The following is a 57,671-nucleotide window of genomic DNA, read 5'->3' on the forward strand; positions in this document are numbered from 1 at the left end:
GTGGAATTTTGAGAACTTCCAAATTTATTGAATGTATAAATCCCCCTTCGAAGGGGGCTCAAAATCTCGTCCAGAGATTTTGCGGGGGATGTCAGAGCGGGGGATGTTGTGAGGTTTACCAACCCATAAAACTCACAGCATCCCTCGACAGTCAAAACACTTCTGGCCTGACACCCCTCCCGCCTTCGGCGTACTCCCCTCAATGGGAGATTTGGTTACGAGCTCGAATTTAAAAACGAAAACTACCCAGGATACCCGCTTCCGCTGGTGATATAATCACGGAGAGAATCAATTTCGTTCTTTTGATTTTCGATCACCGATTTTACCACATCACCGATGGAAATAACTCCAACAAGTTTTTCATCTTCTAAAACAGGAAGGTGACGAATCCGCTTGTCGGTCATCAATTGCATACACAAGTTCACAGAATCATCAGGGGTTACGCAGACCACTTTATCTGACATTATCTGTTTTACAGCCGTAGTTCGGGAAGCTCTTCCTTTCAAGATTACTTTATTCCGATAATCTCTCTCCGAAATAATTCCTTTCAGAACATCATTGCTCATTACAACCAGCGCTCCAATATCCAACTCAGCCATCTTTTCAATGGCCTGATAAACCGAATTATCAGGACTTACAGAATAGATAGCATTTCCTTTTTTCTGCAGAAGATTTTTAACAAGCATAGCATTCTCCGATAAATTGTTAGTGTACTATACAATTAAACATAGATTCTGAATTTTGCAAGAAAGCACCTCACATAAAGTAAATATCATAATCATTATTCATGATTCGCTCACATTTACCGTATATTACCTTCTTCATCAAGACTTAATGTTCAAACTGATTTATGACCTACCTCTCCACAGAAAATCTGGGTAAAAAATACGGCCTTAAACTTTTATTCGAGGATCTCACTTTTGGAATCTCAAAAGGGGACAAAACTGCGCTAATTGCTCAAAATGGAGTAGGAAAATCAACCTTACTGAAAATATTAGCTGGGAAAGAAACTCCTGATTCCGGTAAAGTTATGATCCGTAATGGAATCAAAGTAGCTATGCTGGAACAAGAGCCTGAACTCGACGACTCCATGACCATCAACCAGTTTATAGCGCACGGCGAAAATGAGATGGTGAAAGTGGTTCAGCAATATGATAAAGCCGTAGCAGCACAAGCTGAAGATTACAATGAGAAAACTCAGGAAGCTTTTGATAAGGCGCTCGCGAAAATGGACGCCGCTAATGCCTGGGACTACGAACAACGACTTCATCAAATTTTAAGCGTATTAAATATTCATGATCTGGACCAGGATATTAGCTCTCTTTCAGGTGGTCAACGAAAGCGTGTGGCTTTGGCTTTTGCATTATTAGATGATCCTGACCTTTTGATCCTCGATGAGCCTACCAACCATCTGGATGTGGAAATGATCGAGTGGCTGGAGGCTTACCTTACTAAAAGCACAATGACGCTATTGATGGTAACTCACGACAGGTATTTTCTGGACAGGGTATGTAATCACATTTTGGAAATCGAAGACGGACAGCTTTATCACCATAAAGGGAATTACGAGTATTTTCTGCAGAAGAAGGCTGAACGTGAAGAAGTGTACGCTACCGAAATTGCCAAAGCCGGCAAGTTGATGAAGAAAGAGCAAGAGTGGATGCGTCGCCAGCCCAAAGCAAGAACAACTAAATCTAAATCCAGAATTGATGCTTTTTATCAAACGGAAAAGAAAGCGAAATCAGGAAAAGTAAAGCAAGAAGTAAAACTTGAAGTAGACATGTCCCGCATTGGTGGACAGGTTCTGGAACTTAAAAAAGTAAGCAAAAGCTTTGATGATCTGGTTATTCTGAAAGACTTCGAATATTCTTTCAACAAGGGAGAACGAATCGGGATCATTGGAAAGAATGGAGTTGGTAAAAGTACATTCCTGAAGATCATTACCGGTGAAGAACTGGTTGATTCGGGAGAAGTTGAAACCGGACAAACCATTGTTTACGGACATTACAAGCAATCCGGTATTGAGATCAAAGAAAAAGAACGAGTGATCGATGTGATCAAAGAAATTGCGGAAGTGATCGTATTGGCAAACGGTGATACCATTTCTGTTTCTCAGTTTCTGGAGCATTTTATGTTCGATTCCAAGATGCAATATACACCTGTTTCAAAATTAAGCGGTGGAGAGAAAAGGCGTCTTGGTTTGATGATGGTGCTAATCAAAAACCCAAACTTCCTGATACTTGATGAGCCTACAAATGACCTTGATCTTATCACTTTAGAAAAACTGGAAGGATTTCTTTCCAACTTTGGCGGTTGTTTGATCATTGTATCCCATGATCGTTATTTCATGGATAATTTGGTAGAACACTATTTTGTGTTTGAAGGAAATGGCGTGGTTAATGATTTCAACGGGACGTATTCTGAATACAGAGCTTTAAAATCTGAACAAGAAAATGGGGGAAAAAGCAGTTCCTCAGAAAAGAAGAAATCAGATCATCCAAAACCGTCCAATTCTGATCCGGAGAAACTCAGTTTTAATGAACGAAAAGAATATCAGAAGTTAGAAAAAGAGATCGAAGAACTGGAAAAGAAAAAATCTGCAATTCATCGCCAAATGAGCAATTCAGATCTTGATTATGAAAAACTTCAGGAGCTTTCCGAAACATTCAGCGCTTTAAAGGAAGAGTTGGAAGAAAAAGAGTTTAGATGGCTGGAATTGGCGGAACGAGCATAGGAATATTGAATCTAATCTTTTCTTGTTGAGGTCATCCCGAATTTATTTCGGGATCTTTGTAGAGCACCTTATTAAACTCTTTTAAAAGATATCCCAACAAAGCCTTTCCTTAAGATCCTGAAACAAGTTCAGGATGACGTAATCTTGTTATTAGCTCTTTTACAGAGAATGTCTTTTATTTAGCTCGTATTCATTTTCAATAAATAATCCGTTTATTTTGAGCATTAAAGAAAAATTCGCCGATCCTGACATCAGAAAGAAAATTGTTCAGGGAGCCATCCTTACTTTTATTATCTCTGTTATTGCCGTTTACTTTTCTGACGGTTTTGTTCAGGAAAACGGCCATTTTGGTTTTTGGTCGATCACTCCCCCGCTACTTGCCATCTTTCTTGCTTTTTATACCGGTGAAGTAGCCAGTTCTTTGTTTCTGGGGATCTGTCTGGGAGCCGTAATTTCCAATAAACTCAATGTTGTTCAGGAATTTCTGATTCCATCAATTGGTACAGAAAGTTTTGCCTTAATTCTTCTGGTGTACCTCTGGGCACTGGGCGGTTTGATCGGAATTTGGACTCGTACCGGTGGCGCTGAAAAGTTTGCACGATGGGCCAGTGAGAAAATGGTTAAAGGCCCTGTTTCTGCTAAGCTTTTTACCTGGTTTATGGGAATAGTATTCCATCAGGGCGGAACAATAAGTACGATTTTAACCGGAGCTACTGTTCGACCAATCGCCGACAAGCACAAAGTTTCTCATGAAGAACTTTCTTATGTGGTGGATTCAACCGCTTCTCCGATTGCAACGCTGATTCCGTTTAATGTATGGCCTATTTATGTAGCTGGTTTGGTGATTGGTACCAACGCACTTTTTGAAACTACTCAGGATGGGATCAGTTTTTTCTTATCAGCATTACCGTTCAATTTTTATGCGATCTTCTCCATCATTCTGACGCTTCTTTTTGCATGGGAAAAACTGCCTTGGATTCCCGGAAAACAAATGCGAAAAGCCATCAAACGCTCCAGAGAAGAAGGAAAGTTGGATAGAGACGGAGCTACACCAATGGCTGCGGATGAACTCACCGAACAAAAAATTCCTAAAGGCTATAAGCCCGGATTGATAGATTTCTTCGGACCAATTGGTACTCTACTTGGTGTAGCTATTATCCCTTTCTTCTATACTTTTTTCGTTCAGGATAAAGGAGACGATTCTATTTTATTAATCGCAGAAGCATTTGTTCTAGCTGTCCTGGCAGGACTTATAATAGCAGTTGCCAAAGGCATGAAATTACAAGATGCCATTGATGGTTTTGTGGATGGGTGTAAAGGTGTAACCATTGGCGCTATTATTCTAGCATTTGCCGTTACACTTAAAGAAGTCGCTGATGCCGTTGGAACCGCTGCTTATGTAGTTGATATAGTAGGTGGAATTATCAACCCTATAATCCTTCCCGGATTACTTATGGTTTTCTGTATGATCATCGCCTTCTCTACAGGTACTTCCTGGGGAACTTATGCGGTTGTGTTTCCTGTCGCTATCCCATTGGCTTGGGCAATAGTTCCTGATCCTTTCTTTCTTACACTTTGTTTTTCTGCTGTTATTGGTGGTTCCGTGTTTGGCGATCAATGTTCCCCTATTTCGGATACAACCATTTTGTCTTCACTCGCAACCGGTTGTGATCTTATGGATCATGTTAAGACACAGTTTCCACTGGCAATGGTTGCCGGCAGTTTAGCTATTGTGATGTATTCAGCGTTGGTATTTTTCTTTGTTTAATGAACAAAAGGATATACTCACTGCAAATATGATACTCAATACTGCATAAGTAATTTCTGTAGATCCAACTTATTTATACTTGGTTTCAAACCGGTATAAATTTTTTGAGATGACCAATCTATTTTCATTATCAGCTATCATCATAACTGTTCTGTTAAATTGCAGTTCCGCAAATCCCCAAGATGATCTAATATCTAATTTTGTAACCAAGCCTATTGAGTTTAACCAAATTCCTGAGGTAAATGATCTAGCTCTCTCTTTTAACTCAGATTCTACTAAATTAACTATTACATATACTGTTACTGATGAAGAAAATGATCTCCTGAGCATCAAAGTATATCAGGTTTTTTCAGATGGTAATGAGCGTTCGATCTCTGAGAATTTTCTTGCCGGAGAATTAGAAAATGTACAGAATTCGAGTTCAGAAAAAAGCATAGTCTGGAATATTGAATCAGACTCGTCCTTTAAAGCAAACAATCGATTCCGAATTAAAATAGAAGCTGACGATGGGTTTGCAAATGACCTCTCACAATTGATCAGTTTAGTAGATTCTTCAAGAATAAAAAACGATATCCAAAACTTTCAAGGAGTTCGTCATTATTCAGGAAATCCCTCTCACTTAGAAAATTCCAGAGAATATATACGAGCACAGTTCAAAGATCATCAGATTGTACAATTCGATCAAAAATTCCCTAACAGAAATACTCAAGGAATTAACATTATTGGAAGTATTACCGGTGATGAAGGTGAACATGAATATTATATCATAGACGGACATTATGATACCGTTTCTTCAACACCCGGAGCTGACGACAACGCTTCAGGTACTGCCGGGATGTTAGAAGCCATGAGAATTCTTTCGCAATTCAATTTTAAAAAAGGAATCAGGTTCATTGGGTTTGACATGGAAGAACTAGGATTGGTAGGTAGTAGATTCTATGCTCGAAACATCACCAAAGATGAAAACATACTTGGTATGATAAACTTTGAAATGATCGCATATACTTGTAAAGGTGAGCCTGAATGTAAAGACTTTGTGAACGCTGATTCTTCCATCTATAATATCAGAAGTAGTTTTGCCTCAATAATGAGCGATAATTTCCTGGAGATCGGGAATACCTATGTCCCTCAGTTAAAAATTACTGCCGTTATGGACGATGGTGATCCCAACTTCAGGCGCAGCGATCATGCCCCGTTTTGGGATATTGGAGTAGATGCATTATTTCTAGCTGATGGAGCTAATTTCCGAAATCCACATTACCATAAATCTTCTGATGGATTGAAAACTTTGGATATCGCTTTTGCGACAAATATAGTTAAAACCACTGTTGGTACTATCGCCAAGCTTGCAGGTTTTAATCATAAAGGCTCAGCGATAAGTACAACAATCGTTATCAAATAATTACCAATCTATCTCCAACACTCTTCCCGGCGTCCAAGGTGCATCTGTTCCCTTAAGTTTATTATCGATTTCAGGAATATCTGTGTTCATGATCTCTTTTAGCATTTCAATTACAGGTTTCAACTGTTTCTTAGCAATTTCAGCAACCCGTTTTGACGTTCCGGTTGGATCAGAGGTTGAAGAAGTTCCGGCTCCAATCGCATTATTTATTCTGGAATTTAACGATGGAGCTCGTTGAATTTCCAAGCGTCCCGCTAATCGATCACCAAACATGATCATATTAATTTCGTCCAGTTTTTCTTCCAACTGTTCAATATCTGAGGCTAAGCCCGATGGTGCATCACTACCAAGAGCTTTTAATGCACCTTTGTAATATTGAAGTCGTTCCTGAGCTTCTCCTACCGCACTTCTTGCACTATTGGCTGCTTTTGAGAGCTGATTTAGTTGCTTGTGAAAAGCCAACATCGCTTCAGGATCTTCTGCCGGTAAAGTCACATTACCTAAAGATCTTACTTCAAAGCTCTGTGCTTCGGTTAATTGAGTAACTTCTCCATCAATATTTTTTGATAATTCAACAGTATACATTCCCGGAAGAACCATCAAGCCTGAACTGAAATCTTTAGACTGATCAGCGTCTCTGGTATTTAATCTTGTGATCTGTGGGTATGTGAGATCCCAGTAAATTCTGTTGATCCCTTTTCTCGGAGACGTTTTTAATTCGCGAACTACATCCCCATTAGCATCCTTCACTGTAAAGATCAGGAATGGTGCTTCTTCCTCTTCTTCCGCTTTTAATTGCTCATAAGTTGGGTAATAAACCGTCTCCCCGTCTTTTCTTTTTTTAGCTTCTTCTGCTTCGCGAATAGCTTTCTTAGTTTTATATCCGTCTTTTAAATAGTAAGTGAAAGCAGCACCGAATTCAGGGTTCTCTCCCAGAAAGTAGTCCTCACCCTGAAAACCTTTTGGTCCCAGCCAACTGATAGTATTGCTTGCTGCAATTCTGCTGTACGGCTGATATTGATAAGCATGTCTTGTAGAAAATAAATGAGCTTCTTTTTCTGCAACTTCCTTCGATAATTCCTGAAGTGCAGAATAATCATCCATTACATAGAAACTTCTACCAAAAGTACCTAATACAAGATCGTTTTCTCTTTTTTGGATATCAATATCGCGAACCGCTACGGTCGGCAATCCTTTGTTCAATTCTTTCCAGTATTCACCACCATCAATGGAAGCAAACATGCTGAATTCTGTTCCAACGAATAGCAGGTTGCCTGTTTCGAAATCTTCTGCAATTGAATATACAGAACCTTTTTCCGGTAAATTATTCGCTATCGATTTCCACGACTTACCTAAGTTTGTACTCTTTAAAATGTATGGCTTAAAATCACCATTCTTGTGATTGTTAAATGCTACATAAACGGTATTTATGTCATGCTCTGATGCGATCAGTTCATTTACATACACCATATCCGGCACACCGGGAAACTTGTCATATTTATTCCAGGTTTCTCCTCCATCTTCAGATACATGAACCAATCCGTCATCGGTTCCGGCGTACAGCAAATTCTCATCTAATGGTGATTCTGCTAGAGCAACAATACTTCCATATACTGAAGTAGAAGCATTTTTTGCAATGGCATCCATCGGCCACACTTTATCCATCACTTCAAATTTATTTCGATCCAGTTGACGCGTAAGATCACCACTAACTTCTCTCCAACTTTGTCCCATATCATCACTTCTGAGTACACGATCGGAAGCGAAATACAGTCTCTCGTTGTCATGAGTACTTATAAAAAATGGTGAATCCCAATTCCAGTTATAATCATAATCTGCATCAGGAGCTTGTGGCCTGATATTCTGCTGTTCACCACTTTGCTTGTCAAATCGTGCTAATCCACCATATTGAGATTGTGCATACACAATATTCGGGTTGGTTGGATCAACATGAGGTTCAAATCCATCCCCAAGCACTGTCACAAACCATTCATCATCGTTGATTCCGGTTGTGGCGTTTGTTCGGGAAGGTCCGCCTAAAGTGAAATTATCCTGAGTTCCGCCGTAGATATTATAGAACGGCTCTGCATTATCAGCGGCTACTTTATAGAATTGAGTTACCGGAAGGTTGGTGAAAAATCTCCATGTCTTTCCACGGTCAAACGACTCATACACTCCACCATCATTCCCGTTCAACAAGTGATTCGGATTATCAGGATTGATCCAGAGCGCATGATTATCAATATGTTTATTCTTCTCGCCTACATTATTGAAAGTCTTTCCTCCGTCTTCAGAAACTCCGGAATACGTATTCATTACATACACCAGGTCTACATCCACAGGATCAGCGATCACTTCCTGATAATAATTTCCGCTTGATGAATAATTACTCTGCTTTTCCCACGATTCTCCTCTGTCATCAGAACGATAAAAGCCGCTTTTGCCTGATTCTGCTTCAACAACCGCATAAACCACATCCGGATTTGCAGGAGAAATATCCATTCCGATTCTTCCGATGTCTCCGCCCGGCATTCCTCTCATTGTTTTCTTCCAGGTTTTTCCGGCATCCGTAGATTTATAAACAGCCGATTCCGGTCCCCCACTGATATATGTAAATACTCTTCTTCTTCGCTGATGAGCCGTTGCATACAACACATCAGGATCTCTCGGATCCATGTGCACTTCATTTACTCCGGTATGCTCGCTGATTTCCAATACTTTCTCCCAATTCTCGCCACCGTCCGTAGTTTTGTACAGTCCACGATCTCCGCCGGAACTCCAAAGTGGCCCGGTTGCCGCTACATAAACCACATCTGAATCTCTGGGATCAATTTCTATCATTCCGATATGCTCAGAATTCTTCAGTCCCATATGTTTCCAGCTTTTGCCACCGTCAATGGATTTGTATACTCCATCACCGTAAGCCACACTTCGCTGATTGTTATTTTCTCCCGTTCCAACCCAAACCACATTGTGATTGTTTGGGTCCATCGCTACAAAACCGATGGAGTAAGAGCCTTCGTTATCAAAAACCGGCTTAAGCGAAATCCCACCATTCTCCGTTTTCCATACTCCACCTGACGCCGTTGCAATATAAAACTCACTGTGGTTGTCAGGATTTACAGCAAAATCCGAGATCCTTCCGGAAGTAAAAGCCGGACCGATACTTCTGAACTCGAGGCTGTTCCAGGCAATATTATAACGGGAGTCTTTATCTGATCTTTGGGCAAAAAGTGATGTTGCGCTGATCATCAACACAAGGGCTAGTAAGGAAGTAAATCGTTTCATCTTAATCTGATTGATTTCTGATAGTTAGTGGCTTAGAATAATTAAATATGAGTTCTAATGTGTTTAAAATTTGTATTTGGGGGTTAGTAAAGTTGTCTCCTTAAGGGAAGGAATTCTAGTAATATTTCATAATCTTAAACCTTTAGATATAGGACTTTGAAAAATTCATTTGATAATTTAAAGCTTCCAGAAAACATGGGTATTAGTAAACTTGAAGAAATATAGAATCCTAAGCTATTTTTTTAATCAACGACTTGTAAAAGCGAAATCTTTATGTTTTCTGGTGGTTTTTGGTACTTTTGTCCATACAAAAGTACGAAGAGCCAAATAGTTGTGTTCACGATTTTGAAGTAGAAAAAACCTCCTCTGTCTCTCTGTCTGCCGACAAAGGCAGACTCCTGCTACAGGAGGATGACTCGCTGATAAAATTCAGATTCAACTCTTGAATTCCCCTCCTTATCCAAGGAGGGGCGAACTACTCAGAACCCAAAAATTTGTTTGGGAACCGGGGAGGTACGTTCCCAACGCAGGTGCATACAGAGTCTTTGTTCTTGAATTGTCGCAGCTGATTTAGAATCGGCTCCTTACAAAGATCCTGAAACAATACTGTATCAAGTTCAGCACATGGTTCAAGATGACGGACTACTACTTTATTACTAACTGATTCAATCAATCCTGCCATTCAACTGCTTTTGTAGCTCTTTCCAGTTTGGCAGAAACTGAGTCATAAAATTTTTGAAACGCTGGTTATGCAAACGTTCATGGAGATGAACCATCTCGTGAACCACCACATACTCCAATAACTCCGGAGATTTTTTAGCCAGTTCTAAACTCAGCCAGATTCTTTTATCCCTGATATTACAAGTACCCCATCTGGTTTTCATCTTTTTAACGCCGAACTCGTTCACCGAGACCTTCATGATCGGTTCCCATTTTTCGATGAGCTTAGGTATCTCATTTTTCAGATAGATCCGGTAAAAATCATTTAAGGCTTTCTCTTTTCTGCTCTGTGTAATAATATTTCTGAAACTCAGAATTATATCGGAGCCCTGAATATTTACTCCGATCTTTTTAGCACCGTGTTGTAATTTCAAGCTGTAGTTGCCACCCTTGAATGGAATACTGTCCCCATTTTCATATTTCAGATCCGGTTCGGGCAATTGAAGAGGAGGTTTACTCAGGTGCTTTTTGATCCATCCCATTTTTTGATGAATGAATGCGATAAGCTCTTCATCTGAAATTTTAAAAGGACTGGACAGCTTCACCTCAAGAGAAACACGATTCACTTTTAGCCTGATGGTTTTGATCTTTTTACGGGTGACTAAAACGGGAATCTCATTAACAACTAAGGTATAGCTCTCTCTTTTTGGCTTTCTGTTAAACATAAAATTACATCCCCCATAAAACAATGCTAAGCAAGCATTTAGTCGCTTATTGATCAAGCTACTATAATTTAATATAACTTGCTACGATGCGGCCTAATAATTTGTTGGAGAGATAATTCAAAAGCCCTAGTTCAAGCTTCATTTATGTTAGGTTGGTATTCTATCCGTAGGGGCAATTCATGAATTGCCCCTACGGGTTTTGAAATCAATTTCTTGCGAGAAATTAATTTTTTACTCGCTTGGGTTACCGTCTACACATTTAGTTTTAAAGCTCGTTTGATTTCTGATATCGAAAAGATTGAATAGAATCTATTAAATGTTCAAAATTCAATACTTCTGTACTTTCTATATCGATATTTCGAATCTCAACTAATTGATATGACCAAGGTGAACCTTGTTTAAGATGAAAGTAAAATGAAAGGATAAACCCCGGATCATCTTGAAACCACAATGTAGATACTTGATTCGAGTAGGCTATATATTTACCAATAGAATCGGTACAAACAGTATCTACAGACTCTACAATTCTGTTTAATTCATTGGGCTCTAAATATAGTTCTGCTCTTAATGAAAGAGAATCTAAATTAATTGGAATCCCATTTATTAAAGTGTCTGAGATAACTGTTGTGTCTTTTTTACCAAGAACTTTTGGAGAAGTTGTAATCTGTTTCCAAGTATAAATCTGATATTCTGGGACATCAAATTTTGATCTTTCACAATTCCAGAGGAATAGAATTGAAAGAAAAAAGAATAAGATTGGATAGAGTTTCATTTAGAATCTAAAGTCTGTAACGTACTACTTTAAAGCAAGTAAAAGTCTTGCAGAACCTTCAATCTAAAAACTCAGAAGATATCTTTGGGGCATTATCAGAAGTAATCACTCGGAGCAGGAGTTTGGGAAAGAGGTTAAAATTTAATTTATCGGTCAAAACGAAACTTGAGTTAGGTTGAAAAAAGATCAATCTGGCAATTGCTCTTTTAATTCTTCCAATCTCTTCATGTTTTGCTCTGCAAAAGGAGTTTCTTCTCCAATCAATGAAATCATTTTTCGAATTAAATTTTCAAGTTCTGATAGTTTTAATTCTGTTGGCTCCAAAACAAATTCAATTTCAAGCTTGGCTGCCCTCAAATCAGTCAGCATTAACTCTTCATTTTTAAATTGTTCAACCATTTCATCATAAACAGTATCGATTGCTTCTTTTGCTTTATGAGGTAAATCTTTTGCTAAATAAAGACTAGAATAATTTAGAATGATGAAATTCTTTTGGGAATCAACTATTTCAGGATGAAATAAATTAACTGAATTAAGGTAATACTCAGATTCCACATAATTTCCCCTCACTAGTTCAACACTTCCAAGGTTATTATATGCACTGGCTTTTATGTTATAGTTTAGAGTAGTGTCTGCTAAAATATGATCTAGCCGTTTTTTGTGATATTTAAAAGCCTCATCATAATTGCCATAGTTCTGATTTAGAGCGGCAACATTATAAGAAAGTTGTTGTAGATAATAGCTACTTGCTTCATTTTCCAGAGCAAATTCATACTCTGATTTTGCCTGTACAATTGAAGCGTAAATACTATTTGTGGATTCCTCAATTTCCTGAGCGAATATTGAGTTGGTAAACAAAAGAGCCCAGAGTAAATAAGAGATTGCAGTATATTTCATGTTGTTTAACATATCATTATTCGAACAAGAATCCCCTCATCCGCTCGGTTAACATCGTTGAAACTTCGTAAAAATGCTAGTTCGAAAAATTAGATTAGTGGCATTAACAGAAACAATCACTCGGAGCAGGAGCTCCGTTCGTTTCTCCCAAGCAGGAGCTTGGGAAAGAGTTTAAGAGTTCTTGGATATAGTTGGTGGAGCTTCAATTGGACAACCATTTATTTCACCAACTCCTCGAGATTCATTGTGAATCGAATACCATCTGTTCAAAAGCCATATTCGTTTTTCTTGGCACATTGCGAAATAATCAGATCCATATAAATGGAATCCAATTTCAGAATTTGTTGAGAATAAATTAGTCTCGTTCTTTAAGGCATATAAGACAGTAATGCCGCCACCTTCAGTAATTAAAGTATCTCCATTTTGCATAAGTTGCTTTTCCTGCCAAAATGAGTTTTCGCTTAAGGTGTGAAGTGTATCAGTCTTTGAACAAATTTCTGAGTTCAATATAAGTGTTGGATTTTGTAGGAATTCAAAGGAAGAAGGAACTGGTAAGTTGGAACATAAAACAAATTGTCCACCATTACTTACAAAATAGTTGACCTTTTCAGTATTCACAAAGTTGTCACTTACTTCAAGCTGACCAATTGCCTGATTAAACAATTTGTTTTCACTAAAACTGAACCACCAAAATGCGTGAATGCAGAAAACCAAGATAAACCCAATCAGAATGTATGTCTTTGATCTCTTATTCATGGAAAAGTGCCTAACATATTATTACCAATACACGAATTTTCCTTATCGCTCAGTTTCAGGCAAAGAATGCCCCTTTCACCTTTCACCTTTCACCTTTCACCTTTCACCTTTCACCTACAACGGCAAATTATCATGCTTTTTCTTCGGCACGGTATCCACTTTGTTTTGTGAAACTTCCAGAGCTTTGATCAGTTTAGATCGGGTTTCTTCCGGCTTGATCACATCGTCAATAAATCCTCGGGCAGCTGCTCGGTACGGATGCGCAAACTCTTCAGCGTATTGTGCTTCCAGTTCTTTTTGCTTGGCTTCAGGATCGCCGGCTTTTGCAATTTCTCTTCGGAAAATGATCTCAACCGCTCCTTTACTTCCCATTACCGCGATCTCAGAAGTTGGCCATGCTACGTTATAGTCGGCTCGGATATGCTTGGAGTTCATCACATCATACGCTCCGCCATAGGCTTTACGGGTAATTACCGTCATTTTCGGAACCGTAGCTTCACAGAATGCATACAGTAATTTTGCACCGTCTTTGATTATTCCGCCCCATTCCTGATCAGTGCCCGGTAAGAATCCCGGAACATCTTCAAATACCACCAACGGAATATTGAATGCATCACAGAAACGAACAAATCGCGCTCCTTTTTTGGAAGAATTGATATCCAATACACCAGCCATCGCCAGCGGTTGATTCGCTACAATTCCGATACTTCGTCCACCCAAACGGGCAAACCCAACTACGATATTTTCAGCATATTCTTTATGCACTTCGTAGAAACTCTCTTTATCAACAACTCCTTCGATCACATCTTTGATATCGTAAGGTTTGTTTGGATTCAACGGCACAATATCATGCAGTGCTTTTGCTTTTGCAGAATCCGGTTCTTTGGATTCGATCATTGGCACTTTTTCTTCACAGTTTTGCGGGATATACGACATCAACGTTCTGATATCCTGCAAACAAACGGCATCATTCGGAGTTGCAAAATGAGCCACTCCTGATTTTGAGTTGTGCGTCATTGCCCCACCCAGTTCTTCCGAAGTCACTTCTTCATGCGTAACGGTTTTTACCACATTCGGTCCCGTCACGAACATATAACTCGTATTTTCTACCATGTAAATGAAATCTGTAAGTGCCGGACTGTAGACCGCTCCACCTGCACATGGTCCCATGATCGCAGAGATCTGAGGTATCACTCCTGAAGCCATACTGTTTCTCCAGAATACTTCCGCATAACCACCGAGCGAAGAAACGCCTTCCTGAATTCTTGCTCCGCCTGAATCATTCAACCCAATTACAGGAATGCCATTTTTGAGTGCCAGATCCATCACTTTGCAAATTTTTTCGGCATGTGTTTCGGAAAGAGAACCGCCGAAAACCGTAAAATCCTGACTGAATACATACACCGGCTTGCCGTGGACCTTTCCGTGACCGGTTACAACACCGTCTCCCAAAAACTGTTGCTCATCCAAACCAAAAGCGGTACTTCGGTGCGTTACAAAAGCATCTATTTCATCGAACGAACCTTTATCCAGAAGCAGGTCGATGCGTTCTCTGGCAGTAAGTTTTCCTTTCTCGTGCTGCTTTTCGATGCGGGCTTTTCCACCACCCAGTTTCGATTGCTCACGAAGTTTTTCAAGACGTTCTACTTTTTCGTTCTTTTCCATAGTTAGTTAATCAGGATTTATACTCTTTAAAATAGGATTGCAACATATCAATAAATTCGCTGGCCTCTTCCGAGAACATATCCACTTTTTGTTTGCTGAAAATTTCTTTTTCTAAAAATACAGAAGCTTCGTTCCAATTATCAAATTGTCCCAACTCATTGATTCCCCGGTCGTATGCTTTCTGTTTTCCGGAAAATACGTCGTTTACCCAACGATCCTCGCTGTCCATAAGATACTCATTCAATTCCATAGTGGCTGAACTGTCTTCAACTGCCTCTTCCTCCATAAATATCTCATCGTCTTCATCTTCAACGAGCAGTGTATTGAACGTGGGTTCAGATTCAGGTTCTTCCTTTTCTTCTCTTGAAGCCATCATCACTTCCATCTGATCTTCACTCAAAAACTGAGCCCACATCGGCTTTTCTTCTTCATCTTCTGAGCTTTCCTCTTCTTCCGAACCAATATGTTCTTCCAAAATCGGATCTTTGGTTTCTTCGTCCGATTGGAAAACATCCTGAATAAGATCGTCTTCCTCTATCAATTCACCTTCAAACTCTTCATCGCCCTGAACTACTCCTTCATACGAATCCTTAGCCTGATCCAAAATAGAAGTCAGGTTAGATTTGAATGCTTGTTTGTCTTCTTTTTGATTGCTGACCGGTTCGGAATCCTCTTCTTCTTCTTCTTCTTCTTCTGCATTTTCATCTTCACTTAAGAAGATATTATTCAGAGATTCCGAATCATCCACATTATCAAATACCAGAGTTTCTTCCTGTTCGATATCTCCAAGAATCTCGTTGATATCCGGTTCAACAGCTTCTGACTGAAACAAACTTGCCAAATTTTCTTCTTCCTCTTCTACCTCTTCCGGAATTTCTTCCTTTGCTTCTTCTGCTACTTCAGCCGGTTTTGTTGATTCCGATACTGACTTAACTTCACTTTCCTGCTCTTTTATCAATTCCATTTTGAAATTCTCAGTCGAAAGCATTTCGATAAAGGTACTTTGCGTAACGGCTACATCAATAGAAGAGAAAATGTCAGCGGTATTATCGAAACCTTTATCTCTGAAGAATCTTTGTAGAAGCTCCGGAGCAAGTTTTCCTCCGCAAAGAGAAAAAAGCATTTCCAGTTTTTGAGACCAGTTTTCGGCGGTATAATCATATACGATCCGGGCATCTAAATTTGAAACCAGACTTTGACATCGTTCTATAGTCAGTTCGTCCAGCTCTCTTTTCTTCATATAAAGAGGAATCGCAGTTCCGAAATGTTTGTAAACCATCAGTCTGGCACAACGTTTACTTACTTCCTCAAACGAAAGCACTGTTTCTTCCCGAAAAATATAAGGAGCGATGTTCTTTCGAGGTTCAACAAGAACTGAAACTATATCGCTAACCGTGGCATGCAGAATATCATACAACTTTTGGTGCGGTATAACGGAGCAGCTTATGGCCGCATTTTTAAAATCCTTTTGAGCACTAACGAACAACTTATTTTCCGTATCCACCCAAACAGAATCTGTCTTTTTAAGATCTGACAGCACTTTGTCTTCCAGTAAAAGGCGAATTCTTTCTACAATGTAGACAGGTATTTCTGCCTTCAATAGCTGTTGAGGCGAGTAAAACGGACGCTCTGTTCCGATCTGTCTTGTAAATTTATCGGTAATTTGGTCAATGACCTTTTGCATGGAAGTATGATGATTTTGGTGAACGAAAATAATGCCTAGAAAGTGGCATTACAACACGAATCTTTCCATCATAGTATATTTTTGCATTATACTTTCTACCTTTAGCTCATGATTTCACTTTCGGTCACAGGTCTTACCAAAAAATATAATCGGAAAACGGTTTTTGAGGATGTTCAATTCGGGCATAATTCCGGGATTTTGGGTATTTCAGGCTCAAATGGAAGTGGAAAATCCACCTTGATGAAATGTCTGGCAGGATTACTCAGACCTAACTCAGGAACCATTGAGTGGAAACTGAACGGCGACCTGCTATCCCAAACCGAACTTAAAGATCACATCGGTTATGCTGCTCCGTATATCTCTTTGTATGAAGAACTTACTGTTCTGGAGAACCTGGAATTTCTTTCTGAAGTAAGTCAGCAACATCTGAACGAAGCGGACATTCAGCAATTACTCAGCAAAACAGAAACCGATTCTCTTAAAAACAAGTTCTACAAATCTCTTTCTACGGGACAACAGCAGCGTGTGAAACTGGCTTCTTCTCTGATCCGAGATCCTGAAGTGTTGTTTTGGGATGAACCCGGCTCCAATCTGGATTCAAGCGGACATGCTTTGGTTCAGCGTTTACTTCAAGAACAAAAAGAAAAAGGTTGCCTGATCTTTCTGGCTTCCAATGATCCTGATGAAATTGCTCTTTGTGACGAGGTTCTAGAACTTAGTATTTAGTACTTAGACTTTTAGTTATCCAAAGTATTGCAGAACAATTCTGTATTGAGCAACTACTATGTATTATCTCGTAATTATGATAACTTTGGTAACGCTAAGTACTAAATACTAAAATCTAACTGCTATAAAATTGATTTCACAAAAAGACCAGGACCTCGCAACACTTATTCTTGAACACAGCACTCAGCTTCAGAAAGGTGAGAATGTAATGGTTCAACTCATCGGCTTAAACGGAATTGATTTGTTAAGAGCTTTGGTGGAACAGATCCGTGATAAAGGTTCGCATCCCTTTGTACAAATTGAAGACACAGAAACGCAGCGCTTGTTAGTTGAAAAAGGTGATACCGGTTTTTGGCAGAATCAGGCTTCTGTGGACCAACTTCCGCTTATGAAGCAGATGGATGTGTTTATCGGAATTCGTGCTTCTGAGAATATCTATGAGAACTCTCAGGCAAGCAAAGAAGCAAATAAAGCATATTCAGAAAACTTCCTTAAGCCTGTTCATTTTGATGAAAGAGTGAACAACACTAAGTGGTGTATCATGCGCTATCCGTCTCCGGCTTTTGCGATGAATGCCAAACTTCCAACTCGTGAGTTCACCAAGTTTTATTACGATGCTTGTTTAGTTGATTATGCCAAGCTGAAATCAGCTATGGAGCCATTGGAAAAAAGATTACGCGCTACTGATGAAATTCATTTGAAAGGCGAGGGAACTGACATCAAGTTTTCGGTAAAAGGACAGAATTGGGTTCCTTGCTTTGGTGCTCACAACATTCCTGATGGAGAGATCTTTACTTCACCGATCCTCGATTCTGTAAACGGTCACATTACCTATGCTCCGTCTGTATATCAGGGAAAGCCGTTCGAGTTTGTGAAGCTGGTTGTAGAAAACGGTGTGGTTGTGGACTTTGATTCCTCCAACAATGACGCGTTGAAAGATATTTTAGACACCGATGAAGGCGCTCGTCGATTTGGTGAGTTCAGCTTTGGAACCAACCCGGTAATCGAAAAGCCGATGTACGATATTCTGTTCGATGAAAAGATCTATGGTTCCAATCATTTAACGCTTGGAAAAGATTATGAGATCGCACCAAACGGAAATTCTAGTAACATTCACTGGGATCTGGTTTGTATTGGTGCAGATGTATTTCTGGATGGAGAACTCATCCGTAAAGGAAGAAAATATGTAACAGATGATTTGAAAGGATTGAATCCGGAAGAGTTATTGAAGTAGTATGAAAACTCTAATTTTTATACCCCTAATTTTTTTAACCTTAAGCTGCGGTTCTAATATTGAAGAATCTTTGGTTTATTCCAGAGAAGGAATTATGGAATTTTCTGGCGAGCCAGCAGTTGATGGTTGTGGGTGGAATATAAAAACCAATAAAGGTGAAACATTTCACCCTGTCAATCTTACCAATAATTTTAAACGAGATAGTTTAGAAGTTGGTTTGTTACTAAAGCCTTTGGACGACAAATTCCTCTGCAGCTTCAATGTCTTTATCCCAAAGGTTGAAATCTTAAACATAGAAGAATTATAACGTGGACTTTTGAATAAATGAAAAAAACCATCCTCATATATGGTCTTTCATTAGCAGTACTCGTTTTCTTGTTGGAGTATTTCGAGTATCGGTATTTTGTGCATGAGTTATCTACCGAAGTTTTCGTTTTCCTTATTGCCCTTATTTTTACCGCACTAGGATTGTGGGCTGGGAAAAAGCTGACCAATCAAACCAAAATAGAATCTCCTCCCTTTGAGCAAAACGAAAAAGCCATCCGGTATTTAAAGATCAGTGAGCGGGAACTTGAAGTACTCGAATTGGTTGCTCAGGGATTATCTAATAAGCAGATCTCCGACAAACTCTTTGTCTCTGTGAACACAACCAAAACCCATCTCTCTCATCTCTACGAAAAACTGGACGTAAAACGCCGAACCCAAGCGGTAGAGAAAGCGAAGTCGTTGAAGATTATTGAGTGATTTCGGGTCATTCCGTCCGCCAGCTGGCGGATCGGAATCTTTGTGAGGTTTCTGCATCTGAATTTGCATAGAAAGGATTTCAAGCCCCACCACGAGATCCTGAAACAAGTTCAGGATGACGGGTCTTGGGTTACTATAAATAAACTTTAAAAATAGACCCCGACATTTTAACAAATATCGGTCATCTCGCGGCATATGCCCGAGATCTGCATTCACCTAAAATTCTAAACTTTATATACAGTTTAGATTTTTAAGACTATTAATACAGAATGTCATTGATCTTTCTTTTTTCTAAATTTGTTCATGGATCTTCTACAAATAACATTTATCACAGCAACAGTTCTATGTTCTTTAGTAGCCGGATTTCTGTTGGCTTTTTCTTTAGTCGTAATGCCTGGTATCAAAAACTTAGATGATCGTAATTTTTTGAAAGCCTTTCGGGAAATGGATCTCATCATCCAAAATAACAATCCGATCTTTATGATAGTTTGGGTGGGATCTGTTCTTTCAATTATTGCTTTGGTGATTCAGGGAGTACAAGTTTATGAGGGATATAAGCTTTTAGCTGTACTAGCGATCACGGTTTTCTCCCTTTTAGGCGTTCAACTTCCTACCGCTTCTATAAATATCCCTCTCAATAACAGAGTTCAAAAACTAGATCTTGAAACTCTAGACGAAGTTTCTCTAAAAATAGAGCGAGATCATTTTGAGAGAAGATGGAATCGATCGAATATAATCCGAACCATTTTTGCGGTTTTAACTTCGACTTTGCTTGTTGTTTTTTGATGCTTGAGATAAGAAAACTTAATATGGTCATTCCGAACTCGTTTCGGAATCTTTGCGAGGTTACTAACCTTATCTTTGCAGAGATAGTAATCAAAGCAGGGCTTTGCAGAAATAACCTAATCACTGGTTTAACGTTGTAAATAAGATTCCGGATTGCTCTGACCCACCCTTATTCCCTCCCTAACTTTAGGGAGGGAAACTCTTAAACTAGACTAGATACTAATATCAAAGTCCCCTTCCCTTATCGAAGGGAAGGGACAGGGATGGGTTTCTTTTAACTCCAATCGGGTCATTCCGAACTTGTTTCGGAATCTTTGTGAGGCTTCTGTTTCTGAACTTGCATAGAAGAGATTTCAAGCCCCACCACGAGATCCTGAAACAAGTTCAGGATGACGGGTCTTGGGTTACTATAAATAAACTTTAAAAATAGACCCCGACATTTTAACAAATATCGGTCATCTCGCGGCGTATGCCCGAGATCCGGATTTAGTTCGAGTTTACAGCTTTCATAACAATCCGGATTCAGTTTCCCAGAACTCCTCACCCATTCCTACGATTTTTGCAAAATCATACTTTCGGGTGATTACCGTTTTCTGTTAATTGCTTACTCTTTTGGTGTACATTAACTCCAACTAATCACATTATGAAAAAAATCATCCTTGTTTATGGTTCCATCACCGGAGCAGTTATCATTCTTAGCATGACTCTGGGAATCTATGTAGCCAAATATGGAGGCAACGCTTTCTTTTCTTCCGAAGCCCTTGGCTACTCAATCATGCTTATCGGTTTTTCGATGATCTTTGTCGCGACCAAGAAATACAGAGATGAAGATCTTGGCGGCATTATAAAATTCGGTACCGCTTTAAAGATAGGTCTGGGAATTTCATTGATGGCAGGTCTCGTGTATGTCATTGTTTGGGAAATCAATCTTTATCTGACTGATTATGAGTTCATTAGTGAATACACTGATTCTATTATTAATAGTGCCAGAGAGTCAGGAGCATCAGCTCAAGAACTGGAAGCAACTATTGAGCAAATGGAAGAAATGGAAAGAAAATATGATAATCCCTGGTACAGACTTCCTCTTACATTTACTGAAATATTTCCGGTTGGATTACTACTATCCCTGATCAGTGCAGCACTTTTTAGAAATCAAAATTTCCTCTCTTCCCAAAAAGAAGAAACAACAGCTTAAAAAATATTTATATCATGCAAAGCAAAGCATCTTCCCCTGACGAATACATCGCTGAACTTCCTGAAGAACGGGTTTCAGCTATGAAAAAACTTCGTAAAACCATAAATGATAATCTTCCCAAAGGCTTTGAGGAGACCATGAGTTATGGAATGATCGGCTATGTAGTTCCTCATTCCATTTATCCGGACGGTTATCATTGTTCTCCTGAATTGCCACTTCCATTTTTAAGTATTGCTTCGCAAAAGAACTTTGTCGGGCTATATCATATGGGTATTTATTCTGATGAAAAACTGTTGAATTGGTTTACTTCAGAATATCCTAATCATGTAAAAACGAAACTTGATATGGGAAAGAGCTGTATCCGTTTCAAAAAACCGGATCAAATTCCTTATGACTTAATTGCGGAATTGGTGCAAAAGATGTCGGTTCAGGATTGGATCGATAAATATGAATCTGCTGTAAAACGATAGTTTATGATGTACGAAAGAGTTTCTCCTTCATCTACTTTAAAAGACCTTATAGAATGCTATTGGGTGATTGAAGATGAAAGCAAAGAGATCCATCAGCAAAAAATAATCCCTGATGGATTTCCGGAGATCATCTTTCATTATGGCGATAATTACCGAATCAATATCAGCGGAGAATGGGAAACACAGTCAAAAGCTTTGTTAGCCGGACAGATCAAAAATCATTTTTATCTGGAAAACACCGGAACCACGGGGATGATCGGTATCAAGTTCAAGCCATATGCGTTGGCAGAATTGTTCTATCTAAACATGGATGAGTTTACTGATTCTGTAGTTGATTTGGATCTGATATTGAAAGAAGAGTTTGAGCCAATAAAAGGCTTAATGACAAAGAACTCAGATCATGAACTTAAAATCGTAGCTCTTAATACCTTTTTTCAAGAATTGATACCGGAATTAGCCCCTATTGAAAAAATTCGTTCTGCTATTGATTTGATCCTGGACTCCAATGCCTCTGTTCCTATAAGTGATATTTCAGCATCTGTTAATTTAAGTGAAAGACAATTAGAACGATTGTTTAAAAAGATATGCGGGATTATCGCCAAAATTCTATTGCAGGATCATCCGATTTAGCTACATTTTTGAATGTGTACAAAAAGACAATTCACAATGGAGTGAAATTGCACAACTGGCAGGATTTTATGATCAGTCCCATTTTATTAAAAACTTTCAGGAGTTTACCGGCGAAGATCCGTCTAATTATTTCTTTAATGAACTTAATATGGCAAACTTTTTTCTTAACAAGGAAGGTGCTTTATGATGTCGGTTTTATACAATACTCAGAAAAGAACCAGTGCTAACTTTCATAACTCATTAATCTTAAATATCGAATTATGAAAAAATTACTTTCTCTTGTTTTACTAATGATCTTCACAGGAATTGTACAACTAAATGCTCAAACTCCCGATCCTGCTCTTCCGGAATTAGCCTGGTTAACAGGATATTGGACTTCTACCGAAGACGGTACAACTATCGAAGAACTTTGGACGAATGGCTCAGGATATATGATGCTTGGCGTTCACAGAGATGTGTATGCAAACGGACGTTCTTCTTTCGAGTATCTCAGAATTATGAGAACCAGAGAAGGAATTGTATATGTCGCCAGTCCGGGAGGCAGAGCAGGCACTACCTTTACAATGACCGAAAATAAAGATCAGAAAGTTGTCTTCGAAAATCTTGAACATGACTTTCCCCAAAGAATAATCTACTCCAGATCCGGAGATACACTTACCGCTCGCATTGAAGATGAAAGTGGTGAAAAATCTATGGAATGGGTCTGGACTAAAACTAAACCCAAGTTCTAATGAGTACAGAATCAGTTAACCCAAATAATCATTCTCTTTCGCTTGCAGTGAAAGATATTCATGCCTCAAAAGCGTTTTACGAAAAACTCGGATTTACTCCTGTTGAAGGAACAGGACCGATCGAACATAATTGGATCATTATGGAAAATGGGCATTCTAAGATCGGTCTGTTTCAGGGAATGTTTGAGGAGAACATTATCACTTTTAATCCAACGGATGCACGATCGGAGTACAAGAAGCTTAAAGAAGATGATAACGTCAAATTCCTGATGGAATCGGAATCTTTACAGGAAGAAAAAGGACCGTGTCATTTTTGTATTGAAGATCCGGATGGGAATCAGATCTTGTTTGATCAGCATAATGACTAACCAACATCCAACATCCAACATCCAACATCCAACATCCAAAAATGAATATTTAATTTAGATTAATATGAAAAAAAGAGTGACAGGCATTGGCGGGGTTTTCTTGAAAGCAGAAGATCCGAAAGCAACGAATGAATGGTACGATAAGCATCTGGGAATTAAATCCGGACAGTGGGGTGGAACGTTCATTTGGCGACACGCTGAAGACAAAGAGAAAATGGGCTATACAGCATGGAGTATTTTCAAGAATGACACGACCTATACAAATCCTAGTAAGAAAGATGCTATGATCAACTATCGGGTGGAAGATCTGGAAGCTCTGCTCAAAGTTCTAAAAGAAGAAGGAGTGGAAATAGTAGGAGAAATGCAGGTCGAAGAATATGGAAAGTTTGGCTGGATCATGGACCCAAATGGTTACAAAATTGAACTCTGGGAACCCTTCGATGGACCGTATGAAGAAATGCTGAATGAGGAAGATGTAAATAAGATGAGCTAGATTTAGCTAATAGCTGTCAGCTAACAGCTATTAGCTTCTTCTCAAAAATATTTAAACACCGGATAGATCACATTCTTTTCATTTACTCCATTCTTCTCGAAATACTCATCAAAGAAGTTCCACGTAACTAAACCATCATCTGATTGAGGCTCCAACATATAAAAGATCAGATTGGTGAGCGGCTGAGCCATATCCACTAAAAAATCTCCTTCGTTTGCCATCTTGGTAGATTCTTTAAATTCGCCTTCAACTCTAGCCATATTGTGACCTTCAAATTGTCGCTGCGACTTTTCGAATTTTGTGATCTCAAAAACTTCCCCTTCGTATTCTTTTCGATTTTTGAGCTCTGAGACAATCACTCCCTGCTTTTTTAAATGATCTGCAATGGCTTTCATTTCTTTTGGGATGATATACCCTCTTGGTATCGTACTTTCAACTGTTGCTTCAAATTTGCTGTAATTCTGCACATCAGGAACTTCAATGATCTCCCCTGATCTGATGTAGCTTGTATCTCCTTCTGCTGTTACATAAGGAATGTAGTTGTAAGTTCGGAGCGTAAAAGTATCCTCAAGAGGAATCATACGAAATCGTACTCCCTTCTTTTTCTTTCCCGAATTATCCAATACATTTTGAATAGCTGACTGAGTTGCATTGTCATTGATCTGAGCAATTCGCTTTCCATTCTCATTGGTATACTCCAGAATTTCCGTCACGAAAGCTTTGGTTGAGTTCATTCTTTCGTACAATCTCTCGTGAGCAAATGCTTCACTTAAAATCCCGATCTTATTTCTCAACCCCATTTGATTCACCAAATATCTTGGATGATGATTGTATGTGTACAAAGCTTTAGGTGGCCATCCTTGTCGTAAGCTGTAACCACCATAAGGACCTAAATACACGTCGTACTCTTCTTTAACCTTTTGTGTAACCTCAGGCAGTAATTCATTCCAGGTAAGATCATAAGGAGCTTTTTCTCCCGCAGAGTGATAACTCGGAGCCCAGGTCAACGAATAGCCATGCCATGTTCCGTTTGTAGTATGCAGATCTACAAATATTTCAGGATCCCATTTTACAATCACATTTTGGATCATCGCGTTGGTTTCGAGTGCTTCCATTTTCATTCCATCTCTGTTCAGATCCCAACCCTGACTGTTTGCACGAATTCCTGTTTTCTGTGGACTACCTTCCTGTGACCTTCTTACTTGCACATCCATTTTATCGTTGGAATCTGTGTTGTAGATCGGGGCAAAAACAATGATCTGATTCTCCAGCAGGTACTTTTTATCGCCAAGAAGAATTTCCCTCATCAGGATCTGAAGAATTTCTTTTCCTTCTACTTCTCCGGAATGAATATTTCCCTGAATATACATCACCGGCTTTCCGGATTGCTCTGCTTCTTCCGGAGTAGAAACTTTTGGATCTGCCATCACAACTACAGGAATATCCTTTCCTTCTAAACTCTTCCCCATATATTCCAGATGCATCAGATCTGTTTTAGGTTGAAGTGCTTTGATGAATTTCATTACATCTGCATAGGTAGACGTTTCCTGATAATTGGTTTTCTCAGGAGTGGTTATCAATTCAGCCGGCCATTGAGCATACACAGAAGTTGATAAAATCGATAAGAAAGTGACCAGTAAAAGCTTTTTCATAACAAGTATTTTTTGTGCAGTTGATGATACCAAATTGAATTGAATTCTCATTAGAGCATTTCGAATTTTTACTTATAACTTTGCTTTTCCTAACCTCCCCAATTCCTACTCATATTTTACTACCCAGATAGCTCGCCCCTCCTTTCAAAAGGAGGGGAATTTCTAAACATATTCAAATTCTTGATCAACGAGTCCTTCCCCTTATTCAAGGGGAAGACAGATGGGGTCAAAATATTTCGATCTTAACAGGAGACTGCTTCGTCACATACGTTCCTCGCAGATGGATATACATCACAAATGAAACCAATACGAAAACTATCCGTGTTATTACAGTCACTGTTAGTTAAATGGGGAGATCATGAAAAACTCAAAAGCCTTCTTTTTCACCGGATCAGTTCTGCTGTTCTTTTGGATCATCGGGGGATTTAGTCCTTACATAGGTTGGGAAGCCAGACTTTTTAAAATACTTTTAACAGCCATTCTTGGTTTTGTCGCCTGGAAACTCAAAAACTCTGAAAATCCTAAGTACAAAAAAAGTGCGTTGATCATTGTTTTGCTACTGGCAACTGCTACCGCATATGCTGAGCCGTATGTAAGTCATGCCGTATTTGGTCATCACCATCATCATTTCTTTTGCGGGAAGTAAATTTATCCATATTTGCTAAATATGGATAAATAAAATACATTTATAGAAAAATGATTTTATGAATGTCAGTTTTACAAACAAACAAGAGAAATATATTGCCGATCAGATAGATTCAGGTGATTTTCAAAATGCCAGTGAAGTAGTTCGAGACGCTTTAAGATTGCATCAATTCTATCGGCATAAAATTTTGGACGATCTTAAATCAGCAATTGAGCAAGGCTGGGAAGGTCCGGCGAGTACCAGAACAGTTCAGGATATTCTACAATCTAAAAAACTTCAGAAAGCTACTGAGTGAATTCTAAGATCAAATCTTACGAGCTTTCTTTAGCAGCAGATTCTGATATTGAAAAAATATTCGATTATACAGAACAAGAATTCGGCTTTGATCAAGCTCTAAAGTACATCTCGGAACTTGATAATATTTTTACCGATTTAGTTAACTCCCCAGAGCTAGGGAGAAAACGTGATGAAATTAAATTCGGATTGAGAAGTATTGTTCAGGAATCACATGTCATATTTTATCGTGTATTGGAAGATAGAATCAGGATAGTTCGTATTCTTCATGTAAGCAGAGATATAAAAAACTTTTTGTAGCTAATGCCTTATTCCACTTTTGTCCTAAAGAAAATAGGAGCCTGTAACAGGCTCCTTAATTCTTCTATTTATTTCTATCCCAATAGTCCATGGGAATAGAATCTGATTTTAAAGCATCTTCATCAACCCAATAATATGGGCCATACTTTTTCTTTTCAGGCCATACTTCGTTAAGAGTCGCTGCTTCATATAGTTTTCCATCTTTCATCACATACATCATATCAAGTGTGTTCTCGATATCATCTAAAGGATTGGAATTGATCACCAACAGATCAGCAATTTTCCCTTCTTCCAATGACCCTAGGTCATCCTGCATACCTAAGAAATAGGCTCCGTGAAAAGTCGCGACCCGAATGGCTTGGAGATTACTCATCCCTGCCGCGGTCATCCAAAGTTCCCAATGACTTGAAATACCATGTATTTGACCGTGAGATCCAATAGCTCCATAACCACCTGCTTCAATTACATCTTTCAATGATTCTGCAATTAACGGGAATCCATAATCAGATTCAGGGCGTAACATGCGTCTTCTTGTGTGCGGAAGTAATTGTCTCCAGGGAAGAAAACGCTGCATCTTCTCATTCTTCCAAACATCCTCTCTCTGATAATAGTATTCCTCATTCCAAGGCCCCATTCCACCTACCATAAATGTTGGTGAATACACCATTTTCGCCTTCCCGAAAAACATAGATGCATCTTTATAAATAATACCGTAGCTCATTGGGTGTTCAAATGCAGTGTGTCCGTCCAGTGTAAGGCCTAGATTATACATAAGATCACTTCCTTCTGTAGTAACCATTAAACCTTCTCTTCGGGCTATATCAGTAACCCATTGCCGCTGGTCTCGACGTGGTTGCAGATACTGCTTTAAAGAAACCGCCCCAAAGGATTTCAATCTTTCGATATTTTCCTCCGCTACTTCATAACTGGATAATTCATTTTGATTCGTTCCGTCACCTCGATATAAGGGATCTCCTGTGCTGAAAGTTCTGGGACCTAAAATTTCTCCTGCATCGATTAATTCTGCGGTTGGAAACACATTATGAGACCACATGGAATTGTCTAAATTAGTGGTTACTCCAAACGCCAGATAAATAGCTGTTTCAAAGTTTTTCTTTGGCATAATCCCACGATACTCACGATAATGATGCGCGTGCATATCAATAAGACCGGGCATAATGGTTTTTCCGGAGGCATCTATAACTTCATCCACTCCTGAAGTATCGCAATCTCCTACACAGGTTATTCTACCATCTACAGCAACTATACTTCCTGATTCAATCACATCATCATTTTCATTTACAGTGATGATCCTTGCATTTGTTATAGCGATCGAGCCTGAAGCTTTATCTTTTTTCACTATTAGATTGATCGAAATGCTATCTGTTTTTTCTGAAACCAGATCATACTTATACATCCTATCAGCACTTCCAAAAGTCACTTCATTTTCGCTGAGCCAGGTTGGGAAAAATCCCCCGGTTTTCGATAATTGCTTCACCGGAAATTTTCCATTCTTTTTGTTGATGTTGATACTTTCATTATTAGTTCTCAAGTACGGTAGTGGCATTAAGTAAACATTCATTCCCTCTGTGATTGCTACGTGATTGCCGTCAGGAGAAAGCATAATTTCATCTCCATCTTCAATAGACACATGAACTATTTCATCTGACCCATCTTTTCGGACAGATTTAAGAGCATAATCTCCATCTTCCGGCTCCTGAAAAAAGATCCTGTTTTCGGGACCGTAAAATGGTCGGGCCAGCTGAGAACGTGATCCGCCACCTGTTTCAATTCTGATAATTTGCCTCGCATCACTTCCTTTCGAATTTACTTCAACTATATCATACCACGAATTCCATGCCCAGGTTCTTCCCCGGTTTGTAGTACCTGATCCTTTTATTGCTACTACTTTTGAACCATCTTCGCTCCAGTTCGGATGAAGGTATTCGCCGGGCTCTTTAGTTAGTTTTGTTAATCTTGAATTCCTGACTTCAGCTTTCCATAATTCACCTCCATCAGTATCATGCCAACTTGAAAACGCGATAAATTTACTATCCGGCGACCAACTTGGTGCAAATTCAAAAGGCTCAAAGTCTTTGGTTAAACGTTTTGGAGTACCATTCGGAACTTCCATCACCCAAATTCTGCCTATAGCCTGAAATGTCGCCTTTTTACCATCAGGCGAAAGTGCGTACCATCTTAAAAATCTTGCTTTGAACTCATCGAAAGGAACTTCAAACTTATGATAAGCTTGTTCTGAGATAGTACGATGGATATCTGCTTCAAACGATATTGTTTCTACCTGTCCTGACTCAACATTAAGCTTTCTGATCTTTCCACCCTGAGAGATAAAGATATGTTTGCTGTCGCTCGTCCAGCTATAACCCGGAAGAACACGAAGAACTTTAATGGTTTCCGTCATATCTATGTCGATAGGATCCATTATAATTCGCTCCGATCCGGTATGAAGATCCCGCAACCAAAGTGCTGTTCTTGGACCAAATTCATGTCCTCTGTAATTAATGGTACCACTTGGTATTTGACGAGCAAAAGCTAAATATCTGCCATCCGGTGAAACTTCTCCGGCATAACCACCACCACTAGAGCTTCTGATCTGTTGTCCGGCGACACCATTTGTGATTTCGATCACATCTCCGGTTTTAAGATCTTTTCTGCGAAGTTGATTATATCCTTTCAAAGCGTCGTTCAAACCAACCCCTTGTCGTGGACCAACTGTTTCATAGTAATACAGATAAGAATCCACATCAGATACGGAAGGCCAACTTCCATTTGCTACTTCAATTCCCTGACCGCCATCTTTATGATACATCCATATTCCGCTTCCACCGCCTGAAAGACTTTGTCTTCTCACTAAGATATATTCACCGTCATTTGTCCACTCGGGTGTTACTGCCCGAACCATTCCCTCTTTAAAAACCTGTTTAGGATTAGATCCGTCCGCATCCATGATCCAAAGATTACTTTGACCCGAACGATCTGAAATAAAAGCAATTTGTGAGCCATCAGGTGAGATGGCAGGATGGAAATTAAGAGCAATTCCGGAACTGTCCGTCAGGTTTTCAGCTTTTCCGCCATCTGCCGAGATTCTGTAAATATGCCCCATCAGATCAAAATAGAGCCATTTATTATCCGGTGAAATATCCAGCGTCATCCAGGTACCTTCATCTGTTGTGAATGAAATTTCTCTGGTTTCGCCTCTTGGCTCGGTAACATCCCACTTTTCTTTTTCTTTGCTTTTATCCTGTCCTATTAACTGTGTCGGGATCGCTATCAGAAATGCAAAAATAGCCGTACCCAATAATCTCATATTGCTCTTATTCATAGTACACCATGTTGTTAGTAAATAGTTAGTAGCTCTATTTACTAAATAAAAGTGGTAATGAAAAGCAGAGGGTTGTTAGCAATCGTAAATGTGATTTGGCGATTGGTTTTTAAAATATTCGTAGAATCACCACTTTTCAATATAAGAAACAGTTCCTACGCAGAGCATCGGAACTAGTTAATTAAACTAATAAGTTATTATCATTTCTTTTCTGGGCAGTAAAGTTTTTTTAGAAGTATAATTTTCTTTAATTAACATTTTCTTTCAAACTATTACTGACAATTAGATGACTGATTCTGAAGTTTTTGAAAATGACCAGAAAGTTTGGCTTTCCTACGCATACAATAAGCTTAAGGCTTATGAAACTATTGACGAGAGAGCAGCATCATTAGAATTATGGGACGATTTGTCTTATTTCTTCTCAACCGAAAACCTAGACTACGATTATTTTAAGAATGGTAGAATTACTTTATTTGGTATTTGGTTAATAGATCCGAACTCAAATTTATTACATGAGTGTGATTCTGTTATTCATTCTATTTCAAAACTAATCAAGGAAAATCCTACTAACGAAAGATTTTCCATCTCCCAACTTTCTAATTTAAAGTTAGACAGGAAAAAATTAGAACAGCTAGTACACCTTTTATTTGAATACGGAGGGTTTATATCTGGTACATCTAGTGGCCCAGATGCTCAACTCTATCTTGACTCTTTTACAGTTTCCACAAGGAATTTTTCCAATTATAAAAACTTCAAAAGTATCTCAAAGAGGCTCAAAAAAAGATTTGAAATAAAAAATAAACCAAGAAAACAAATTACTGGTCGCGAATTATCCATGTTTGGTGGAATTAACGATAGTAGACCGGGATTAAACTCAGAGAAGAATATTGAGGTTAAAAACACTGCTTTCATCATAATGCAGATTAACCCTGAAAATCCAGAATTAGAAGATATTCTTATCTGTATTAAGGAAGTTTGCAAAAAATTTGGGATAGAAGCTGTTCGAGCGGATGAAATTCAACATGAAAATAAAATTACAGATATAATCTTGGATAGAATCAAAAAGTCTGAGTTCATCATTGCAGACCTTACTGCCGAAAGACCAAATGTATATTATGAAGTTGGTTATGCTCACTCAGAAGGTAAAAGACCTATTTTGCTCCGAAAAAAGGGTACTAAACTACATTTTGATCTTTCAATTCATAATGTACCCGAGTATAAAAATATTCAAGAACTTAAAAAGATTCTTAATAAAAAATTTGAAAGCATTACCGGCTCATTGCCGTCAAAAAAAATGAATGCATCTTAAGTCTTAAATCTTACGTCTCAAGTCATATATCTCAACTCTATCTAACTATCGTCTCAGTCCTCTTCGGTCCGGTAGAAATGATCGTAAACTTCACTCCCAGATAGTTTTCAACATAATCGATGTAAGATTTCGCAGCATCAGGAAGTTCATCCCATTTCGTCATTCCAGAAATGTCTTTATCCCAACCCGGCATGGAAGTATAAACCGGCTCTACATTTTCGATCTCATCCAAGCACAGCGGGAATACTTTGGTTTCCTCTCCGCCATTGATCTTGTATCCGGTACACACTTTGATCTCGTCAAAGCCGTCCATTACATCCATCTTGGTAAGCGTGAGTTCGTTGATACCGTTAATTCTGCATGCGTATTTCAAAGCAACCAGATCTAACCATCCACAACGTCTTGGTCGGCCGGTAGTAGCGCCGAACTCATGACCTTTTTTACGAAGTTCTTCTCCCGTCTCTCCTAAAAGTTCAGTTGGGAAAGGTCCGTTTCCTACTCTGGTGCAATACGCTTTTGTAATTCCCATTACATGAGTAAGCGCTGTTGGTGGAACACCGGAACCCGTACAAGCGCCACCTGAAGTTGGGGATGAAGAAGTTACATACGGATAAGTTCCGTGGTCAACATCCAGTAAACAACCTTGCGCTCCCTCCAGTAAAATTGACTTGTTACTTTCTAAACCTTCGTGCAATAAATTGGTAGTATTACAGATATAAGGAGATAAAATATTGATGGAATCATCCAGTTCATTCATCAAATCATCTACAGAAAGTTTCGGCTCCTGATACAGATTCTCCAGTGCGAAATTTATATCTCTGATATTCTGCTCTATTTTCTTTTTCAGAACTTCTTTGTCTAACAGATCCACCATTCGGATTCCAACTCGCGAAACCTTGCTTACATAAGCCGGACCAATTCCACGTCCTGTAGTTCCGATGGCATCTCCGCCACGACGCTTTTCTTTCAGCTGATCGAGGAGTTTGTGGTAAGGTAGAATTACGTGCGCCGTTTGACTGATGAAGAAACGTCCTTCTAAACTGAAGCCCATCTCCTGCACATCTTTGATCTCTTTTACCAAAGCGATAGGATCGATAACAACACCGTTTCCGATAACACAATGACCGGAACCGTTAAAAATTCCGGATGGGATCAGATGCAAAACAAAGGTTTTGTCATCAAATTTAAGCGTATGACCTGCATTTGCTCCGCCCTGATAGCGAACGATAAAATCCGCTTTATCGCTTAACAGATCTACGATCTTTCCTTTTCCTTCATCGCCCCACTGGGCACCAATTACTACTCTAACTGACATATCTTTTTTAAAAAACTATTAACAATAAAAAAGGGGTGTAGTTATCTACACCCCTTTCAGGTTCTATTTAGAAAACACTTTTCAACCTTCGTTGAATGATTCGGCTGCTTCTTCTACTGATTTGTAGTGCTTGAAAACTGTGATCAATTTTGTAACGATCAACAAACTCTCAATCTTATCAGTAGCATTAGCGATCCTTAGATCACCACCCGCTTTGCGCATAGTTGTAAGCGCGCCGATTAACATTCCAAGTCCGGATGAATTCATGAACTTTACTTTCCCGAGATCAACTACAATGTTGGTTTTTCCGGCATCAATTAGCTCATGAAGTTTTTCGTTCAGGCTAACCGCATCGGGTCCACCCATTACGTTACCTTTAAATTCGATAACCACGCTACTGTAGCGTTCTGATGTATTAAAGCTCATAATCCTATTATTTAAAACTTATTATTTTTTGGTTTTGGAGTCTAATTCTACTACCAAAGAGCTGGCAACAAATAACGAACTATACGTACCAAGCACAATACCAATTAACAGTGCAAAAGAAAAACCTTTTAACACTTCGCCGCCAAAAATAAACAGCACAGCAACCACAAACAAGGTGGTAACCGAAGTGATAATAGTTCTACTTAGCGTATCATTCAAGCTTTTATTTACCATTGGAATAAATTCCATGCCTTTATGTACGATACTGTTCTCACGAATACGGTCAAAAACAACTACCGTATCGTTCAAAGAATAACCTACAATAGTTAAGAAAGCTGCAATAATATTCTGATCGATCAGTAAGCTGAAGTTCACCACATCACTTAACAATGTGAATGCACCAAGCGTTATGATCACATCATGGAATAATGCAGCAACGGCTCCGGCCGAGAATGTCCATTTACGGAATCTGATCAGAATGTACACAAAGATAATGATCATAGAATAGATCACTGCCTGCAATCCACCTGATTTCAGATCTTCGGCTATTCTTGGACCCACACTGTCAGTTTTTTCAGTTTCAGCCTGATTATCAGGATAAAGCTGTGACATTGTAGAGCGAACTACCGTCTCGATCTCTTCAATTGTGTTTGTGTTGTCTGTTCTGATCAACACTTCAGATTCAGATCCGAAAAGCTTCACTTCCGGAGTTGAACCTAACGGATCAGATAAACTGGATCTGATCTCAGTTACATCTACAGCTTTCTCAAACTTCAAGACTATTTCTTTACCGCCTTTAAAGTCAATACCGTACTGCAGTCCTTTCGTTAAAATCGCTCCAATGGAAATTGCTAGCAATATCCCGGAGATCACGTAAGCTATCTTTCGTTTACTAACGAAATCAAAATTTGGTGTTTCAAACCATCTCATAATTATATCCTTTTACTCTTTTAAATTTCTTTGTTGATTAACCGAAGTTTACTGCGTCAGATTTAGCACGAGTCAAATAATCTACCACTACACGTGTGATAATAATTGCACTAAATAATGAGCAACAGATACCTGCAAGCAGTGTTACAGCGAATCCTTTGATCGGACCAACTCCGAAACTCAAAAGAACTAATGCTACAAAACCTGTAGTGATGTTGGCATCAAAAATAGCGCTCATTGCATTTGCGTAACCTGCAGAAATTGCAGCTTTGATGGTTTTTCCGGTACGTTGCTCTTCACGAATACGGTCAAAGATCAGCACGTTTGCATCTACTGCCATACCAATGGTCAGAACGATACCTGCCATTCCCGGAAGTGTTAACGTAGCTTTGAAGCCTGCTAAAATTCCCAAGATAAACACGATATTCAGTAACAATGCCAGATCAGCAACTGCACCACCTGTTCGGTAATACACGATCATAAAAATTGCCACGATCGATAAACCAATTAATACAGAGTTCAAACTTGCATCAATGGAAGCCTGACCAAGTGAAGCACCAACAGTACGCTCTTCAACGATCTCCAACGGAGCAGGAAGTGCACCTGAAAGCAGAATGTTTACCAAGTCATCGGCTTCGCCTACATTTTCAACCCCTGTAATGGATGAACGACCGTTACTTATCTTAGAAATCACATTTGGATAGGTGTATATAAAACCGTCCAGAACAATTGCTACAGGTTTACCGATATTGGCTCCTGTAATTCTTGCCCAATCTCTTGCGCCTTCTGCATTCATAGTCATTGAAACTTCAGGAACGTTGGTAGTAGGGTCAAACTGAACGCTTGCCTCTTCAATAACATCACCTGTCATTTCAACATCCGTTTTAACTCCATATAGAGTAAAAACTTCTGTTACACCTTGTGGATTAGCCTGTGTATTTGCACTCCACATAATGGTTGTATTTCTTGGGAGCATGCGATCAATTTCCGGATCTTTAAGTAGTGCATTTACTTCTGCAGTGTCTTGCTCTTCAGCATATCCAAGAACATATGGACTTCCCTGACTTGGGATAAGAACTTCCAGCAGAGCATTTGGCTGTATGGTATCTAAAGAATCTCCCTCATCACCGGCAGCTTTCTCATCGAAATAATCATATACCTGATTGATGAAAGAACTGAAATCGTTCGCGTTGGCTGCCAATCTGAATTCCAGACGTGCAGTTCCTTTCAGAAGATTACGCACTCGCTCTTTATCATCTACACCAGGAAGCTCAACTACGATTCTATCCGTTCCTTGTTTTACGATGGATGGCTCAGTTACACCAAATCTATCCACACGAGTACGAATAATTTCAATAGCTCTGTCCAGCGCTTCTGTTCTTTGTGCTTTTAAGAACGTAATGATCTCTTCATTGGTAGAACGACGAGTAATTTCTGCCGCATCATTTCTGAAATAACGACTCAATCTGGCTCCTTCGCCTTGTGATTGAAATTCTGTAGCCATTTCATCGATGAAGTCAGTGTCGTTTTCCAAAGCTACTGCTCTTGCACTGGCAACTACTTGCTCTAATTCGCTGTCTTTGTTTTCGCCTGCCAGCTCAAGAATCAACTGTGGCGTTCCTACTTCAAGCATAACGTACATTCCACCTTGCAGATCAAGACCAAGGTTTAGCGTTCGTTCTTTAAGACTTGCTAACTTTTCTCTGTGCTCATCTACATATTGAGTACTGTCAGTAGAAGAAAGTTCACTTATTTGTTTTTGCTCCAAATTGTATATAACAGTTGGATATAGGTAAAATAGCGTAAGTCCCAAAAAGGCCACTATAAGTCCTATTTTAAATCCGTTTCCTTGCATAAGATTAGATTTTAGATTGTTTGTAATTAGATATTAGATTTAAGACATAAGAATTGAGATAAATCATCTACTCTTAGTCTAAATAGAATTCAAAAATGAATTCTTTAAAATTGTTGTTTGGAATTTGAAAGTTGGGATTTTAATCCCTGATGTACTAAGGTGCGTTTATCGCTACCCCTGATAAGAAAGGTGTGTAAGCAGTATTTTGTGAAAATGTATCCCATCCGGATTCAATTGAAACCAGGTTGTTCATACAGGACTCAGAAACAGAGTTTGTCCCTTTTTTCAAAGAAGCAGCTTCTTTTTGAGAAACGGCATTCGGTTTAATGTTCTCAATTACAACCGCCTTGCCCATCCCATTAGAAGAACTCTGATAAGCTTTCCACTCATCAATAATCACTTCTAAAACATTCGAATCATCTGATTTACCAAATGGAAGTTCAAAATCTTCGCTGTTTTTTGATACGATCTCTGAAGCTTTTCTTATCACTGAATCCAGTTCGTCTGCGTCATCAGCTAAATCTGAAATAAGCTTTCTGATCTCAGCATTCTCTTCAGATTTTACTTTGGCATCCAACCACGAAGTAAACTCTGAATGAGTTTTACTTTCCTGAATAGGAGCAACAAAATGAAGCGCAAATCCAAGTAGTATTACTACCAGACTGTATGTTTTAGTGATATGTGTTCTGAAAATTTTCACAGAGTGTAATATATATACAATGAAAGGCTTTAATCAATATTTTTCTTGAAAAACAAAAGGCTCCCTGAGCTTTATTCAAGGAGCCTTTTTGTAGTTTATATTAACTATATCACTTTATGAGTGTCATCTTTCTTATTAGAACTTTCCCTTCGGCTTGTAGCCTATAGATATATATACCACTGGCTAAATTACTGGCGTCAAAGCTTACAACATGTTCGCCTGCGCTCTTTCTATCATTAACGAGCTCCTGCACCAAACGCCCTGTAACATTGTACACTCTTATATTTACCGGACCGGCATTTTTAAGCGTATAATTTATAGTAGTGCTTGGATTAAAAGGATTCGGATAGTTTTGAGCTAACTCTGTTGTTAAAGGAATAGCTTGTTCGGTTTCATTCGAAACGGTACTCAGCGTCACATCAAATTGTTGTTCTTGCGAAAACATTGATCCCATAAATCCATTATCAACTGCCTGAACCTGCCAATAATATGTACCGTTTGGCAAACCTCGTAAAGATAATGAAGTTTTGTAGCCTGCATTTCCATTTGCCTGAGTTCTTAGCTTTCCTGTGCTAAGATCAGAATTAGCGGAAAGCACATCAGAAGCTCCGGGACTTGTACCAATTCGAACGTTATATGTTAAGGATTTAGTTGGAGTTTGCGCATCTAAAGAGGCGTTCCAGATCAAGTTCACAGTATCCTGAGCGGTAGTAAACATTAACCCTTCCGGCACAGATGGTGCAGTATTTTTAATGGAAGTGTTATTTGAAAGGACTTTTGAGCTGGCTCCTGATATAACTATATCCAAGTCACCGTCGCCATCATAATCTACCCATGTTACTGAGCCTGCGCCTGATACATTCAGTTTTTCTTCGTTGATATCGCCACGGTTGTTATTAAATATAGTTGCTTCACCTTCAGCGCTGATCAACACATCAGGATCACCATCATTGTCGTAATCGCCAACAACAGCCCGGCTTTTCGAAAGTCCGCCAACCTTTCTTTTATCCGACTGATTTGAGTTGGTTGAATAAAACAGATCGAAGCCTGTTCCTGTATTTTCATAGAAACCGGTGAACAAATTTGTTTCAGCTGCATCAGTATAACCCGTAATCAGAACATCCTGATCTGTATCTAAGTCAAAGTCGGTGAATGCTACTGTACCGTTTATGACACCCTGAAAAACGGATTCAGACACTACAAAAGAGTCATTCCCTAAGTTCATATAAAGGATAGCATCAATATTCCCGTCAGAATCTGCTCCTGTGATAAATAGATCAGGCTTTCCATCAGCATTAGCATCTCCCCAACTTGCAGCGGGCATACTAAAACCTGCGAAGCCAAAGGCAACAGGCTCAAATATGCCGGAACCCATATTTTTAATAAGCGAAGTTTGAGGGTTCCCATCGACGGTCCCCGCAGCAAGAAAGTCTATATCGCCATCACTGTCATAATCAGCCGGGGAAACTATTCCATCCTCGAATCCGGGTAAAGAAAATCCGGAGTCCGTAAATGTACCTTCGTTATTCAGATACACTTTAGTAACCGGACCAGTTGCTGATTCACCTGAGAGTACCAAGTCAACATACCCGTTTTGATCGATATCGAACCAAAATACGGTGCTATTGGCAACTCCTTCAAATATTTGATCTGAATTTGTAAGTTCGCCTTTACCATCATTTGTTAGTAAAAGTGTTTGCGGGTCTTCATCATTGCCTTCCTGACCGGTGATCAATAGATCTAAATCTCCATCATTATCGGTATCAGCCCAGGAAGAGATCCCGTTTATCAAATTCGGCAGTGTTGTTTCTTCCTCCTCGTATGTAGAAGCCGGAATAGCTGTTATCTTTTCAGGAAAACTACTTTCCTGCCCGAATCTGTTTACAGCAATTACATAGAATTGATATGTTTGATCATTTTCTAATCCGCTGATCACGAGACTTGTATTATTGTATCCATACAAAGTATCGTTTGCAAAAACACCGAATCCATCTAGTCCTGAATACACATAGTAATAATCAAAGTAAGCACTGTCGTTTGCTGCCCAACTTAATTGAACGGCTTTGTCGCCTGCTGTTGCAACTACATCTTTAGGTTGATCAGGAACCGGTTTTGGGAAATTAGTTAGTATGTTGGACAACTCACTTTCCTGCAGATCCGCATTCACTACTGTTACTGCAAATGAATAATCCTGAAGTGCCGTCAAATCATTTATAGTTTTAGCAGTGTCCTGTGTGAACAGATTTCCTGTACGAGTTGAATCAACTAGCATCAATTCTCCACCTTCAGTACTCATATATATGCGATATCTAAGGAAATTTTCGCTATTACTTTGCGTCCAAAGAGGCATCAAGCTGTTTGCCCGGAAACCATCCCTGACCTCAAGTAAGGTTACAGCATCAGGAGCAGGAATTTCAACTGCGGAAGAACTGAATACCACAGACTCAAGTTCATCAACAGATGCGGTAACTTCGTATTCGCCTAATTTGTCTCCGAGTGTAAGTATAACTCTGGCTTGCCCTTCTGAATTTGTAGTTACAGAGTTCGCGCTTAGTCCCCAGCTCATTGCTGCTTCGGGAACCTTAGTTACGGCAAAATTTACTGATATACCTTCTACAGGAGTTTCATTTTCATCCACTACTTGCACCATTAGTGGTTGAGCCAGTGCTTTTTCAGGATTTCCGATCTGTTCATCTCCTGAAACTTTTACTATTGCACTTGGGATCAACGGTTCTACTTCTTCAAATTGATTTGAACCGCTCGGTTGGTACTTATATGTGAAAGAAAAACTGGTACCGAATGCTTCGGGTACTTCTGTGATTTCCATGGCTGCATAATGTCCTTCACTGGTATAAACTCCCCAAAGTTGACCAACAGATATTGGCTGCCCACCTGTTCCGTTTGAGAAGTCCCACGTAGTTCCAATCCAAGGTTCTTCATTTGTCCAAGATGGTATACTTGAAACACTTTCTAGCCCATCTCCATTAAGTAAAATAACTCTTTTACCCTGAATGCTTGAGGCTAATTCACCTCCGAAATTTACCCCTTCATTACTTGTTCCTCTGAAATCCGCAACAAATCCACCATTTTCTTCTTGGTTTGACACCGATTGAGTAGAAAAATCGAAAAACTGCCACGCTCCTTCATCTTTTATAATAGTTGCTGTTCCCATTACTACATCACCCACAACTGCAGGAGTTGCACTAACAGGTCCGGCTCCAAGCTCGCTTTCATTCCCAAACGCATCTACACTGAATACACGGTAAAAATAGGTCTCCCCTGGGGTTACATTGTCATCCATTGAAACATTTCCTGAAATGGTCGCTAACAATGATGCATTTGCAGGATTATCATCATTCAATGCTCTGTAAATGTTGTATTCTTTAGCTCCCTCAGCAACATCCCACATCAAATCAATTACTCCTGATTGGGCATTAGCAGTAAAGTTCATTGGCGCTTTTACCAGCTCTCCTGAAATTGTAAATACGACTGAATCAACGGCAGGGTAATTGGCCAGATATGCTTTGATCAGATAGTCACCTTGTTTATCACCTAATGAATAATCCATGTATGCACGATTATTAAATGTTGTAGCCTGATTTACATTTATTCCATCCGGTGTGAAAAAACTACCTGAAACAGCTCCATTGGGAATAGTCTCTTCTTCGAATGTTACCGTGATGCCATTCATTGGTTCGCCGATATCATCGATCACAACAACCTCTAAAGAAGTTGCTATGGTATCTCCCAATACCGTTACCTGATTTTGTCCACCCGTGATCACTAGTGTAGTTGGCTGCGGTCCGGTCACTTCTTCTTCTGCGGTTATTGTAAATTCCACAAACTTGGTATCATCTGAAGCTAAAGCTGCTTTTATAGTATAAATACCTTCTTTGTCCCCTACAGTAACAGTTGCTTCTGCTAAGCCTGAAGCATCGCTCACATCAGACGGAGTAACTGTTCCCTCTTCATTTACTCCTATGGGATCGTTAGTAATTTCAAAATTAATGGTCTCACCACTTACAACTGCTCCATCCTGATCAGTGATCAATACTACAATAGGATTTGCAGGTTGTGAACTTAGATCGGCTGTTTGATTATTCCCACTTTCAATTGCGATCGACAGAACCGGATCTGGATCTTGAAATTCGGATTCTTCAAAAAACCGACTCCCATCCGGCTGATATTTGTAGTTGAAATCAAAAGAGCTTCCAAAATTACCTCCCGGTAATGCAGTTATTTCAATTGCAGCATATTTTCCTTCTCTGGTATAAATTCCCCATAGTTGTCCTACAGAAATAGGCTGACCTCCAGTTCCGTCAGCAAAATCGTACGAAACCGTTACCCATGGAGCTGAATCTGAATGAGTTGGTACTGATTTCAAGGTATCAAGATTCCCTTCACCTAATAGTAAAAACCTTCTGCCTGTGGAAGAAAGTGAGGTGCTTCCCTCATTACCGAAATTGACTCCTTCATTGTTTACAAAAACAAAATCGGGCAAATAATCTCCGGCATCTTCATGCTCACCTGATATCTCTCCCGACAGATCAAAACCGTTTCCTGAATTACTGGTTGCTAAGCCAACTAATTGGTCAGAAGAATTCAAATTTGTTTCATCTAAAGTCGTACCACCTTCGCTCATATACTTGTATTTAAAAACAAAACTATCTCCAAAATTTCCGTCAGGCAAAGCGTCTATTTGCATTACCGCGTACAAACCTTCACTGGTATAAACCACCCAGAGTTGTCCCGGTGAAATTGGCTGGCCTTGGGTACCATTTGTAAAGTCCCAACTTGTATCAACCCAAGGAGCAGCATCTGTCCAGGTTGGTACTGTTGTTACGGTATCAATATTTCCGGATCCTAAAAGCAATACTCTTTTTCCCGGAATTAATGATGAGAACTCTTTTCCAAAGTTTACTCCTTCGTTACTACTGCCCCAAAAATCGGGCGTGTATGTTGCGGTGTCTTCAATTGAAAAAGCTTTTTGGCTTGTAAAATCATAGTACTGCCAGGTTCCCGAAATTTTGCTAAGTGTATCTACCCCGGCAACAACCTGAGCTTTTAGCTCTGTGTGTGTAATCGCTGAAAGCAGCATTAAACCTGTAATTAAAAGTATGTTCTTCTTGAGTTTTCTGTAGTAATGCTTCATAACAGTTTGTTTTAATTTAATAGTCACTCCTCCCTATTTAGGGTGCCACAATTAACCGTACATGTCATTTACAATACATACCCTGTTCGGGGTATTTTTCTGATTTTCAATCGATTATACCCTGAGTCGGGTATTTCTACACTTCTGATCTACAGGCATATTTCTATATCAATTTTAACCACTTCGCAAAAATTTACTGCGAGGTATACTTTCAGGAGTACAATATGAAAATCTTAAAATACCTATCAGTTCTGATACTGTTTACCGGATATCTTACAATTGAAGTAAGTGCCCAATCAACAGCAGATCTTTACAATGACGGAAAATATGACCAGGCAGCTGTCAGATATGAACGAGCAGCGGCAGACGATCCCGAATACTACCTATGGGCTGCAAAAAGTTATGTTGCTCTAAAAAATTGGGATAAAGCAATTGAAATGTATGAAGCTTATCGTGATGGTTTTAAATCAGCAAATAAAACCCAGGTAAATGAACTCATTTCTATTCTTCGCAAACCAATAGAAGATATTAAAGTAGAAAACCTTGGTGATGGGATAAATTCTCAATATGGAGAAAGCAGTCCGCGAATCAGTGCTGACGGCAACAGGCTTTATTTTTTCTCAAGCGACCGACCCGGAGGACGAGGTGGAGAAGACGTTTGGGTTTCTAATCGTGGAGCAAATGGAGAATGGCAACGACCTTCGTTGATGCCTTCCCCAATAACTACAACCGGAAATGAAGCTCCGGAGATTATCAGCAATGATGGAAATATGATGATCCTTTTTGGTAACTACGACGGCTATTTCGGTGGTGGCGATTTATTTTACAGCTACAATCAAGGTAACCGCTGGACAACACCCTGTAATATGGGCGGCGGAATTAATTCCAAATACTTTGAAGCCGATGTAACTATCTCGCCAGATGGAAAAACTCTTTTATTTACTTCAGAAGAAAACCGAGTAGGTCGCGGAAGTGGCGATCACTACGACATCTATATTAGCCAACTTATAAATGGTGCATGGACAACCCCAAAGAAACTTCCTTCGAGTATTAACCTGCAAAAAAGTAATCAACGTGGAGCATATTTGAGCTCTGACGGACGGACATTATATTTTTCTTCTACAGGTCATGCGAGCTTTGGAGGATATGATTTATTTATAACCCGTAGAATTGGTGATGGTTGGGATAATTGGACCACACCCGAAAACATGGGTAAAGAAGTTAACACTGTACTAAATGACCTATATATTTCTGTGCCGTCATCTGGTTCTTATCTTTATTTTAACCGAAATACAACTGGAAACAACAACGATGGCTATGGAGAAAGTGATTTATTCAGAATGCCAATCCCTCAGGAATTCCGTCCTGAACCTGTAGTTAATATTTCAGGTGTTATTACAAATCAAGATAATGAACCCATTAAAGCTACACTTTTCTGGAGCGACCTTGACACTAACGAACAGTTAGGCTACATCACTAGCGACGCTGTAAACGGGGAATATTTGGTTACTCTACCGTATGGAAAAAGATACTTGATTACTGCAAATCAAAAAGGCTATCTCTTCCAAACCCAAGTACTTGATTTGAGAGAAGGTGCAGATTCTGAAGACGGATCTTCGGAAGTTAAAAAAGACCTCCAGTTAAATGAAGCTACAGAAGGTGCCCGCATCGTACTACGCAATATTTACTTTGATACCGGTAGTGCAAATCTCCGAGATGAAAGCCAGGAAGAATTGAATCGATTGTTCGATATTATGGAGAAATCCGGTTTAGTAATCGAAATTGGTGGGCATACCGATAATGTAGGAAGAGAAGACTCCAACGAACGTCTGAGCCAATCTCGGGCTGAAGCAGTTCGTACCTATGTAATTGATCGTGGAATCGCTGAAGAACGTATTCAGGCGAAAGGATATGGAGAATCAGAACCAATTGCCGATAACGAAACAGAAGAAGGACGACAAGAAAACCGTCGTGTAGAAATAAAAGTGCTTAGTAATAATTACCAACGTGAAGGAACAGGCGACGTCTTGGATGATGGAAATATCGACCTTAGCCAATCCGAAGAGGAGGAAGTGATCCAGGAAAATCTGTATCAATTATATAGAAATGCTGCATTCCGTGGAGGAATACCAGCCAGATCAGCCTGCTATGGTGACATTCCGGGAAATGTAAGAGTAACAACAGGCAACAATTCACCTTCTTCTATTGCTGCTGCTGACAACGCTTTTACCGGTAGTAGCATAGGTTTTATTACCCATTCCGGTAAAGGTGCTCATGGTTACCCCGATGTAAGCGGAGCCGGTGTAGCTTTTTACAGTGGCGATGTAAACGGCGAAAGAAACATTTGGGCTTACTTTCTGGGTGATGCTGTAGGTGGAGGAATAGAGTGGAACAAATATTCAGATTTGAGTGAATTAACCAGCCTGCCTCTTTCTTTCGATTATGGATTAAGTGCATATCTTGTTTTTAACAAGGAAGAAAACACCATTGACACCGGAGGCGGTAATACAGCTACTCAAACCATTTACAGATCGGGCATTGGTGTCCCTTTGATGGCCAGAGTCAGATACAACCTTGTAGTTTCTGATATCAAAATTTCCCCTTATGCTTCTTACAACTATAACCTTCTGAGTTTAGTGGATATTGAACCTAATACTGAAACGGATGGTAACGGAAACATTACAACAGGTATGGCTCAAGCACAAAATTGGCTGGAGCTGGGAGCCCGTGCTCGTTTCAAGTTCATAACGGGTGGACTTTCTTTACAAAACAGTGATGCTGGAACAGGAATCATGCTAAGAGCAGGTTTAGCATTCTAAACTCAAAAAACTAAAGTGACCTTTTGGTCACTCCTGAATAGGTCACAGATTAGTAGTCTGTGGCCTTTTTTATTTCTGGAATTCAGATTTCATACTCAAAGGATAACTTTACTTCCGTTCCTTTTTGTGGAGAAGAAATAATATCAAACTTTGCTTTCATTTCTTTTGCTCTGGAAAACATATTTTCTAATCCATTACCCTTATTCAATTCTTTATCTAATTCCATCCCTTTTCCATTGTCTTTTATTGCAACTTCAAACTGGTTTTCAATTGAAATTAATGATATCAAGATCTCATTCGCCTCTGAATATTTTCTTGCATTATTTAAAGCTTCCTGAATAATTCTCATCAGATTTAATGATATGGAAGGGTCAAAAACCAAATCTTCTTGTACTTTTGATTCTACTATTACTTCCAAATTATGGAAATAGCGTTCCTGTCGTTGGATATATGCCTTCAAGTGTTTCTCAAAATCCTGATATCTCACCTTTTCTTTATCCAACAACCAAATCGTCTCTCTGAGGTCCGTCATTGTATTTCGAGCATCCTCATCTAAATTTTTTAACAGCATTCCGGCTTGTTCTTGTTGCCCCTTTGCTATGTGCATATTGCTAATCTCTATTCCAGTAATCAAATTGGTGATCTGAGAGCCCACATTGTCGTGTAGATCACGAGATATTCTTTCTTTCTCCTGATGGATTTTATTTTCTAGCTCTGCACTGGCTAATTTTAACTTTAAATCCTTTTCTTTGATCAGGTTCTCTCTCTTTATTTTTTGTTGCCTGATAAATAGAATTGAAATGAAGCTTATTGAAAAAAATAAAAGTCCAAATATGCCAGTAGTCCAACTTCTTCTTTTAACCTTTAATTGCTCCTGAGTTAATTCTGCTTCTTTTTGGGCAAGTTCTTTCTCGTTTTCCTCAGTGCGGAACTGCACCTCTAATTCAGCGATCCTTTCATTGTACTTAGCTTCATCAAGGCTATCACTAAAGTTGTTAAAGGATTTATAATAGACTAGTGCTGAATCATACCTGCCTTGTTCTTCGAATGTATTCGATATGGTATTAAAGGCAAACGAAGCTAAACCTATATTCTCAGTTTCGTATGCAAGCAATAATGATCTTTTTAAATATTTAAGTGCTTTTTCAAGCTCCCCAATTGTCATATAGGACATCCCGGCATTTACCAGATCAATACTAATTCCTGATTTATCATTGATAGTATTCCTTATTTCAATTGCTTGATCAAGCTTATTTATTGCTTTTTGAAACTGTCCCGTTTCCATATATACATTAGCTATATAGCTATGTGAATAGGCTATTCCAAGGGTGTCATTCAAGCTCTCCTTTATGTTTAATGACCTATTTATAAAATATAATGCACTGTCCGGCTCTTTCTTTGACAGTTTTATTAACCCGTAATTATTAAATGCATTAGCTTGTTCAATAGACCCCGCGTATCCTGATAATATAGCTAACCCTTTTCGCATGTATTGAACCGATTTATCTAAATCAGATTTTCTTAACATCCATGCTAATTCCGCATATTCATATCCGGCTTTTTTCAACGAGTCAAGTTCTTCATATAAACGGATTGAATTTAATTTATACTCGATTTTTAAACCTGCCTTTCCTAAATAAGAATAAATTGTAGAAAGTTGAGAATTCAATACAGCAGACTGATGAGTTAAATTAAGGGAGTCTGCGTCGCTTAATGCTTTTAAAAATAGTGCTTCATATTTCTGTGGAGAGGAGGTCAATTCAACAAAGCCTATGTTTGCAATTGAGTCAATTTTAGATTCGATATCAGATCGGCTTTGCCCCAATACTGTTTTACAAAAGGATGTTGAAACAAACAGAATCAAACATCCCACTAGTACTTTCTTCCTCATTTTCCTGTAAACCCCTTTAATTTTTGGGAAAAAATAAAAAAAGAGTCTACATTTTCAAATTGAAAATCAGTTTTAAACCAAACCTTTAGAAATGGCAAATCTTACAGCGGATGCTCTCGAGTGGACGTGCAATTTTTTGTAGATATTTTTGATATGAGTTCTAACCGTATGATGACTGATAAAAAGTTTTTCACCAATTTGGTGTTCAGTTAAATCTTCAACAATGCCTTTCAGAATATCTATTTCTCTATCTGTTAATGAGAATTCTTGTTGTGTTTCCTTAGCCTTTTCTTCTCTAGATTGAGTAGACTTTTTTACAAAATTCATCACCTTTGAAGCTATTAGTGGAGATAATGCAGCCTTTCCATCCGCAAGCTCGTGAATAGCATTTACATACTTCTGAATAGGGTCGTCTTTTAATAAATAACCGGAAGCACCAACCTGAATAGATTTGAATATTTTTTCGTCATTCTCAAACACTGTCTGAATCAAAATATCGATCTCCGGATAATGCTGTTTAATTATAGCAGTTAACTCTATTCCCGATTTTCCGGGCATTTCGATATCCATTAAAATCACTTTAGGCAAATCAGCAGGAGAAAGTTTCTCCAAATACTCTATTGCTTGCTTATCTCCTGAGGCTGTGAAAAGGATTTCAATATCATCAAAAAAAGAAAGTCTTTGTATAAGACGATCAATGATCTTCTGCTGGTCTTCAACTATGGCTATTTTTATACTCATATTTTAAGAAACTAAAAACACACAGAAAACAGAATACCCTTATCAGGGTATTTTTACGTCGAAAGACATTTCAATTTCAACTCCCGAAGCTCCATCAGATTTTATTTGAAATTTGGCATCCATTTCCTCCGCTCGGTGGGACATATTTTTTAATCCACTCCCTTTATTGATCTCTTCATCAAGATCCATTCCCTTACCATCATCAACTAAACCAACATAGAGTTTTTGGTTTTCTAATCTAAAAGAAATGATAAACTCGCTAGCCTTTGCATACTTTCTGGAATTATTTAAAGCTTCCTGAATTATGCGGGTAAGGTTCATCGATTGTCCGGGCTCTAGCACACACTCATTATCAATAGAAGCGTTTAGCTTTATTTCTAAGCCCTTTAAATAACGTTTTTGGCGATTTAAATAACCATTCAGATGTTCAACAAAGGCTCCAAACTCAACCATCTCCTTATCAAGCAACCAGATAGTTTCTCGCAAATCAGTCATCGCACCTCTCGCGTCACTATCCAGATTTTCTAATAATGAAAGAGCTTCGTCTTGTTGGTTCTTTTTTACATGAAGATTACTTACTTCAATTCCGGTTATCAGATTAGTGATCTGTGAGCCCACATTATCGTGTAACTCTCTGGATATTCTTTCTCTTTCCTTCTGTATTTTTTGTTGTGTTTCCAACTCCCTGTTTAAGGCTCTCAATTTCATATTTGAGCGAATTTGAACACCTCCTGCGCCAATAGCTATAAAGCCCAGCAAGCCCAGCGACATAAACCACCAGGTTTTGTAAAAAGGAGGGAGAACTGTAAAACTGATACTCGCTGTTTTATCACTCCATTGTCCGTCGGGACCAATAGCCGAAACTATAAATGTATAATCTCCATCCGGTAAATAATCGTAGTAAGTAGTTTTTCGATCTTCTACGTTTACCCAAATTTCATCAATACCAACTAACTGTACTCTGAAATCAGTTTTGTTGGGAGCTAAAAAATTAATTGCTGAGTATGAAATAGCAAGCTTTTTATCATCTGGTTTTAATTTAAAAGAGCTTTGTGTTTCAATGATCTTATCATCAATTATTATTTCATCTATGTAGGGTTGAAATGCAGATACATCAAAATTAGTTTTTTCAGGATTTACTGCCGATACTCCGTCAATAGATGCAAACAAAAGAGTTCCATCTTCTAGTTTTTCTACAGTAGAATTATTCGCTGCCTGAAGGTTGTCAGATATGAGCCCGTCTTCCTTATTAAAATAATGATAAGGTAAGATGGGTAAGCTTCCATTTTGATATTGGTTTAGATCGGATAATGATACTTTTGTAATGCCATTTCCGGTTGCAAGCCACATCGTATTTGAATTATCTTCAACAATTCCTGCATAGTTGGCGGATGGCAAACCATCTTTTGGGCTAAACGTGAATAAACTATCTCCTACTACTTTGCTTAAACCGTAATTGAAAGTTCCTATCCAAATATCATTATTTGAGTCTTCGTAAATACTCAGAACCTGATCCGACCTAAGGCCTTTTCCGGTATCGAATATTGTTGATATTCCGTCTTTAAACCGAACAGCTCCTCCTCCATATGAGCCATACCAAATACTCCCATCATTTGCTGTAATTAGCGTTATACAAAATGGGTTTGGAATTTCTTCAGTGGTTGAATAGGTGCGAATCAACTCATTCTCAGAGTCAAATACACTTATCCCCTTGTTACTACCAACCCAAAGATTTCCACTTTTATCAAATGTTAGCCCTCTCACATAATCATCCAAAAGTCCATTTTGGGTAGTGAATTTTTTAACAAAACTGTTTCCTTCTATTTTAAAAACCCCTGAACCCTGAGTTCCCACCCATAAGTTACCATTAGTATCTAATGTGCCAGATTGAGCGTACCCGTTTGTTTCTTTCGGTGGGTTTTCTAACGTTAACCAGTTTCCATCCTCATAAACTCTATATCCTTTTCCATAGGTACCTAACCATATTCTTCCCTCACCATCTTGATTTAATGTGACTGCTTCCTCTTCAAAAGGGTCTTTCCCATTTAAAGAAAGTGTGCTGAAGAATTTTGGAACTAAAACGGATAACCCATCTTCTGTTCCTATTAATATTAATCCATCTGAATTAATTTCAATAGTATTTATTTCATCAGAGATCAAACCTTCACTCTTTGAAATAGTTTCTTTTACTTCCTTATTGAATCGTATAACTCCACCACCTAAAGTTCCAATAAAAACATCACCATTTGTACCTTCTTCTATATCTTGAACTAAAAGATTTGACAGCCCTTCTTTTGTATGTAAATACTTAGTGGGTTTTTGATCTTTAAAAATCACAATCCCCTCTTTGTCGGTTCCTACCCAAACTTCTCCATTTTCCAAAGCCTTAATTGTCCGAACTCTATTATCCGGTAAGCCATTCTCTGTAGTAAAGTTTTTGAATATCCCTTCGTGTAAAACAGATACCCCGGTATTGGTTCCAATCCACAACCTGCCAACTTTATCCCTTTCCAATGTCCAAATCTCTTCTCCGACTAATCCATGTTCGGTAGTATAGGTTTGATATATAGAATCCTGATAAAATACTTTTAGTCCGTTTCCGTAAGTTCCAACGAATACAGAATCATTCTCTCCGACCAGTACCGCTTTTGTTAATTCCCCGGTTTGGCTGACATAAGATTTTAAAGAATCGCCATTAAACTTATATAACCCTGCTCCGATAGAAGGAATCCAACTATTTCCTTTTGAGTCTTCATCCATATCATACAAAGTCCCACCATCACTTCCTTTATCGAAATCTTTGAAACCCAGTCCGTCAAACCTTAATAATTCGCTATTGCTAACAATCCAATAAAAACCTTTTTTATCTTTCTGTATTTTATAAACCTGCTGCGAAAAAATACCATCATCAACCCCATAATTTCTTATGGTGTACTTACTCCAAAATGATTCTTGAGTTAACTTAGTTTGCCCCAAACTTGGAAAAGCAATAACCATAAACACACTTAGTGCGAGTAGCTTTTTATACCCCTTCATAAATCCCCGTAATTTTTTAATCAGCACAAAAAACGAAAAAGGTTCCGAAATTCAAAAGAAGTGCGAGTGAAAAAAATTGAAGATTTATTTCTTACACTGCAACAGCCTTATTGAGTCTCTCAAACTCCTGCTTTAAAAATCGTCCGGTATGTGATTTTTCAACTTCCGCTATTTTATCCGGAGTGCCTTCCGCGATAATTTCTCCACCGCTTTTTCCGCCTTCCGGACCAAGATCTATGATCCAGTCTGCTGCTTTAATGAGATCAAGGTTATGCTCGATTACCATAACGGTATTTCCTTTGTCTACTAACTTCTGGATAACATTCACTAACATTCGAACATCCTGAAAATGTAATCCTGTAGTTGGCTCATCCATCACATAAAGGGTATCTCCGGTGCCAATCTTGGAAAGCTCTCTGGCTAACTTAATTCTCTGGGCTTCTCCACCGGAAAGAGTTGTACTGGATTGACCGAGTGTTAAATAACCCAATCCAACAGAAGTGAGCGTTTTCAAAATTCTGCTGATCGCAGGTTGTGCATCAAAAAATTCTGCAGATTCTGAAATTGGCATCTTCAAAACATCAGAAATACTTTTTCCTTTATAAAAGATCTCCAGCGTTTCCCGGTTGTATCGTTTTCCATTACAGGTTTCACAAGTCACGTAAACATCAGGAAGGAAGTTCATTTCGATCTTACGAACTCCGTCCCCTTGACAAGTTTCACATCTTCCGCCTTTTACGTTGAAAGAAAATCTTCCCTGATCATATCCCCGAATCTTAGATTCCGGAAGCTCGGCGTACAATCTTCTGATATGATCAAACACTTTGGTGTACGTTCCCGGATTTGATCTTGGAGTTCTGCCGATCGGACTTTGATCTATAGAAATGATCTTGTCAATATTATCCAAACCATCCACCGTATCATAAGGAAGGGGAACGCTTTTGGATTTATAGAAATGATTGGAAAGAATCGGAACCAATGTTTGATTGATCAATGAACTCTTTCCGCTACCACTTACTCCGGTTACGGAAATGAATTTTCCAAGAGGTACTTTCAGATCAACATTCTGCAGATTGTGTCCCCAGGCATTCTTTATAGTGATCTTTTTCTTATTGCCTTTTCGATACTTTTCAGGGAGTTCGATGATCTCTTCATCACGGAGAAACTTAGCAGTCATCGAGTCTTTGGCCAACTCATCAGGTGTTCCTGCAGAAACAATATGTCCGCCGTTTACTCCTGCTCCCGGCCCCATATCAACTACAAAGTCAGCATGTTCAATCGTTTCACGATCATGTTCCACAACTAATACACTGTTTCCCAGATCACGGAGCATTTCAAGAGATTTGATGAGTTTGATATTATCTCTTTGATGTAAACCAATACTCGGCTCATCCAATATGTAGAGAACACCTACAAGCTGCGTTCCAATCTGTGTTGCCAACCGAATACGTTGTGCTTCACCACCACTCAGCGTTTGTGCTTCCCTATCCAGATTCAGATAATCCAATCCCACATTGAGCAGGAAATCCAGTCGGTCTCTGATCTCTTTTAATACTTGACTACCAATGAGCTGCTGTCGTTCGCTAAGTTTGATTCCATACAGCGTGTCCCGAATTCCGTCAATATCCATTTGTACCAGATCGTGAATATTATATCCATCAATCTTATACGAAAGTGCTTCCTGATTTAACCGACCGCCTCCACATTTCGGGCAAGTGATCTTACTCATGTATGCTTTAGCTTTGTCTCTTTGTTTTGGAGACTTACTGTTTTCATACTGATCAATGATCATCTTTCGCAATCCTTCAAACTTATGCTTGTAGGTTACATTACTGTCTTTGAACTCATAGCTGACTGAATATTTATGATCTCCGCCTCCATTCATCAACAGATCAAGATCTTCTTTGGAGTACTTTTTGAAAGGTGTTTCGAAATCTTTGTTGATGCTTTCCAGAACAGCTTTCAATTGTTTGAACACAAACACATCTCTGGGTACTCCTAAATATCTGAGACCGCCATCTTCGATCGACTGTTCGTTATTCGGAACCAAAAGCTCCCAACTAACATCATAAGTACTTCCCAGCCCATCACAAGTTTGACAAGCACCATACGGTGAATTGAATGAAAAAAGATTTGGGGCAGGATCTTCATAAGCGATTCCACTTTCTGCATCGAACAACTTCTGAGAAAATAACCGATCTTCAAACTCATCGCCCTTTTTTGTGGCAAGAATTACATTTCCGTCAGCCATTTCCAGTGCAAGACGGATACTCTCCGAAATTCTCTTTTCACTTTTAGGGCTGATCACAAACCGGTCGACAACCACTTCAATATTGTGAGTTTTGTATCGATCAAGCTTTAAGCCTTCCTCCAACTCAACCAGCTCTCCATCAACACGTGCAGTTAAAAACCCTTGCTTGATGGTCTGCTCAAACAACTCTCTGTAATGCCCTTTTCGTCCACGTACAACCGGAGCTAAACAATAAACCTTACTTCCTTCAGGCATATCCATCACCGAAGCTACAACCTGATCGGCAGATTGCTTTTCCATCTTATTTCCGGAAACATAAGAGTATGGAATACCAACTCGCGCATAAAGCAATCGAAGAAAATCGTAGATCTCGGTAACCGTACCCACCGTTGAGCGCGGATTACGGTTTGTAGTTTTCTGGTCGATGGAAATTACCGGAGAAAGTCCGTCTATAAAATCTACTTCCGGACGCTCCATCATTCCCAAAAACTGGCGGGCGTAAGCAGAGAGTGATTCCAGAAATCTGCGCTGACCTTCCGCATAAATAGTGTCAAAGGCCAGGGATGATTTTCCGGAGCCCGACAAACCCGTAATCACCACAAACTGATCCCGGGGAATGTCTATATCGAAATTTTTAAGATTGTGCTCGCGTGCGCCTCTGACTATAATATTCTGCTGCAATGAACTCTACTTTTTAGGGTTTAAGCCAACTTGAAGTATACGAAACAGATTACAGAGAACCTTCATTCAATTTTCAGAAGGTTAGTTTATATTTTCGAATTTCTGTCCCAGAGTTCTGTAATCACGCACAAACATTCTGTTAGGCACAAACCCTTCTTCATCTTCTGAATATTCGGGTTTTATCCTCTTCAGATTATACATTGGGACAGTGCCCATATTTTTGACTTCAATATTTCCTCGATTTTCACAGACGAAATATTCCTTCACTTCATTATAGGTGCTTTCTGAAATATTGATGTATTCTTCACCTGCACTTTGCTCCATGCGTGAGGCAAGATTAACTGCATCGCCCCAAATATCATAAGCGAAACGTTTTTTTCCGATAACGCCCACTACTGCTGAGCCTGTATGAATTCCTATTCTTAAAGGAAAAAACGGAATGGAGTCATCTTTACCGTCATGGAATTGACTCATGAATTTTTTCATTTTTAAGGCTGTAAGCACCGAGTCAATGGCATGAGTATTGTTAGCTTCAGGAAGCCCACCAACTGCCATATAGCTATCACCAATGGTTTTGATCTTGATAAGGTTATTTTCTTCTGAAAACTCATCGTATTTATCAAAATAGAAAGAGAGACTTCGAATCAATTCTTCTGGAGTTAAGGTTGGAACAACTTTACTGAATCCATCAAAATCAGTAAACATGATAGTCACGCTTTTAAAACGCTCTGGAGTAACTGTTCCATAAGCCAATAAACTTTCGGCTATTTTCTCTGGAAAAATGTTTTGTAATAGATCTAAGTGCTCATTTTTTGACAGTTCTAATTCCTGATTTATTGCCCTTAGCTTTTGTTTTATCGTTTCAAGCTCCACATTCTGAGCAAGCGTATTTTTGTATGTAGAAACCAATAAATTAATTAAGTGCTCTACATCCGCTTTTATTTCATATTCTTTGCCATCAACTTTAACTTTAACAGGCTCTCTTTCACTGATCTTTGAGGATGGTTGCTTTAACAGATCATCTACTTTTTTAAAGAGTGTGTAATCATCATATGGCTTCGTAAGGTAGTTATCTGCTCCTGCAGAGATGCCTTTCATCAAAGAATCTGTTGTCACTAGCGAAGTAACCAGAATTACAGGGATATGATTAAACCTTTCATTTTCCTTTATACCGGAACATAATTGATAACCATTCATAACCGGCATTTCAACATCGGTTATCACCAGATCAGGACTTTCTTTCTCTACAAGCTCAAATGCATCTTCACCGTTTTGTGCTGTCAGCACTTCAAAGCCTCTATGAATAAGCTTGTGTTTTATTAATGTAACCAGTGCAGGATGATCGTCTACAACCAGAATTCTATATTTTGTTTCTATCATCAAGTAACAACCCTTATTGAACTAATTTTTTAGAATATAGAGATATTTTTTTTTCGTTTGCGTTAGGGATTATTTAGAAAGCATTAGCTTAAAATTTCTTATACCTTTCATGTATAATAATTATTTCATGGAAAAGACAATCAAAAACACTTGGTCTCCAACCTCCTGGAAGGAGAAAACAGTAAAACAATTACCAACTTACAGCAATTCTGAGCTTCTGGAGGAGAATTATTCTCAACTAAAAGGACTACCTCCATTGGTTACATCCTGGGAGATCGAAGCACTTAAAGCCAAACTTGCAGAAGTTTCCGCAGGAAAAAGCTTTTTACTTCAGGGAGGCGACTGCGCTGAAAGTTTCGATCTGGTAACTTCGCCTAAGATCGTAAATATGCTGAAGGTAATGCTGCAAATGAGCTTTATCCTGATCCATGAAATGGGTGTTCCGGTTCACAGAGTTGGTAGAATAGCAGGGCAGTATGCTAAACCAAGATCAAATGATTTTGAGAATGTAAACGGAAAAGAAATTCACAGCTACCGTGGCGACCTTATAAACCGTTTTGAAGCTACTGAAGAAGCTCGTATGCCGGATTCTAACCGGTTGATAGAAGGATATCATAAAGCAGGTTTAACTCTCAATTTTCTTCGCGCTCTCGCTGATGAGGGCTTTGCAGATCTGCGTCATCCCGAACAATGGGAAATGGACTTCATGCTCAATAATGAGTATTACAAAGAATATGAAGCCATGGTTGATTCCATCACCAAAGCTGTACGTTTTATGGAATCTATTTCACCAACCAGAGTGAATAATCTTCAAAAAGCAGATTTTTATACTTCTCATGAAGCTCTGAATTTGTATTATGATGCGGCTCAAACCCGACAAGTTCCTCGTAAAACCGGATTTTTTAATCTTAGTGCCCACATGGTTTGGTTAGGAAATCGTACCCGTGATCTGGATGGAGCTCATGTGGAATATTTCCGTGGAATTCAGAATCCGATTGGCGTAAAAGTTGGACCTCCTTTCACTGTTGATGAAACTTTGCGATTGATCGAAACTTTAAATCCTACTCATGAAGCCGGAAAGATCGTGCTCATTGGACGTTTTGGAAAGGACAAAATTGAAGATCAATTACCACCTTTGATCAGAGCTATCCGAAAAGAAGGGTTTCCCGTAGTTTGGAGTTCAGATCCGATGCATGGAAATACATTCTCAACAGAAGATGCTGTCAAAACCAGAAACTTTGATCATATACTGGAAGAGATCAAATCTTCTTTCGCGATCCATCGTGCCGAAGGTAGTTACTTAGGTGGCGTTCACCTCGAAATGACCGGCGACAATGTTACTGAATGTGTAGGTGGAGCTGAAGGGTTGAACGAATCGGGCTTAGGTCATAATTACGAAACGTTCTGTGATCCAAGATTAAACTATCAGCAAAGTCTGGAACTTGCATTCCTCATTGCCAAAGAGTGGAAACAAAGCTATTTGTAGAATAAAGAATTCAAAATTAAGAATGTAGAATTAAGAATTTTCTCTGTTATTTCAAGTTATAATGAGAAATCTAAACATCCACCTTGTTAGCAACTTAAGTCTCTAGCTAAACAATATGCCAAAGAAATTCTTAATTTTGAATTCTACATTCTTAATTTCTTAAAGCGATATCTCCTTAACCGAACCAAGCAGCTTACCCAGAAATTTATTTCCGTACACTCTTTCAACGTGTTGAAGATCGGCAATGATCACGAGCAATTCTTTGCTTCTGGAAAACGCCACATTCAGTAATCTGGGAACACTCAATCCGTTTTTGGTTTCGTCAAAAGGACGAACAGAATAATGGCGTAAAGCTCCGTTCTGAAGTTCACCACTCATCACAGTATCAAAAATGATCACCTCTTTTTCTCTTCCCTGAAATGTGTGAATGGTTCCAACTTCTACATAACGATACCCTTCCTCTCTCAAATGATTGCGAACGGTATACACACTGCTTCGAAACGGAACGATCACACCGATGCTGTCATCTGCATATTTCAAAGAAAGTTTTTTAACGCTTTGCTCGATGAGCTTTAAATGAACTTCATTTGACGGATTAAAACTTCTTCCCCCTTTTTCCTGCTCGATGTAAGGACCGTATTTGGAAGAATCTACCAATGCCACCGAATTTTTATTGGTACCCCGTTCCAGAATTTTTTCTCCTGATTTCAGTCTTCCGTCATAAAAAACCGAACTGATCACACCGGCCAGATCGGATCTTAATCTATATTGAGTATCGAAGAAACAAGTAAAATCCGGATTTTCATCATGCCACAGGAACAGATCTTCCGTGGTTTCAGCGCCGGAAACAAAAGTGAAAATATCCTGCTCTAAAAAGGCTCTGGATTCGGGGTCATTGGTAATCGCGATGGGCGGAAGTTGCATCGGGTCACCGGCGATAACCAGATGTTGTTTACTTTTAGCTGCCATCAACAATAAATAAGGAACGCCTGCCATCGACGCTTCATCTACTACCACGGCATCATAACTGAGATTCCAAAATAGCTCTGAAGTACACACTTTCGCCATCGTTGTGGCAACCAGTTGCTTTTTCTTCAGCTCATAGCGCTCATTCAAATTCAGCAGTTTATCGATCTTTTCTTCCATCGCATCGATACCGCCTTCACGATCTACTTTCTCCCCCAGAAGCTGGCATTCCAAGTCCATTTTTTGAGGGATCTCTTCATCTTCCAGCATCATTTTGTCGATCTGAGCCTGAAGCTTTTTGTAATTCTCCAATGATGTACTCAACTGCACGGCATCTGCTTTTCTTCCGTCCAGTTTTATCTTGACCTGATTCTCAAATAAAATACTTTCCAGCCGATCATCCTGAAGAGCCGCTTCTCCAAACCTGGTTGTCTGCTGAAGATCGAACATCGGCTCGATCTCATACAACGCTTCGATCACATTCATCAAACCAACATCTACAGCTCTGTTTGTGTTGGAAACAAAAAGAACACGCTTTCCTTCTCTTAAAAGATTGGCGACTATAAATCCAAGCGTAGCCGTTTTCCCCGTTCCCGGAGGTCCCCAAACATACAGCACATTATTTTTTACTGCCTTTTCGATCGCTTCAGTTTGAGAATCATTTCTAAGTTCATCCACTTTAATTGAATAACCGGAACTGTTTTCTTTGAAATGCTTCGCCGGCTCTAACAGTGATTTTAGCTGGTCGACTTTCTTATACTTGTCTTCCA

Annotated in this window: 43 protein-coding genes (1 of these 43 cut by a window edge); 21 read left to right on the forward strand and 22 right to left on the reverse strand. The window is 39.1% G+C overall.

The window, feature by feature from the left end; genetic code table 11:
• Positions 1–242: 242 nt before the first annotated feature.
• Positions 243–686 carry a CBS domain-containing protein gene (locus tag A8B79_RS14000; RefSeq protein ID WP_066223852.1) on the reverse strand — a complete coding sequence of 148 codons (444 nt, stop codon included), beginning with the start codon at positions 684–686 and terminating at the stop codon, positions 243–245.
• 164 nt (positions 687–850) lie between these two features.
• Here A8B79_RS14000 and A8B79_RS14005 point away from each other — a divergent pair, with 164 nt between their 5' ends.
• The 3 genes from A8B79_RS14005 (at position 851) to A8B79_RS14015 (ending at position 5,904) form a co-directional block, all read left to right on the forward strand.
• Complete coding sequence (locus A8B79_RS14005) at positions 851–2,734, forward strand: ABC-F family ATP-binding cassette domain-containing protein (RefSeq protein WP_066223854.1); 1,884 nt, start codon at positions 851–853, stop codon at positions 2,732–2,734.
• A gap of 217 nt (positions 2,735–2,951) precedes the next feature.
• Positions 2,952–4,502 (forward strand): Na+/H+ antiporter NhaC family protein, encoded by a 1,551-nt coding sequence (locus tag A8B79_RS14010; RefSeq protein ID WP_235603745.1) that lies wholly within the window; start codon positions 2,952–2,954, stop codon positions 4,500–4,502.
• A 109-nt stretch (positions 4,503–4,611) separates the two neighbouring features.
• On the forward strand, positions 4,612–5,904 hold the full coding sequence (locus A8B79_RS14015) for a M28 family metallopeptidase (protein WP_066223858.1): 1,293 nt from the start codon (positions 4,612–4,614) through the stop codon (positions 5,902–5,904).
• On the opposite strand, the gene A8B79_RS14020 is transcribed toward A8B79_RS14015, so the two are convergent.
• From A8B79_RS14020 to A8B79_RS14055, 7 genes are all read right to left on the reverse strand, one after another.
• Entirely contained in the window at positions 5,905–9,192 is a 3,288-nt protein-coding gene (locus A8B79_RS14020; RefSeq protein WP_066223861.1) for a WD40/YVTN/BNR-like repeat-containing protein, read from the reverse strand.
• Between the two features lie 665 nt (positions 9,193–9,857).
• Positions 9,858–10,577: a M48 family metallopeptidase gene (locus A8B79_RS14030; RefSeq protein WP_066223864.1), complete on the reverse strand. Its 720-nt coding sequence runs from the start codon at positions 10,575–10,577 to the stop codon at positions 9,858–9,860.
• Between the two features lie 265 nt (positions 10,578–10,842).
• Positions 10,843–11,349 carry a hypothetical protein gene (locus A8B79_RS14035; RefSeq protein WP_066223868.1) on the reverse strand — a complete coding sequence of 169 codons (507 nt, stop codon included), beginning with the start codon at positions 11,347–11,349 and terminating at the stop codon, positions 10,843–10,845.
• Between the two features lie 186 nt (positions 11,350–11,535).
• Entirely contained in the window at positions 11,536–12,246 is a 711-nt protein-coding gene (locus A8B79_RS14040; protein ID WP_066223870.1) for a hypothetical protein, read from the reverse strand.
• A 171-nt stretch (positions 12,247–12,417) separates the two neighbouring features.
• The gene (locus A8B79_RS14045; protein WP_153038448.1) at positions 12,418–13,002 is read right to left on the reverse strand and encodes a hypothetical protein; all 585 of its coding nucleotides are present in this window, start codon (positions 13,000–13,002) and stop codon (positions 12,418–12,420) included.
• 114 nt (positions 13,003–13,116) lie between these two features.
• Positions 13,117–14,667 carry an acyl-CoA carboxylase subunit beta gene (locus A8B79_RS14050; RefSeq protein ID WP_066223873.1) on the reverse strand — a complete coding sequence of 517 codons (1,551 nt, stop codon included), beginning with the start codon at positions 14,665–14,667 and terminating at the stop codon, positions 13,117–13,119.
• Positions 14,668–14,677: 10 nt separating this feature from the next.
• Positions 14,678–16,351, reverse strand: coding sequence for a hypothetical protein (locus A8B79_RS14055; protein WP_066223877.1), 1,674 nt, complete (start codon positions 16,349–16,351; stop codon positions 14,678–14,680).
• Positions 16,352–16,459: 108 nt separating this feature from the next.
• Between A8B79_RS14055 and A8B79_RS14060 the strand changes: the two genes are divergently transcribed.
• The 12 genes from A8B79_RS14060 to A8B79_RS14110 all read left to right on the forward strand — a co-directional run bounded on the left by A8B79_RS14060 (position 16,460) and on the right by A8B79_RS14110 (position 23,728).
• Positions 16,460–17,077, forward strand: coding sequence for an ABC transporter ATP-binding protein (locus A8B79_RS14060; RefSeq protein ID WP_066223878.1), 618 nt, complete (start codon positions 16,460–16,462; stop codon positions 17,075–17,077).
• Between the two features lie 130 nt (positions 17,078–17,207).
• A complete protein-coding gene (locus tag A8B79_RS14065) occupies positions 17,208–18,311 on the forward strand; it encodes an aminopeptidase (RefSeq protein WP_066223880.1) in 1,104 nt (367 codons plus the stop codon).
• Between the two features lies 1 nt (position 18,312).
• Positions 18,313–18,618 (forward strand): hypothetical protein, encoded by a 306-nt coding sequence (locus A8B79_RS14070; RefSeq protein ID WP_066223883.1) that lies wholly within the window; start codon positions 18,313–18,315, stop codon positions 18,616–18,618.
• A 17-nt stretch (positions 18,619–18,635) separates the two neighbouring features.
• Entirely contained in the window at positions 18,636–19,055 is a 420-nt protein-coding gene (locus A8B79_RS14075; RefSeq protein ID WP_066223885.1) for a response regulator transcription factor, read from the forward strand.
• Positions 19,056–19,358: 303 nt separating this feature from the next.
• Positions 19,359–19,841 (forward strand): anthrone oxygenase family protein, encoded by a 483-nt coding sequence (locus A8B79_RS14080; RefSeq protein WP_066223889.1) that lies wholly within the window; start codon positions 19,359–19,361, stop codon positions 19,839–19,841.
• A gap of 643 nt (positions 19,842–20,484) precedes the next feature.
• Positions 20,485–21,036, forward strand: coding sequence for a DUF4199 domain-containing protein (locus tag A8B79_RS14085; RefSeq protein WP_066223891.1), 552 nt, complete (start codon positions 20,485–20,487; stop codon positions 21,034–21,036).
• 14 nt (positions 21,037–21,050) lie between these two features.
• On the forward strand, positions 21,051–21,506 hold the full coding sequence (locus tag A8B79_RS14090) for a DUF1801 domain-containing protein (protein ID WP_066223893.1): 456 nt from the start codon (positions 21,051–21,053) through the stop codon (positions 21,504–21,506).
• Positions 21,507–21,509: 3 nt separating this feature from the next.
• The gene (locus tag A8B79_RS14095; protein WP_066223894.1) at positions 21,510–22,136 is read left to right on the forward strand and encodes a DUF6597 domain-containing transcriptional factor; all 627 of its coding nucleotides are present in this window, start codon (positions 21,510–21,512) and stop codon (positions 22,134–22,136) included.
• Positions 22,126–22,323: an AraC family transcriptional regulator gene (locus tag A8B79_RS16405; RefSeq protein WP_442855502.1), complete on the forward strand. Its 198-nt coding sequence runs from the start codon at positions 22,126–22,128 to the stop codon at positions 22,321–22,323. The genes A8B79_RS14095 and A8B79_RS16405 overlap by 11 nt, the downstream gene beginning before the upstream one ends.
• A 73-nt stretch (positions 22,324–22,396) precedes the next feature.
• Positions 22,397–22,867 (forward strand): DUF6265 family protein, encoded by a 471-nt coding sequence (locus A8B79_RS14100; RefSeq protein ID WP_082894195.1) that lies wholly within the window; start codon positions 22,397–22,399, stop codon positions 22,865–22,867.
• Positions 22,867–23,235 (forward strand): VOC family protein, encoded by a 369-nt coding sequence (locus A8B79_RS14105; protein WP_066223896.1) that lies wholly within the window; start codon positions 22,867–22,869, stop codon positions 23,233–23,235. The genes A8B79_RS14100 and A8B79_RS14105 overlap by 1 nt, the downstream gene beginning before the upstream one ends.
• A 64-nt stretch (positions 23,236–23,299) precedes the next feature.
• On the forward strand, positions 23,300–23,728 hold the full coding sequence (locus A8B79_RS14110; RefSeq protein WP_066223898.1) for a VOC family protein: 429 nt from the start codon (positions 23,300–23,302) through the stop codon (positions 23,726–23,728).
• A 41-nt stretch (positions 23,729–23,769) separates the two neighbouring features.
• Here the strand turns inward: A8B79_RS14110 and A8B79_RS14115 are convergent, their stop codons facing one another.
• A complete protein-coding gene (locus A8B79_RS14115; protein WP_161485177.1) occupies positions 23,770–25,380 on the reverse strand; it encodes a M14 family metallopeptidase in 1,611 nt (536 codons plus the stop codon).
• Positions 25,381–25,738: 358 nt separating this feature from the next.
• Between A8B79_RS14115 and A8B79_RS14120 the strand changes: the two genes are divergently transcribed.
• From A8B79_RS14120 to A8B79_RS14130, 3 genes are read left to right on the forward strand one after another with little or no spacing between them, the layout of a single operon-like run.
• The gene (locus A8B79_RS14120; RefSeq protein ID WP_066223902.1) at positions 25,739–26,026 is read left to right on the forward strand and encodes a hypothetical protein; all 288 of its coding nucleotides are present in this window, start codon (positions 25,739–25,741) and stop codon (positions 26,024–26,026) included.
• A gap of 58 nt (positions 26,027–26,084) precedes the next feature.
• A complete protein-coding gene (locus tag A8B79_RS14125; RefSeq protein ID WP_066223905.1) occupies positions 26,085–26,321 on the forward strand; it encodes a type II toxin-antitoxin system ParD family antitoxin in 237 nt (78 codons plus the stop codon).
• On the forward strand, positions 26,318–26,620 hold the full coding sequence (locus A8B79_RS14130) for a type II toxin-antitoxin system RelE/ParE family toxin (protein WP_201118622.1): 303 nt from the start codon (positions 26,318–26,320) through the stop codon (positions 26,618–26,620). The genes A8B79_RS14125 and A8B79_RS14130 overlap by 4 nt, the downstream gene beginning before the upstream one ends.
• A gap of 64 nt (positions 26,621–26,684) precedes the next feature.
• On the opposite strand, the gene A8B79_RS14135 is transcribed toward A8B79_RS14130, so the two are convergent.
• Positions 26,685–29,963, reverse strand: a complete 3,279-nt coding sequence (locus tag A8B79_RS14135; protein WP_082894196.1) for an amidohydrolase family protein — start codon at positions 29,961–29,963, stop codon at positions 26,685–26,687.
• 286 nt (positions 29,964–30,249) lie between these two features.
• On the opposite strand from A8B79_RS14135, the gene A8B79_RS14140 reads away from it, so the two are divergent.
• Positions 30,250–31,272: a hypothetical protein gene (locus A8B79_RS14140; RefSeq protein WP_066223909.1), complete on the forward strand. Its 1,023-nt coding sequence runs from the start codon at positions 30,250–30,252 to the stop codon at positions 31,270–31,272.
• A 37-nt stretch (positions 31,273–31,309) separates the two neighbouring features.
• Here the strand turns inward: A8B79_RS14140 and A8B79_RS14145 are convergent, their stop codons facing one another.
• From A8B79_RS14145 to A8B79_RS14170, 6 genes are all read right to left on the reverse strand, one after another.
• A complete protein-coding gene (locus A8B79_RS14145) occupies positions 31,310–32,587 on the reverse strand; it encodes an adenylosuccinate synthase (protein ID WP_066223910.1) in 1,278 nt (425 codons plus the stop codon).
• A gap of 81 nt (positions 32,588–32,668) precedes the next feature.
• Positions 32,669–33,013, reverse strand: coding sequence for an STAS domain-containing protein (locus A8B79_RS14150; RefSeq protein WP_066223912.1), 345 nt, complete (start codon positions 33,011–33,013; stop codon positions 32,669–32,671).
• 21 nt (positions 33,014–33,034) lie between these two features.
• Positions 33,035–33,943 carry a protein translocase subunit SecF gene (gene secF, locus A8B79_RS14155; protein WP_066223915.1) on the reverse strand — a complete coding sequence of 303 codons (909 nt, stop codon included), beginning with the start codon at positions 33,941–33,943 and terminating at the stop codon, positions 33,035–33,037.
• A 37-nt stretch (positions 33,944–33,980) separates the two neighbouring features.
• Positions 33,981–35,798: a protein translocase subunit SecD gene (secD, locus tag A8B79_RS14160; protein ID WP_066223917.1), complete on the reverse strand. Its 1,818-nt coding sequence runs from the start codon at positions 35,796–35,798 to the stop codon at positions 33,981–33,983.
• 154 nt (positions 35,799–35,952) lie between these two features.
• A complete protein-coding gene (locus A8B79_RS14165; protein WP_066223919.1) occupies positions 35,953–36,498 on the reverse strand; it encodes a hypothetical protein in 546 nt (181 codons plus the stop codon).
• Positions 36,499–36,607: 109 nt separating this feature from the next.
• Complete coding sequence (locus A8B79_RS14170; RefSeq protein WP_066223921.1) at positions 36,608–41,650, reverse strand: FG-GAP-like repeat-containing protein; 5,043 nt, start codon at positions 41,648–41,650, stop codon at positions 36,608–36,610.
• Positions 41,651–41,874: 224 nt separating this feature from the next.
• Between A8B79_RS14170 and A8B79_RS14175 the strand changes: the two genes are divergently transcribed.
• The gene (locus A8B79_RS14175) at positions 41,875–44,469 is read left to right on the forward strand and encodes an OmpA family protein (protein ID WP_066223923.1); all 2,595 of its coding nucleotides are present in this window, start codon (positions 41,875–41,877) and stop codon (positions 44,467–44,469) included.
• 82 nt (positions 44,470–44,551) lie between these two features.
• Here the strand turns inward: A8B79_RS14175 and A8B79_RS14180 are convergent, their stop codons facing one another.
• The 5 genes from A8B79_RS14180 to A8B79_RS14200 all read right to left on the reverse strand — a co-directional run bounded on the left by A8B79_RS14180 (position 44,552) and on the right by A8B79_RS14200 (position 54,449).
• Positions 44,552–46,360: a tetratricopeptide repeat-containing sensor histidine kinase gene (locus tag A8B79_RS14180; RefSeq protein WP_066223925.1), complete on the reverse strand. Its 1,809-nt coding sequence runs from the start codon at positions 46,358–46,360 to the stop codon at positions 44,552–44,554.
• Between the two features lie 72 nt (positions 46,361–46,432).
• Entirely contained in the window at positions 46,433–47,101 is a 669-nt protein-coding gene (locus tag A8B79_RS14185) for a LuxR C-terminal-related transcriptional regulator (RefSeq protein WP_066223929.1), read from the reverse strand.
• Between the two features lie 42 nt (positions 47,102–47,143).
• Positions 47,144–50,137 (reverse strand): ligand-binding sensor domain-containing protein, encoded by a 2,994-nt coding sequence (locus tag A8B79_RS14190; protein WP_066223932.1) that lies wholly within the window; start codon positions 50,135–50,137, stop codon positions 47,144–47,146.
• Positions 50,138–50,228: 91 nt separating this feature from the next.
• The gene (gene uvrA / locus A8B79_RS14195; RefSeq protein WP_066223933.1) at positions 50,229–53,069 is read right to left on the reverse strand and encodes an excinuclease ABC subunit UvrA; all 2,841 of its coding nucleotides are present in this window, start codon (positions 53,067–53,069) and stop codon (positions 50,229–50,231) included.
• 81 nt (positions 53,070–53,150) lie between these two features.
• The gene (locus A8B79_RS14200) at positions 53,151–54,449 is read right to left on the reverse strand and encodes an adenylate/guanylate cyclase domain-containing protein (protein ID WP_066223934.1); all 1,299 of its coding nucleotides are present in this window, start codon (positions 54,447–54,449) and stop codon (positions 53,151–53,153) included.
• Positions 54,450–54,576: 127 nt separating this feature from the next.
• Here A8B79_RS14200 and A8B79_RS14205 point away from each other — a divergent pair, with 127 nt between their 5' ends.
• Positions 54,577–55,935, forward strand: a complete 1,359-nt coding sequence (locus A8B79_RS14205; RefSeq protein WP_066224105.1) for a 3-deoxy-7-phosphoheptulonate synthase class II — start codon at positions 54,577–54,579, stop codon at positions 55,933–55,935.
• Positions 55,936–56,094: 159 nt separating this feature from the next.
• Here the strand turns inward: A8B79_RS14205 and A8B79_RS14210 are convergent, their stop codons facing one another.
• Positions 56,095–57,671 carry the 3' portion of a DEAD/DEAH box helicase gene (locus A8B79_RS14210; protein WP_066223936.1) on the reverse strand. It continues 343 nt past the right edge of the window, so 1,577 of the gene's 1,920 nt are visible here — the last part of the coding sequence; the start codon falls outside the window, past its right edge; the stop codon is at positions 56,095–56,097.

Source organism: Balneola sp. EhC07 (assembly GCF_001650905.1).
GTDB lineage: Bacteria > Bacteroidota > Rhodothermia > Balneolales > Balneolaceae > Balneola.

Excerpts from the sequence above, each read along its gene's own strand:
- A8B79_RS14000 (WP_066223852.1), bottom strand. The coding sequence starts at position 686 with ATGCTTGTTAAAAATCTTCTGCAGAAAAAAGGAAATGCTATCTATTCT.
- A8B79_RS14005 (WP_066223854.1), top strand. The coding sequence starts at position 851 with ATGACCTACCTCTCCACAGAAAATCTGGGTAAAAAATACGGCCTTAAA.
- A8B79_RS14015 (WP_066223858.1), top strand. The coding sequence starts at position 4,612 with ATGACCAATCTATTTTCATTATCAGCTATCATCATAACTGTTCTGTTA.
- A8B79_RS14020 (WP_066223861.1), bottom strand. The coding sequence starts at position 9,192 with ATGAAACGATTTACTTCCTTACTAGCCCTTGTGTTGATGATCAGCGCA.
- A8B79_RS14030 (WP_066223864.1), bottom strand. The coding sequence starts at position 10,577 with ATGTTTAACAGAAAGCCAAAAAGAGAGAGCTATACCTTAGTTGTTAAT.
- A8B79_RS14035 (WP_066223868.1), bottom strand. The coding sequence starts at position 11,349 with ATGAAACTCTATCCAATCTTATTCTTTTTTCTTTCAATTCTATTCCTC.
- A8B79_RS14040 (WP_066223870.1), bottom strand. The coding sequence starts at position 12,246 with ATGAAATATACTGCAATCTCTTATTTACTCTGGGCTCTTTTGTTTACC.
- A8B79_RS14045 (WP_153038448.1), bottom strand. The coding sequence starts at position 13,002 with ATGAATAAGAGATCAAAGACATACATTCTGATTGGGTTTATCTTGGTT.
- A8B79_RS14050 (WP_066223873.1), bottom strand. The coding sequence starts at position 14,667 with ATGGAAAAGAACGAAAAAGTAGAACGTCTTGAAAAACTTCGTGAGCAA.
- A8B79_RS14055 (WP_066223877.1), bottom strand. The coding sequence starts at position 16,351 with ATGCAAAAGGTCATTGACCAAATTACCGATAAATTTACAAGACAGATC.
- A8B79_RS14060 (WP_066223878.1), top strand. The coding sequence starts at position 16,460 with ATGATTTCACTTTCGGTCACAGGTCTTACCAAAAAATATAATCGGAAA.
- A8B79_RS14070 (WP_066223883.1), top strand. The coding sequence starts at position 18,313 with ATGAAAACTCTAATTTTTATACCCCTAATTTTTTTAACCTTAAGCTGC.
- A8B79_RS14075 (WP_066223885.1), top strand. The coding sequence starts at position 18,636 with ATGAAAAAAACCATCCTCATATATGGTCTTTCATTAGCAGTACTCGTT.
- A8B79_RS14080 (WP_066223889.1), top strand. The coding sequence starts at position 19,359 with ATGGATCTTCTACAAATAACATTTATCACAGCAACAGTTCTATGTTCT.
- A8B79_RS14085 (WP_066223891.1), top strand. The coding sequence starts at position 20,485 with ATGAAAAAAATCATCCTTGTTTATGGTTCCATCACCGGAGCAGTTATC.
- A8B79_RS14090 (WP_066223893.1), top strand. The coding sequence starts at position 21,051 with ATGCAAAGCAAAGCATCTTCCCCTGACGAATACATCGCTGAACTTCCT.
- A8B79_RS14095 (WP_066223894.1), top strand. The coding sequence starts at position 21,510 with ATGATGTACGAAAGAGTTTCTCCTTCATCTACTTTAAAAGACCTTATA.
- A8B79_RS14100 (WP_082894195.1), top strand. The coding sequence starts at position 22,397 with ATGAAAAAATTACTTTCTCTTGTTTTACTAATGATCTTCACAGGAATT.
- A8B79_RS14105 (WP_066223896.1), top strand. The coding sequence starts at position 22,867 with ATGAGTACAGAATCAGTTAACCCAAATAATCATTCTCTTTCGCTTGCA.
- A8B79_RS14110 (WP_066223898.1), top strand. The coding sequence starts at position 23,300 with ATGAAAAAAAGAGTGACAGGCATTGGCGGGGTTTTCTTGAAAGCAGAA.
- A8B79_RS14115 (WP_161485177.1), bottom strand. The coding sequence starts at position 25,380 with ATGAAAAAGCTTTTACTGGTCACTTTCTTATCGATTTTATCAACTTCT.
- A8B79_RS14120 (WP_066223902.1), top strand. The coding sequence starts at position 25,739 with ATGAAAAACTCAAAAGCCTTCTTTTTCACCGGATCAGTTCTGCTGTTC.
- A8B79_RS14125 (WP_066223905.1), top strand. The coding sequence starts at position 26,085 with ATGAATGTCAGTTTTACAAACAAACAAGAGAAATATATTGCCGATCAG.
- A8B79_RS14135 (WP_082894196.1), bottom strand. The coding sequence starts at position 29,963 with ATGAATAAGAGCAATATGAGATTATTGGGTACGGCTATTTTTGCATTT.
- A8B79_RS14140 (WP_066223909.1), top strand. The coding sequence starts at position 30,250 with ATGACTGATTCTGAAGTTTTTGAAAATGACCAGAAAGTTTGGCTTTCC.
- A8B79_RS14145 (WP_066223910.1), bottom strand. The coding sequence starts at position 32,587 with ATGTCAGTTAGAGTAGTAATTGGTGCCCAGTGGGGCGATGAAGGAAAA.
- A8B79_RS14150 (WP_066223912.1), bottom strand. The coding sequence starts at position 33,013 with ATGAGCTTTAATACATCAGAACGCTACAGTAGCGTGGTTATCGAATTT.
- secF (WP_066223915.1), bottom strand. The coding sequence starts at position 33,943 with ATGAGATGGTTTGAAACACCAAATTTTGATTTCGTTAGTAAACGAAAG.
- secD (WP_066223917.1), bottom strand. The coding sequence starts at position 35,798 with ATGCAAGGAAACGGATTTAAAATAGGACTTATAGTGGCCTTTTTGGGA.
- A8B79_RS14170 (WP_066223921.1), bottom strand. The coding sequence starts at position 41,650 with ATGAAGCATTACTACAGAAAACTCAAGAAGAACATACTTTTAATTACA.
- A8B79_RS14175 (WP_066223923.1), top strand. The coding sequence starts at position 41,875 with ATGAAAATCTTAAAATACCTATCAGTTCTGATACTGTTTACCGGATAT.
- A8B79_RS14180 (WP_066223925.1), bottom strand. The coding sequence starts at position 46,360 with ATGAGGAAGAAAGTACTAGTGGGATGTTTGATTCTGTTTGTTTCAACA.
- A8B79_RS14185 (WP_066223929.1), bottom strand. The coding sequence starts at position 47,101 with ATGAGTATAAAAATAGCCATAGTTGAAGACCAGCAGAAGATCATTGAT.
- A8B79_RS14190 (WP_066223932.1), bottom strand. The coding sequence starts at position 50,137 with ATGAAGGGGTATAAAAAGCTACTCGCACTAAGTGTGTTTATGGTTATT.
- A8B79_RS14200 (WP_066223934.1), bottom strand. The coding sequence starts at position 54,449 with ATGATAGAAACAAAATATAGAATTCTGGTTGTAGACGATCATCCTGCA.
- A8B79_RS14205 (WP_066224105.1), top strand. The coding sequence starts at position 54,577 with ATGGAAAAGACAATCAAAAACACTTGGTCTCCAACCTCCTGGAAGGAG.